Raw genomic sequence first — 56,905 nt, 5'->3', positions numbered from 1 at the left:
GGGACGCCGAGGGCGTGGACCCTGCGACGGTCAAGGGCTTCAAGGTGCGCGCGGTCGACGGCAGCGAACCCGTGGACACCGTGTCGCTGCAGCGCATGACCGTGGACTCGGTGAGCTTCTCCGGCGGCTCCATCTACATGCTGCTGCAGGACGGCAGCACCCGCGCCTACAACGACGTGCTCGCGTTCATGTGAGCGCCTGAGCCTTTTCCCACACACCGCTTTCCCCTCCTAAGGACATCACCATGGCATTCCAGCAAGGACTCTCCGGCCTGAACAGCGCCAGCCGCAACCTCGACGTGATCGGGCACAACATCGCCAACGCCAACACGGTGGGCATGAAGAGCTCGCGCGGCGAGTTCGGCGAGCTCTACGCCAGCTCCGTGAACGCGGCCGGCGGCGTGAACTCCGGCATCGGCGTGGCGCTGACCACCGTGTCGCAGCATTTCACGCAGGGCAACATCACGGTGACGGGCAACGACCTGGACGTGGCCATCAACGGCTCGGGCTTCTTCGAACTCAACATGCCCAATGGCACGGTCGCCTACAGCCGCGCCGGCATGTTCAAGCTCGACAGCAGCGGCAACATCATCACCAACGGCGGCGCCAACCTCATGGGCTACCCGACCGCGCCCGATGGCACGCGCCTGAGCTTCGACACGCAGCCGCTGCGCCTGCCCACCGGCGGCCCGATCCCCGCGCGCCAGACCACCAATATCCTGGCCGAATTCAACCTCGACGCGCGCGCACCGGTGGCCTCCACGCAGACGCCGCCCACGCCGCTGTCCACCTACGGCACGTCCCTGGTCGCCTACGACTCCCAGGGCCTGGAGATCCCGGTGGCGCTGAGCTTCGAGAAAATCGGCAACAACCAGTGGAACGTGTACACCGGCGTCAACGGCGCCGACCCCGCGGCGTCCACGCCCTTCGTCGTGAGCTTCCTGCCGGACGGTTCGCTCGATCCGGCCTCGACGATTCCGCAGCTCACGCTGACCTCGCCCAACGACCCCACGGTGACCTTCAACGTCGATCTCGACTTTGGTGCCGCGACGCAGTTCGGCACCAACTTCGCCGTCAGCGACCTGGACCAGGACGGTTATCGCCCGGGCCAGTTCCTGGGTCTGAAGATCGGCGAGGACGGTCTGGTCAGCGGCCAGTACTCCAACGGTGAAACCCGCGCCGCGGGCCAGATCGCGCTGGTCAACTTCCGCAACACGCAAGGCCTGCAGCCCACCGGCGGCGGCAACTGGACGGCCACCTTCACCTCGGGCGACCCGCTGCACGGCGAGCCCGGCACGGGCAACTTCGGCGCCCTGCGCTCGGGGGCGCTGGAAGACTCCAACGTCGACATCACGGCCGAGCTGGTCAACATGATGACCGCGCAGCGCACCTACCAGGCCAACGCCCAGACCATCAAGACGCAGGACCAGGTGCTGAGCACCCTCCTGAACATGCGCTGATCCAGATCCGCGCCTGAGCTGAACGAAGGAGCCCCGCATGGACCGCATGATCTACACCGCGATGACCGGCGCCAACGCCGCGCAGTACCGGCAGCAGGTGCTGGCCAACAACCTGGCCAACGTGTCCACGCCGGGCTTTCGCGCCGAACTCTCGACCTTCCGCGCGGTGCCGGTGCGCGGCGACGGCGCGAGCACGCGCGTGTTCGCCCTGGAAGCCACGCCCGGCCATTCCGACCTGCCCGGTTCGATCGCCGCCACCGGCCGCAACCTGGACGTGGCCGCGCGCGGCAACGCCTATTTCGCGGTCCAGGGGCTGGACGGCACCGAGGCCTACACCCGCGCGGGCGCGCTCGAAATCAACCAGGACGGCACCCTGGTCAGCGGCCAGGGCCTGCCCATGTTGGGCGATGGCGGACCGATCGTGGTGCCCGAAGGCGCGCGCGTGGACATCGCCTCCGACGGCACCGTGAGCACGCGCGTGGGCAACCAGCCTTCGCAGACCGTGGGCCGCCTCAAGATGGTCATGCCCGACGCCGACAACCCGCTGCGCCGCAGCGAGGACGGCCTGTTCCGCGGCCCGCAGGGCGACCCGCTGCCCGCGAGCGACGTGGCCCGCCTGCAGGACGGCGCGCTCGAAGGCTCCAACGTCAATCCCATGGAGGCCATGGTCGGCATGATCGCCGTGGCCCGCCAGTTCGAGGTGCAGATGCGCATGTTGCAGAACGGCGAAACCAACGACAAGACCGCCAGCCAGCTGCTGAGCATGAACGGCTAATCACTTTCCCCTTGCGGAGCACACCATGATCAATTCGCTGATGATTTCCAAGACCGGCATGCAGGCGCAGCAGATGCAGCTGGACGTGATCTCGAACAACCTGGCCAACGTGTCCACCAACGGCTTCAAGCGCGCCAACGCGGTGTTCGAAGACCTGATGTACCAGAACCTGCGCCAGGTGGGCGCCAACACGGCCGAGCAGGCCGAGCTGCCCACGGGCCTGCAAGTGGGCCTGGGTGTGCGCACCGTCGCCACCTCGCGCAACTTCTCGCAGGGCAGCCTGCAGCAGTCGGACAACCCGCTGGACATCGCGGTCAACGGCAACGGCTTCTTCCAGGTCGAGATGCCCGACGGCACCACCGCCTACACGCGCGACGGCAGCTTCAAGGCCGACGCGCAGGGCCGCATCGTCACCAACAGCGGCTACCCGCTCACCGCCGGCATCACCGTGCCGGCCGAGGCGCAGAGCATCACCGTCTCGTCCGATGGCGTGGTCACCGTCAAGCTGCCGGGCAACCCCGCGCCGCAGCGGGTGGGCGCCATCGAGCTGGCCAGCTTCATCAACCCGGCCGGCCTGGAGCCCATGGGCCAGAACCTCTACGCCGAGAGCCTGGCGTCGGGCAACCCCATCAACGGCGCACCCAACTCGGCCGGCATGGGCTCGCTGATGCAGGGCTACGTCGAAACCTCCAACGTCAACGTGGTGCAGGAACTGGTGACCATGATCCAGACCCAGCGCGCGTATGAAATGAATTCCAAGGCGATCCAGACATCCGACCAGATGCTGCAGCGCCTGAGCCAGCTGTAAGGACCCGCCATGTTGCGCATCGCCCTCATCCTGTCGCTCGCCGTGCTCGCCTCCGGTTGCGAAACCCTCCAGCGCACGCCCCAGGTGGACCTGGTGCCGGCCCAGCCGGTGCGCTACGCGCAGCAGGCCCCCATGGCCGCGCCCACCGTCACCGTCGCGCCCAGCGGCAGCCTGTTCCAGGCCGTGAGCTACCGGCCCGCGTTCGAAGACCCGCGCGCGCGCATGCCAGGCGACATCCTCACGGTGCAGATCACCGAGCGCATCAACGCGACGCAGAAGTCCTCGTCGTCGGTGGACCGCACCGCCAACGCGTCGGCCGGCGTCTCCGCGCTGCCCTTCATCAGCCCCAGCAGCTCGCTGCTGGGCAAGCTCGACGTGGGCGCGAATTCGTCCAACAAGTTCGCCGGCAACGGCGAGACCGAGAACGCCAACACCTTCACCGGCTCCATCACCACCACGGTGCAGGAAGTGCTGCCCAACGGCCACCTGCTGGTGGTGGGCGAGAAGCAGATCGGTGTGAACCAGAACGTGGACGTGCTGCGTTTCTCCGGCACGGTGGACCCGAAACAGATCCGCCCCGGCAACGTGGTCGCCTCCACCCAGGTCGCGAATGTGCGCATCGAGTCGCGCGGGCGCGGCCAGCAGGGCGAAGCGCTCTCAATTGGCTGGTTGGCACGGTTCTTTTTGACCGTTCTCCCGTTCTGATGCCGTTGCATGATGGCTCACCCCTTTGCTGGGGCTCCGTGGGAACCATGACATGACTATCGACCGACTGTTCCAAAACTTGATGCTGTTGTGCGGCGTGCTGCTCTGCCTGCCCGCCGCCGCCCAGGCGATCCGCATCAAGGAGATCGCGGCGGTGCAAGGCGTGCGCAGCAACCAGCTGACCGGCTATGGCCTGGTGGTGGGGCTGGACGGCACGGGTGACCAGACCACGCAGATGCCCTACACCACGCAGAGCCTGAACAACTACCTGCAGCAGCTGGGTCTCTCGCTGCCGCCGGGCACGAACATGCAGTTGAAGAACGTGGCGGCCGTGATGGTCACCGCGCAACTGCCCGCCTTCGCCCAGCCCGGCCAGGCCATCGACGTGACCGTGTCCTCGGTTGGCAACGCCAAGTCGCTGCGCGGCGGCACGCTCATCACCACACCGCTCAAGGGCGCCGACGGCGAGATCTACGCGCTCGCGCAAGGCAACCTGCTGGTCGGCGGCGCGGGCGCCTCGGCCGGCGGCAGCAAGGTGCAGGTCAACCACCTGAGCGCGGGCCGCGTGCCCGGCGGCGCGCAGGTGGAGCGCGCGGTGCGCAGCGCCCTTCGCCCTGGGCGACACCATCGACCTGGGCCTGAACTCCAACGACTTCCAGACCGCCAGCCGCGTGACCGACGCCATCAACAAGGTGATGGGCGCCGGCGTGGCCAGTGCCATGGACGGCCGCGTGGTGCGCCTGCGCGCGCCGGCCGATCCGAGCCAGCGCGTGAGCTTCCTGGCCAAGGTGGAAGACATCCGCCTGGACGCCACCATCCCCATGGCGCGCGTCATCATCAATTCGCGCACCGGCTCCATCGTGATGAACCAGGCCGTCACGCTCGGCGCCTGCGCCGTCTCGCACGGCAACCTCTCGGTGAGCATCAGCTCCACCCCGGTGATCAGCCAGCCCAACCCGCTGTCCGTGGGCGGGCAGACCGTGGTGACCGAGAAGGCCGACATCCAGATCCGCCAGGACAAGGGTTCGCTCGTCAAGATCGACACCGCGCCGCAACTCTCCGACGTGGTGCGCGCCCTGAACTCGCTCGGCGCCACGCCGCAGGACCTGCTCGCCATCCTCCAGGCGATCAAGGCGTCCGGCGCGATGAACGCGGAGCTGGAGGTCATCTAAGTGAATACGCGTCCGCTCACGCCCAGCGGCCTGGCCGCCGACCCGACAGCGCTCAACGCGCTGCGCTACGGCTCGGGCAAGGGCGACGACAAGGCCGCGCTGAAAGAAGCGGCCAAGCAGTTCGAATCGCTCTTCATGCGCGAACTCATCAAGAGCATGCGCGAGGCGACGCAGAAGTCCGGCCTGATGGACGGCGAGGGCAGCAACCTGGGCATGGACCTGCTCGACCAGCAGTTCTCGGTGCAGCTCTCGGGCCTGCCCGGCGGGCTGTCCGAAGCGATCGAGCGCCAGCTCGGTCGCCAGATGACCAACACCGACGCCACCCGGGGTGGCGGCAGCGGCGCCCTCTCCGCCACCGGCGACACCAGCACCGTGGGCCGAGTGAACGCGGGCCCGCGCCAGGCCGGTTTCGTGGAGCAGCACAGCGAGGCCGCGGCCACCGTGGCGCGCGAGTCCGGCATTCCCGCCAGCTTCATGATCGGCCAGGCCGGCCACGAGACCGGCTGGGGCCGCAGCGAGATCAAGCATGCCGACGGCACGCCCTCGCACAACCTGTTCGGCATCAAGGCCACGGACAGCTGGAAGGGCAAGGTCGCCGAAATCACGACCACCGAGTACATCAACGGCGAGCCGCGCAAGGTGACGGCCAAGTTCCGCGCCTACGACTCCTACGCCGATTCGTTCCGCGACTACGCGCGCCTCATCGGCAACAGCCCACGCTACGAAGGCGTGATGGACCAGCTGCATTCCGTGCAAGGCTTTGCCAGCGGCCTGCAGAAGGCCGGTTACGCCACCGACCCCCAGTACGCGGCCAAACTCAGCCGCGCGATCAACTCCACCCTGAGCCTGCAGCGGGCGCAGGGCTGAAAGAGAGCACGCCATGTCCGCCCTCAACATCGGCGCCCGCGCGCTCAATGCCAACCTCGCGGCCCTGCAGGTCATCGGCAACAACATCGCCAACGTCAACACGCCTGGCTATTCGCGCCAGAACGTGATCCAGCAGTCGTCGGGCTACCAGCAGATGGGCAACGGCTACTTCGGCATGGGCGTGGAGATCGCCACCGTCGAACGTTCGCACAACCAGTACCTCACGCGCGAAGCGCAGAAGGCCGGCTCCGTGGCCTCCGCCGATGCGCTGCGCTATGCGCGCCTGCAGCAGCTGGAAAGCGCCTTCCCCACCGGCTCGGCGGGCCTGGGCACGGCGCTCAACGACATGCTCAACGCCTGGACCGATGTCTCGTCCTCGCCCGGCAACCTGACCGCGCGCGTGGTCGTGATCGCCAAGGGCGAAGAACTCGCCTCCCGCCTGCGCAACACCGCCAGCCAGATCGACTCGCTGCAGCACACCACCAAGCAGCAGGTCGGTGGCGCGGTCAACATCATCAACGGCCTGGCGCAGGACCTGGCCAAGGTCAACGCGCGCATCACCGAGAGCCAGGGCAACGGCCACACACCCAACGACCTGCTCGACCAACGCGACAAGATCCTGGGCGACATCAACAAGTACGTGCAGACCACCAGCGTGCCCGCAGCCGACGGCAGCGTGAGCGTGTTCATCGCCGGCAGCCAGCCGCTGGTGCTGGGCACGCGCGCCAACGCGCTGGCCGTGGGGCAGGACAGCACCGACAGCGCGCGCGTGGCGCTCTCGTTCGTGCAGGGCGGCGTGAGCACCCCGATTCCGGACGCCAGCCTGGGTGGCGGCGAACTCGCCGGCCTGATGCGCTTCATGAACGAAGACCTGGTCGACGTGCAGAACCTGCTGGGCCGCATGGCGCTGGCCACGGCCACCACGGTGAACAACCAGCACAAGCTGGGCGTGGACCTGCAGGGCAACCCGGGCCAGAACTTCTTCAACCAGCCCGCTGGGGCCGTGGGCCTGCCCCGGCCGGGGAACAACGGCACCGCCGAAATCAGCGCCAGCGTGGCCGACCCGACCGCGCTCGTCGCCTCCGACTACGAGCTGCGTTTCGAGACCGGCGGCATGAGCGTGGTGCGCCTGTCCGACGGCACCTCCACCCCCGTGACGTCCCTGCCCGCCGTGGTCGACGGCCTCACCTTCAACCTCGACAACGGCGCCGGCTCGCCGGGCGACCGCTTCCTGGTGCGCCCCTACGCCGCCGCCGCGCGCGACCTGCAGGTGGCGATCGGCTCGCCCGACAAGCTGGCCGCGGCCAGCCCGGTCATGGTCACGCCCGGCACCGGCAACTCCGGCGGCCTGAGCGTGGAGAGCCTGTACGCCTCGTCGGCTTCGCCCAACCTCACCGACCCGGTCACCATCACCTTCCTGGCCGACGGCAGCTTCACCGCCACCGGCCTGGGCCCGGGCAACCCGCCGCCCGACAACCCCGGCCCGCCGCCGAGCTACAACTTCAAGCCAGGCCAGTCCATCACCCTCAACGGCTGGAGCCTCACCATGCGCGGCAGCCCGGGCGCGGGCGACACCTTCAGCATCGGCGCCGCGCCCGCTGGCGCGATCTCGCAGAACGCGGGCAACGGCGCCGGCATGCTGGGCCTGCGCGACCTGCCCACCTACGGCGGCGTGCCGCTCTCCGATGGCTACGTCAGCCTGTTCTCCGACATCGGCACACGCGTGCAGGGCGCCAAGTTCGCCGCGGACTTCTCGGCCAACGTCGCCAACACCGCCGAGACCGCGCGCGCCAACGTGGCCGGCGTCAACCTCGACGAAGAAGCCGCGCGCCTGCTGCAGTACCAGCAGGCCTACCAGGCCTCGGCGAAATTCCTCCAGATCGCCCAGAGCACCTTCGACAGCCTGTTGCAGACCGTGGGTCGCTAGATATGAACACCCCCCTGCGCCGCTGCGCGGCTTCCCCCCTCTCTGGCGCGCCTTCGGCGCTTGGAGGGGGAACGGCATCTTGGGCCGGCGGAGCCGGACCCTCGATGCCTCTGGAAGCTCGTCGGCTCGCCGACGCCTGAACGTTTGAGGAACTGCCATGCGAATCTCCACCGCCCACAGCTACGACAACACCATCGCCATCCTGACCCGCCGCCAGGCCGAACTGGCCGCGCAGCAGGAGCGCGTGTCCACCGGCCTGCGCGTGCAGAAGGCCAGCGACGACCCGGTGGCCGCCACGCTGGCCGAAACCGCCGCCAACCGCCTGGCCCGCACCACGGCCGACATGCGCGCGCTGGAAGCCTCGCGCGCCAGCCTGCAACAGGCCGAGAGCGGCCTGAAGGAATCGGGCGACCTGATCCAGCGCGTGCGCGACCTGCTGGTGACCGCCGGCAACGCCACCTTCACCGACGCCGAACGCGAAGACGTGGCCAAGCAGCTCGAAGGCCTGCGCGAGCAGCTCATCGCCGTGGCCAACCGCAAGGACAACGCCGGCCGCACCCTCTATGGTGGCCTGGGCGGTTCTTCCACGCCCTTCGTGGACCTCTACGGCCCCAGCGGCAGCGGCGTGCAGTTCGACGGCCAGCGCGGCCAGGCCGCCGCCGGCAACAGCTCGCTGCCGCAGGCGCTCGACGGCGACGCCATTTGGATGCGCGTGCCCCAGGGCAACGGCACCTTCACGCTCGGCGTTCCCACCAGCAACGCCGGCAACGTGAGCACCACCATGGGCAACGTCACCAACGCCGCGGCGCTCACCGGCGACGACTACGACATCACCTTCGCCGAGGTCGGCGGCGTGATGCAGTACACCGTGACCAACGCCACCACCGGCACGCCGGTGCCTGGCCATGTCGGCCAGCCCTACGTGGCCAACAAGACCATCGAATTCGACGGCATGTCGCTGGAGCTGCGCGGCAAACCCGCCGCCGGCGACCGCGTGGAACTGCGGCCCGTGACCACCACCACCGACATCTTCTCGGTCGTGCAGAACGCCGTGGACGCGCTGCGCTACAACGGCCCCAACGAAAGCGCGTACCACGCCCAGGCCATGGCGCGCGCCATGACCGAGGTGGACGCCGGGCACGACCGCGTGCTCGCCGCTCGGGGCCGGGCCGGTGAATGGCTCAACCGCGCCGACTCGCTCAACTCCCAGATGGAAGACGGCTCGATTGCCCTCAAGACCGAGAACGCCCGCCTGGTCGAACTCGACCCGATCAAGGGCCTGTCCGACCTGCAGACCCAGCAGCTCGGCCTGGAGGCCGCCATCAAGACCTACGCACAGGTGCAGCGCCTGTCGCTCTTCCAGGTGATCAATTGACCTGCGTTCCCCTCTTCTCATGATCATCAGCCACACCGTGTTGGACAGCATCGCACTGGGCTACGAGCCCGTGTGGAACCGCGCGCGCGAACTCGCCGCCGTGCGCATGGGCGTGCGCGCCGTGCACCCCGAATCCGTCGACGCGGCCCACCTCATGCAGGCCCTGGGCGACGACTGGCCCGCCAGCGCGCCGGTGCTCATCCTCAGCGTGGACAGCCCTCGGCTGCTGCAGCAGGCGCTGGCCTGCGCGCCCGTGCAGAACACCTGGCTCGAAGTGCCCGCCGCCCTGTTCGAACAGCCCGAGACCCTGGCCCGCCTCACGGCCGGGGCCCGGCGCGGGCACCGGCTGCTGCGCCGCACCGACCTGGCCGCCGTGCGCGGCGAGGGCCTGGCCCCGGCCGATGCGCGCAACCTGCTCAAACTCGGCGCCGAATCCGTGCCGGCCGGTCTGATCGGCCAACTGGTCGAAGGCGTCACCACGCAAACCCTGGCGCGCCAGTGCCTGGACGACGCCGGCGCCTGGGGCGTGCTCGGCTGGCCCGACAGCGACGTGCTGCACGCGCACCGCCACCAGCCGCTGAACTACGACGGTGCCGTGGTCAAGCAGATCCTCATGGCCATCGGCGACGAAGACTGCTCCATCGAACACCTGGAGCGCCTGGTGCGGCAAGACCCGGTGCTGGTCTACCGCATCCTGCTGATGGTCAACTCCGCCGCCTTCGGCGGGCGCCACGAAATCGGCTCGCTGCGCCACGCCTTGATGATGCTGGGCTTTCGCGAGCTGGGCCGCTGGCTGGCCGAGCAACTGCCCAGCAGCGAAGCCGACCGCGACCTGCACCCCGTGCGCTACGCCATGGTGATGCGCTCGCGTCTGGCCCAGCACCTGCTGGCCACCGGCTCCGAAGACAACCTGCGCGGCGAGGTCTACACCACCGCCTTGCTCTCGCAACTCGACCGCCTGCTGCACCAGCCGCTGGGCGAACTGCTCAACCGACTGCCCCTGTCGGGCCGGGTGTTCGACGCCGTGCTGCGCCACGACGGCCCCTACCACCCGCTGCTCGACGTGGCGCGCGCCCTGGGCGAACCCGCCCAGCTGCACCGCCTGCCGGCGGTGTGCCAGCGCCACGACATCAGCCTGGAGCACGCCAACCGCGCGCTCATCCGCATGCTGCGCCACCAGCCGCGACCACGCCAGCCCGAGGTCCGAGCGACTGACCTAGCGGGCTCGGGCGGCGCGCTACGATGGAGACCATCATGACCTCCGCGCCCCCCGCCTCCACCCCCCACCACACCAGCGCGCTCGTGCTGTTCTCCGGTGGACAAGACTCCACCACCTGCCTGGCGCACGCGCTCTCGCGCTACCCGCGCGTGGAAACCATCGGTTTCGATTACGGCCAGCGCCACAGCGTGGAAATGACCGCGCGCCTCAACGTGCTGCGCGAGCTGCGGCAACGCTTCCCCGCGTGGTCGCAGCGGCTCGGTGAAGACCACGTGCTCGACCTCGGCGTGCTCGGCAAGGTCAGCGAAACCTCGCTCACGCGCGACATGGCCTTTCGCATGGAAGAAAACGGCCTGCCCAACACCTTCGTGCCCGGGCGCAACCTGCTGTTCCTCACGCTGGCCGCCGCCCTGGCCTACCGGCGCGGCATCCAGGTCATCGTCACCGGCGTGTGCGAAACCGACTTCTCGGGCTACCCCGACTGCCGCGACGACACCATGAAGGCGCTGCAGGTCGCGCTCTCGCTCGGCATGGACCACCGCTTCCTGATCGACACCCCACTCATGTGGATCGACAAGGCCGCCACCTGGCGCCTGGCACACGAGCTGGGTGAAAACGCGCTGCTGGTGGGCGGCGGCAACTCGCTGGTGGACCTGATCGTCGAACACACCCACACCTGCTACCTCGGCGACCGCGAACACCGCCAGCCCTGGGGGTACGGGTGTGGCGGGTGCCCGGCGTGTGAGTTGCGCGCGAAGGGGTGGGCGGCCTACGCCGCGCCGGTGGCTTGATCAGGCGCCGTCGGCGCGGCTGATGTCCAGCCGGTAACGCGCCCCGCCCGCCGCCGCCTGCTCGTTGGCCCGCAGCGCCCAGCGCTGCCGGTGGTGCGCGGCCAGGGTGGAGCGGTGGGCGATGGAGACGATGGCGCCGTGCGCCTGCTTCACCCGTTCCACCAGGCGCTGGTAGATGGTCGCTTCGGCTTCTTCGTCGAGCGCGCTGGTGGCTTCGTCGGCCAGCACCCAGGCCGGTTTCTTGAGCATCACGCGCGCGATCGCCAGGCGCTGCCGTTCGCCGCCCGAGAGTTTCTGGCTCCAGGCGTCTTCGCGGTCGAGCTGGTCGGTCAGCGCCGGCAGCAGGGCCTCGTTCAGGACATCGCGCAGGGCTTCGTCGGTGTAGTTCTCCGCCGGGTCAGGGTAGGCCAGGGCGTCGCGCAGGCGGCCGTCGGGGAAGTAGGGCCGCTGCGGGATGAACATGGTGTCCTTGGGCAGGCCCACGCGGCCCAGCGCGTGCGGCCAGATGCCGGCGAGGGCGCGGAACAGGCTGGACTTGCCGCTGCCCGAGGGGCCGTGCAGCAGCACGGTGTCACCGGGCTTCACGTCCAGGTCCACGCCGGCGAGCAGCGTGCTGCCGCCGGGCAGGGCCACGGTGAGGTCTTGCGCGTGGATGCCGTCGGCCGACTCGTTGAGCGAAAGGTCGTCGCGCGTCTGCGACTGGTGCGACAGGCTGGCCTCGAAGCCCACCAGGCGGTCGGTGGTGGCTTTCCAGACCGCCAGGGCCATGTAGTTATCGACCAGCCAGGACAGCGAGTCCTGCACGCGGCCGAAGGCGGAGTTGATCTGCATCAGCTGGCCGAGCTGGATGGCGCCGCTGAAATAGCGCGGCGCGGCGACGATCATGGGAAAGATGATGGCGGCCTGAGAGAAGAAGCTGCTGAACCAGGTGAGCTGTTTCTGGTTGCGGATGAGGGCGAAGTAGTTGCCCATCACGTCGCGGAAGCGCACATCCAGGTGGCGGCGCTCCACCTGCTCGCCGCCGTCGAGTGCGATGGATTCGCTGTACTCGCGCACGCGCACCATGTGGTGGCGGAAGTTGGCTTCCAGCATCTGCTGCTGGAAGTTCAGCCGCACCTGCGGCCGGCCGATCCAGTGCGCGATGGCGCTGCCCACCGCGCAGTACAGCACGGCGGCCCACACCATGTAGCCGACGATTTCCAGTTCGCCGCCGCCCAGGAAGCCGGGCAGCGGGACGTTGATGGAGCCGCTGAGCGTCCAGAGGATGCCGACGAAGCTCACCAGGGTGATGAGGGCGTTGAACATGCCCATGGACAGCGTGACGGTGTAGCTGGTGAAGAGGTTGAGGTCTTCCTGGATGCGCTGGTCCGGGTTGTCGGGGTTGCCGTGCTCGTCGGCGGTGAAGCGCGCCAGCTCCATGCGGTAGAAGGCCTTGTTGCGCCAGCCAGCGGCCCATGTAGTGGTCGGTGAGCCAGACGCGCCAGCGCAGCTGCAGGATCTGCGTGAGGTAGAACTTGTAGACCGCGAGCACGATGTAGATCAGCGCCAGCCAGCCGAAGCGCCCGATCTGCTGCCAGAACACAGGCTGGTCCTTGGCCTGCAGGGCGTCATAGAAGACGCGGTACCACTCGTTGATCTGCACCAGCATGTAGACCGTGCCGAGGTTGAGCATCACCACGGCCAGCAGCAGGCCGCGCGCGCGCCATTTTTCCTCGGACTTGAAGTACGGCATGGCAAAGGCGCCAATGCCTTTGAGCGTGGGCCACAGCGAGGGCGGTCGGCGGGCGGCGGGGGCGGCGGATGTCGTCATGGGTGGGCCCTGGGCTGGTCGGGCGCGGACGGCGCCCGGTGATGGCGCATCGTAGCGGGTCGGCCGGCCCGCTCGCTGAGGCGGGGCTTAGGCGCCGTTGCTGACCCCGCTGCGCAGCATGCCCGGCAGGCACGTGCAGCGCGGCCGACTCGATGTGGCCGGTCTGGTCGTCGAAGAAGAAATCGGGCTCGAACTCGCGCAGGAACTCGCCCTTGGGCAGGCCGCCGAGGAACATGGCTTCATCGACCTCGATGTTCCAGTTCATCAGAGTGCGGATCGCGCGCTCGTGCGCCGGGGCGCTGCGCGCGGTGACCAGCGCGGTGCGCACGCGCATCATCGGCGTGCCCTCGCTCTGCAGGCGGTGCAGGGCTTCGAGCAGCGGCTTGAAGGGGCCGCCGGCCAGCGGCAGCGCGGCCTTGCTGGCCTCGTGTTCCTGGAAGGCCGAGAGCCCTTGCGCCTGGTAGACGCGCTCGGCCTCGTCGGAGAACAGCACGGCGTCGCCGTCGAAGGCGATGCGCACCTCGTTCGGGTGCTCGCTGCTGGCGTGCACCGACTGGGGGTAGACCTGCGCGGCGGGCACGCCGGCCTCGAGCGCGGCGCGCACGTCGGCCAGGTGGGTGGAGAGGAACAGGTTGGCGCGCAGCGGGCGCAGGTAGCGCCAGGGCGGCTGGCCGCGCGTGAAGCTACCGCGCTGGATCGGCAGGCCGTAGTGTTGGGCGGAGCGGAACACGCGCATGCCCGAGACCGGGTCGTTGCGCGAGAGGATCACCACCTCCACCCGCTGCGCCTGCGCGTCGTTGAAGGCGAGCAGCTTGTGCACCAGCGAGAAGGCCACGCCGGGTGCGGCCGGCTGGTCCAGCCGGTCGAGCTGCAGCTTCATGTAGGCGCGGTCGTCGCCGGTTTCGAAGAGGCGGTTTTCTTCCTCGAAGTCGAACAGGGCGCGGGAAGAGATGGCAACGACGAGCTTGCCTTCGAGGGAAACGCCCATGGTCAGGTGACGAGTTGGTTGAGCTGGATGATCGGCATCAGCACCGCGAGCACGATCAGCATCACGACCAGGCCCATGCCCACGATCAGCAGGGGCTCCAGGATGGTGGCGATGTGCATGGCGCGGCGCTGCACCTCGTCGCCGAGCTGTTTGGCGGCGCGGTCCAGCATGGCGGGCAGCTGGCCGGTCTGCTCGCCCAGCCGGGCGAACATGGACACCAGCGGCGGAAAGCGCTTCTTGCTGCCCAGGGCCGAGGCCAGGGGCGCGCCTTCGCGCACCAGCACCACGGTGTCGAGCGCGTCGGCGCGCATGGCCTGGTTGGAGAGGGTTTCGGCGGCGGTCTGCAGGGCGCGCAGGATGGGCACGCCGGCCGCCGCCAGCATGGCCAGCGTGGCCGAGAAGCGGGCCGCGTTGTAGCCGCGCGCCAGGCGGCCCACCAGCGGCAGGCGCAGCCAGGCGGCGTCCATGCGCAGGCGGATGGCTTCGTTGCGGCGCGCGAACACGACACCACCGATGCCCAGCGCCAGCAGGGCCAGCATGAACCAGCCGTAGGAACGCACGAAGTCGCTCAGGCCGAGCATGACCACGGTGAGGAAGGGCAGGGCGCGCTTGCTGCCGGCGAACACGTTCGCGACCTGCGGCACCACGTAGGAGACGAGGAACACCACGATCACGATCGCCACCAGCGTGACGATGGCCGGGTAGAGCGAGGCCGCGACGATCTTGTTCTTGAGGGCTTCGCGCGCCTCCAGGTCGTCGGCCAGGCGTTCGAGCACGGTGCCGAGCAGGCCGCTCTGTTCGCCCGCGGCGATCACGCCGGTGTAGATGGGGGAGAACTCGCGCGGGTGTTGCGAGAGCGCGCGGGCGAAGGTGGAGCCGCCGTTGACCTCGGAACGCAGCGAGGCCATGAGGTTGCGCTGTTTTTCGTCTTCGGACTCTTCGGTCAGAGCCGAGAGCGCGCGTTCCAGCGGCAGGCCGGCGGCCACCAGGCCGGCGAGCTGGCGCGTCCAGACCGCGAGGGCGGTGGCGCTGAAGGCGCGACCGCCCCAGAGCGTGATGTTGAGGCCCTTCGCGGCCGAAGTGCCCTGCGAGCCCGCGGCGGGTTCGACCAGCAGCGGCACCAGAGCGCGCGCGCGCAACATGCTACGCGCGGCGCGCGCGGTGTCGGCGTCGATCAGGCCTTTCTGCGTGGCGCCCTGGGCGTCCAGGGCTTCGAAGGTGTAGGCGGGCATCAGCAGGAACTCCCCCCTGCGCCGCTGGCGCGGCCTCCCCCCTCGCTGACGCGCCTTCGGCGCTGGGAGGGGGGACGCACCCTTGGGCCGGCAGAGCCGGACCCTCCGGCGCCCTGCACGAGACACGTCTTGCCGGGGAGATCGCGTGGGCGATTCATATTCAATCTCGGGTGACCGACATCACTTCTTCCGGCGAGGTGATGCCCGAATCGATCAGGCGCTGGCCGTCGGCGCGCATGGAGCGCAGGCCGGCGTCTTCGGCCGCCACATACACCTTGCTCTCGGCGGCGCGGTTGTGGATCAGCGCGCGGATCGTGTCGTCGGCCACCATCAGTTCGTAGATGCCGGTGCGGCCCTTGTAGCCGGTGTGGTTGCACTGCTCGCAACCCACCGGGTGCCAATGGCCCTTGTCGTCGGCGCGGCGGCAGTGCGGGCAGAGCTTGCGCACCAGGCGCTGCGCGAGCACGCCCAGCAGCGAGGAGCTCAGCAGGAAGGGCTCCACGCCCATGTCGGTCAGGCGGGTGACGGCGCTGGGCGCGTCGTTGGTGTGCAGCGTGGCGAGCACGAGGTGGCCGGTGAGCGAGGCCTGGATGGCGATCTGCGCGGTCTCGAAGTCGCGGATCTCACCGATCATGATCACGTCCGGGTCCTGGCGGAGGATGGCGCGCAAGGCCTTGGCGAAGGTCAGTTCGATGCGGGCATTGACCTGCGTCTGTCCCACGCCGGGCAGTTCGTATTCGATCGGGTCTTCCACCGTCATGATGTTCTGGGCGTTGGCGTCCAGGCGCTGCAGCGCGGCGTACAGCGTGGTGGTCTTGCCCGAGCCGGTCGGGCCGGTGACGAGGATGATGCCGTGCGGCTGGCCGATGAGCTTGCGGAAGGCGTTGAGCACATCGCCCTGCATGCCCACGGCTTCCAGGCTGAGCTTGCTCTCGCTCTTGTCCAGCAGGCGCAGCACGGCGCGTTCGCCGTGGGCACTGGGCAGGGTGGAGACGCGCACGTCCACCGCGCGGGTGCCGATGCGCAGCGAGATGCGGCCGTCCTGCGGCAGGCGCTTCTCGGAGATGTCGAGTTCGGCCATGATCTTCAGGCGCGAGATCAGCGCCGCGTGCAGCGCGCGGTTGGGCTGCACGACTTCGCGCAGCGAGCCGTCGACGCGGAAGCGCACGCTGGAATGCCGTTCGTAGGGTTCGATGTGGATGTCGCTCGCGCCGTCGCGCGCGGCCTGCGTGAGCAGTGCGTTGAGCATGCGGATGATGGGCGCGTCGTCGGCGGTCTCCAGCAAGTCCTCGATCGCCGGCAGCTCCTGCATCATGCGGCTGAGGTCGGCGTCGCTCTGCACCTCGCTGACCACGGCGGCGGCGCTGGACTCGCCCTGGGCGTAGGCCGCGCTGATGCGCTGCTTGAGCGTCTCGCCGCTTTCCCAGCGGATGTCGTTGACCGGGTGCACGCGCAGGATTTCCGTCAGCGCCGAGAGGCGACGCGTCTGCGCGCCGGAATCGGTGGCGGGCGTGCTGCTGCCCAGCAGGGTCAGCGTGGCGCCGTCGTCCTCGATGAGCCAGTGGTGCTCGCGGGCGAAGGCGTAGGGCAGCGGGTACTTCACGGCCGCCGCCTCACTGCCGGGGCGCCGTGTTCTGCGGCGCCGGGTTCACCGGGGGCGTCGTTTGCGGGTCGGCCAGCGAGCGCACCGGCGCCGTGCCGTCTGGCGAGGGCGCGCGTGGCGGCAGTTGCGGTGGCATGACCGGCGCCTCGTTCACGCCCAGCACGCCACTCTGCCGGGGTTGGGCGTCCTTCTGCACCGAGCGCATGAGTTCGTAGCGGTCGAGTGCCAGGCTGCTGGTTTCGCGCCCGTCGCGCATCACCACGGGGCGCAGGAACACCATCAGGTTGGTCTTCTTGCGCGAGCGGGTTTCGCTGCGGAACAGGTTGCCGAAGATGGGCACGTCGCCCAGGCCGGGCACCTTCTCCTGGTTGCCGGCGTACTCGTCCTGCAGCAGGCCGCCCAGCACCACGACCGCGCCGTCCTCGACCAGCACGGTCGATTCGATGGTGCGCTTGTTGGTGATCAGGCCGGTGGTGGAGTTGACCGAAGAGGGCACGACGTTGCTGACCTCCTGGTAGATGGTCATCTTGATGGTGCCGTTCTCGCTGATCTGCGGCTTCACGCGCAGCGTCAGGCCCACGTCCTTGCGCTCGATGGTCTGGAACGGGTTGACCGAGCCTTCGTTGCTGCCGGTGTTGGTGAACTGGCCGGTGACGAAGGGCACGTTCTGGCCGATCACGATCTTGGCTTCTTCGTTGTCCAGCGTGAGCAGGTTGGGGGTGGAGAGCACGTTGCCTTCGCCGTTTTCCTGCAGGAAGCGCGCGAGGAAGCCCAGCACGTACACGCCGTTGGTGCGGCGCGCCAGGCCCAGGTTCATGCCGGGGGATGGCGTGGCGTTGCCCTGGGCCAGTTCCAGGATGTTGCGGCCACCAGTGCCGAAGTTGGTGCCCAGCAGACCGATCACGCGGTCGCCCGAGCTGCCGAGCGCGCCTTGCCACTGGATGCCGAACTCGGCCGCCTTCTCGGCGTTCACTTCGGCGATCAGGCTTTCCACGTAGACCTGGGCGCGGCGCGAGTCGAGCTGGTCGATCACGGCGCGCAGCTGGCGGTACTGCGGTTCGGGCGCGGTGATGATGAGCGAGTTGGTGGCCGGGTCGGCCTGGATCTGGCCGCCGGTCGACGGCGAGCCGCTGGGCGTGACGGCGGCGGTGGCCGCGTTGTTGTTGTTCGCGCCTGCGGTGCCGGTGGGCGTGAGGGCCGCGCGGTTGAGCGGGGAGGTCGCACCACCGCCCAGGGAACCGCCGCTCAGCCCACCGGAGGACTCACCCGCCAGCGCGGCGCGCAGGGTGGTGGCGCAGCGAGGTGGCGTCGGCGTTCTTCAGGTAGACGACGTGGATGTTGCCGCTGAGCTTGTCGGACGAAGGCTGGTCCAGCCGGGCCACCAGCGAGCGCACCAGGGCCAGGCGGGCGGGGTTGGCCGCGCGCAGCACCAGGCTGTTGCTGCGCGGTTCGGCCACCAATGTGGTCTTGTACGACTGGTCGGCCTGCGCACCACCGCCGGCGGTGGCGGGGTCGATCAGCCGGGTGACGAGCGCGGCCATGTCGGCCGCCACGGCGTGCTGCAGCGGGATGATCTCCACGTCGGTCGCGCCCGCGACGTCGAGCGAGGCGATGATGCGGCCGATGCGCTGCAGGTTGTCCGCGTAGTCGGTGATGACCAGCGAGTTGTTGCCGGGGTTGACGTTGATGGTGTTGTTCGGGCCGATCAGCGGGCGCAGCACCGGCACGAGGTTGTTGGCCGATTCGTGGTTGAGCCGGAAGATCTGCGTGACCACGGTGTTGGAGGCGGGCAGGGCCGACACCGAACCGGCGCTCACCACGTTGCCCTGCAGCTTGGCGTCGGCCTCGGGCACGATCTTGTAGAGGCCGCCGGTGTCCACCAGCGAGAAGCCCTGCAGCCGCAGCACGGCGGCGAACTGGTTGAGCGCCGCGGTGGGGGTGACGGGCCGCTCGGTGACGAGGTTGACGGTGCCCTTCACGCGCGGATCGACCACCACGTTGCGGCCCGTGATGGTGGCCATGGTGCGCGCCACCGCTTCGATTTCGGCGGCGACGAAGTTGAGGGTGACGGGCTCGTTCGGCGCGGCCGGCGCGCGCGCCGTCTGCGAGATGCCGTTGCCCGACAGCAGGCACAGGACCAGTGCCAGCGCCGTGAGCGCACCGCCGTGGGCTGCACGGCCCGGGGCGACACGGAGTGGGTTCGGTTTCATGGTCGGATCGTATCTTGAAGTGTGGAGAAGGAGCGCGCTCAGTTGTCAGCCAATGTTGAGCAGCGAGCGTGGGCCTTGGCGGCGGCCCATGATGTTGAGCAGGTTGCCCAGGGCGGCTTCGGCTTCGGGCGCGGCCTCGGCCACGCCTTCGAAGCGCAGCCGGCCACCGACCCAGCGGCCCGCGCCCTGCAGCCTGAGCGCGCCGCTGAGGGTTTCCAGGTTCAGCGTGGTGGTGTTGCCGTCGGCGTCGGCGCGCAGGGTCATGCGGTAGCTGCCCAGCGGGCGCAGGGTGGACAGGCGCGAGGCCAGGTCGAGCGCGTCGATGGCGGCCTCGCCCTGCATGCTGGCGCGGCCTTCGTCCCAGCGCAGAGTGAGACCGGCGGTCTGCAGGGCCAGTTGGCCTTCCACGCGCAAGGTGTTCCAGGGCGTGCCCAGGCCGCTGAGCAGTTCGGCCGGCCACAGGCTGGTGGAGCTGGCGCACGCGCAGTTCGCCGCCGCCCAGGCGGGGAATGAAGGTCATCGCCAGGGGCTCGGGGGTGCAGCAGGGGGCCATCAGGCGCAGCGCCATCGCGGGCGATCCCGAGGCCAGGCGCGGCGCGAGCTGCCATTGCAGACCTTGGGGCAGCGCGGTCTGGGTGCGGCTGCCTTCGCCGCCGGTCAGCACCAGATCGGCCTGGCCGTTCCAGACCGTGCCGCGGGCATTGACCAGTTGCAGCTGGCCCTGGGTGGCCGACGTCACGCCGCTGGCAAGCCAGCGCGCGGGCGCGAACACGACGATGGCGAACAGCAGGCCGAGCAGGCCACCGATCCAGGCCAGGCGGATGGGCCAGTTGCCGTTCATGGCGTGCCACCCAGGCCGGGGCCGGTCAGGACCAGGGTGCCGCTCCAGCCGGGGCTGCCGGGTTCGCGGTGGATCTGGCTGTCCACTGGCAGCAGACGGGCGTTGATGCGCACCTGGGCCAGCCACTGGGCCAGGGCCTCGGGCGGGGTGTTGCGCAGGGTCAGCGTGGCGCGCTCACCCAGCACCGAAAGCTGGCCGGTGCCGGACAGGCCGTTGGTGGCGGTCTCGACGGCGCGCAACACCTCGTCGCGCCCGGGCGGTTGGGCGGTGTTCTGGCTGCGCAGGGTTTCGGCGGTGGCGGCCATGCGCTGCATCTGCCCGAGCTGGGCATCCAGCCGGGCGTGGCGCGCGGGGGCCTGGCGCAGCGTGTCCAGGGCGGGCGCGATCGCCACCCACCACACCAGACCCAGGCCGATCACCCAGGCGGCGATGGTCACGGCGTTGCGCTCGCGGGACGAGAGGCGGGCCAGCGCCACCGAGAGGGCCAGGGTGAGCCTGGCGATGGGGGAGGGGGAGGAAGAGGCGGTGGCGATGGTCAGGGTTCCGGCGGGCGCAGGGCCAGCTCATTGCCATCGAAACGCACCCGCCAGCCGCTGTTCTGCAGCGACTGTTGCAGGGCGCGCAATTGGTCCTGGGTGGCGCGCCAGCCCGCGAAGCGCCCTTCGCCCGTGCTGTAGGCGATGGTGGAGGGCAGCAGGGCTTCGCCGGCCGAGGCCTGGTCGATCGCCGCGAGCAGGGTTTCCAGGTCGCCTTCGGACAGGGCGCCGGTGGCCTGTTGCAGGCGGGCCACTTCGCGTTGCATCTGCACCGGGGCGTCGAGCACCAGCGTCACTTGCGGGAAGCTTTTCTGCAGGGTCTGCACCACGGCCTTCTGTTTGGCTTCCAGGCCGCTGCGCTCGTGCCAGGCGGCGGCGTTCAGGCCCACCAGTTGCACGCCCACCAGCGCCGCCAGGCCCCAGCGCGCGGGTCGCCAGGCCGGGGCGTTGCGCCATTGCCGGAAGCTGCGCTTGAGCCGTTGGCCGCGCCGCGCGCCCGCCGAGAGGCTGAGGTCGAACTGTGCGAGGTTCCAGTCGGACTGGGCGCAGCGCAGCAACCACGCGGGCAGGGCGACGAGCTCAAAACGCTGCTGCAGCACCTGCTCGGCCTGCCCGGCCACGGTGGGATCGGCCAGCCAGACGTCGTATTCACCGGGCTCGCCTGGCGCGTCGCTGGCGGGTGGCATGAGCGCGGTGACCACCATGTCGCCCGCGGTGCCATGGCCCAGGGGAGTTTCTCGCAGCGGTGTGCAGCTCACGCCGAGCAGGCCGGCGCTGCCCAGCCAGATCTCGCCGTTCTCGTTGTAGGCCCAGTGGACGTTGGAGGGCACGTCCAGCGCGAAACTGCGCGATGAGCCCGGCGTGGCGCCAGGGGTTTCGGAGGGCACCAGCGGCCACAGGGCCGGCGCGATGCGCCCGGCCGGGCGGGCCGCTCCCTCCAGGATCTGCAGCCAGCCGCGCAGCCAGACCTTGTGGCAGGCGGCGACCCACACCGTCTGGCCCGAACGGCCACCGGGCTCCAGGGCGAAGTGCAGGTCGGCTGTGTCGGCCAGCAGGCGGTCTTCCAGCAAGCCTTCGAGCGCGGCCCGCAGGCGCGCGGTGGCGACCTTGGGCAGGGCGACCCGGTGCCAGGAGACGGCGCGCGGCGGCAGCACGAGCACCACGTCGTCGTCCCGCGGCAGCAACGCGGCCGCGCACTGACCGTGGTCGGTGATCTGCTGGCCATTGCTGGACGTGGCCCAGTCGAAAAGGGCCGTGGGTCCCGCAGGGGGCGCAGCGGAGAAGTCCGAGGGAGTGACGATCAGCACGGTGATGCGGTCATGCGAAGGTGTTACAGGGCGGCGAGCCCCTCATTCTAGAGACCCTGGGTGACTCTCAGGGGCCTGATGTGCACCGGGAAAACACGCCGTCTCAGCGCCGGGCAAAGCGTTCGCGCCAGTTCACGCGCACATCGAGGTTGTTGCGCACGACGAGAGAGCGCTCTTCGATGATGGTGTCGTCGAGCCTAAGGCGCCCGCGCACCTCGAAGTGGTTGCTGCGCACACCGTGGTACAGATCAGACAGTTGGCCCGTCATGGCGGGCACCACGGCGCTGGCGTCGGCCAGGCTTTTGAACGGTTCGCGCTCGCGGGCGCTGGTGATCTGCCGGGCCTGGGCCATGTCCAGGCCCGGCACACTGGCGCAGATGGCCTGTGCGCTGGCGGTGTTGAGGTTGAGCGTGGAGCGGGTGGGCAGCACGGTGACGTGGGGTTCGAGCACGGCCAGGCTGTTGCGGCTGATGCCGAGCCAGGCCAGTTGCGCGTATTTCCGGGGCAGCAGGGCGGTGCGCGAGGGCAGGGGGTCGCTCAGCGCCAGGCTCATGGAGGTGCGCAGCTCGTTGGCGGCGGCGTTGAGTTCCGAGACCGGCAGCCCGAGTTGTTCGTAGAGTTTGGCGAAGCTGCGCATGTCGGCTTCGGAGAGTTCCACCTTGGCCTGGGCGCCCGCGCCGACGGTGCGCACCACGTTCAGGAAGTTCATGCGCGACTGCATGTCGATCACTTCGCCCGAGAGAAAGGCCTCCAGCATGCCGTCGGTGTTGTTGTTCTTGTCGGCGGCGAGAAAGCTGGAGAGGCGCGCCTCCTCCAGCGGCATGGCCCAGGGTTCGCCCAGGTGGTCGGCGTTGCCGCTGCTCTGGTTGTCGCGCGCGTCCTCGCGCAGGATCAGGCGCGCCCAATCGAGCGCACCGGTCAACACCCAGCCGGCCTGCACGCGGCGCCGCTCGGCCTGCTCGACCTCGGCCGAGCGCCACTGCTGCCACAACGCGGCCGAGGCCAGGGTGCGCACCAGCGTGACGACGAGCATGGCGAGCAGCAGCGCTGCGCCTTGCTGGTGTCGCCGCAGGGTCTTCATCAGCGCCCCGCTTCCAGGGTGGGGCGGACCCAGTCGCGCACCAGGCTGCCGCTCAGGCCTTCGCCGGTGCCGAGCACGAGTTCCAGGCGCACGCCATTGGGCAGGCTGCCGGTGCGCGCGCCCTCGGGGCCGCCCACGGGCTCTTCATTGCCCGTGGACGACTGCGGGTTGCCCCAGGTTTCACCCCGGTGGTAGAAAAGCTGCCAGTTGTCGATGCCGAGCAGGGCGATGGCGCTGTCGGAACTGGCGTTGCCCGCCTGCGAGGGCAGGGCGCCGCGGCCCCATTCGCCGGCCCGTTGCCAGGCGCGCGCCAGTTCGTCGCGCCGCAACAAGGGGCCGGACTGCCAGCGCACCCATTGGCCGCTGGCGTTGATGCTCGATGAAATCTGCGGCAGGCCGGCCAGCGCCACGCCGGTCAGCCGCGCCCAGGCCACGACGCGGATGCCGCGGCTGTCCAGGCCGGTTTCGCCACTGTCGCGCCGCGTCATGCGCAACACTTGGCCGTTGAAGTCGAGCGCGTTGACTTCGCCGGTGTCGATCAGGGCGTCCAGGTCGGCGGCCCACTGGCCCATGGCCGCCTGCATGCGCAGCAAATCGTCGGCGCGTTGCTGGGTGATGTTCTGGGTGCGCGTCATGCCGTCCAGCGAGCGCCAACTCAGCAGCGCGAGCATGGACATCACGACGATCGCCACCAGCAGTTCGACGAGGGTGAAACCGCGCGCGTGTTTCATCATGCTCAATACCGGCCCATCACGGTGGAGAGGCTGAGCAGGCGCACGTTCACCCCATCCACGGCGGCTTCGACGACCGTGTCCACGCGCCGGAAGTTCGGGTTGGGCGTGGGCAGCACCGACAAGCGCACGCGCATCTCGCGCCCCGCCTGCGTGCACACGGTGTCGGTGTCGCCGGTGCCGGGCAACTGGCGTTGCAGGCGCAGGCGGGTGAGTTCGTTCTCGGCGCACAGCTGGGCCAGCCATTGGTCGCTCTGCCGGCCGGATGCCCGCGTGAGAGCGCCGGTGGCCTGCAGCCCGGCGGCCAGGGTGATGGCGACCACCGCGAGGGCGACGAGCACCTCGATCAGTGTGAAGCCGCGCGGGCGCGTCATGGTGTGGCGGCCAGCACGGTGAAGGGCGAAAGGCCGTCGGTGCCCAGGGTGATGCGCCGGTCCCCCTGGACCAGCATCACCCGCTGTGCGGCGATCAGCGGTTCGGGCCCGAGCACCAGGGTTTGCGCGCCCGGCGGTTGCAGCACCTGGGCCTGGGTGTCCTGGTTGAGCCAAGGGCGCGGCCCGGTGAGCGAGCCGGTGCCCGCCTGGGTGGACAGGCCGAGGAATTCGAAGCCTTGCGGCAGGCTGCGCCAGACCACCGGCAGCCCGCTGGTGCGCGACTGGGCACGCGCGGACTCCAGCATGGCCGTCAGCCGCAGGCCCTCGCGCTCCAGGCGGGTGGCGCCGTCGTCGCGCAAGGCCACGCTCACACCGGCGGTGGCGAAGGCCACGATCACCAGCACCACCATGAGTTCGAGCAGGGTGAAGCCGTGTGCCTTGCTGGCCATGATCAGGGAAACCGCGTTGCCGGAAGGCCGATGGTGGCCGCCGCGCAAGGCCACCCCAAGCAAGGCCAGCCCCCTTGGGGGGCGGCGACCCGCGCGGCGGCGGAGCGTGGGGGCTTGTTTTTCACTGCCAACTGCCGATGTCGGCGTCCTTGCCCTCGCCACCCGCCTGGCCGTCGGCACCGAGCGACAGCACGTCCACCTCGCCCCTCAGGCCCGGGTTGATGTACTGGTAGGGGCGGCCCCAGGGGTCGCCGGGCAGCTTGTCGAGGTAGGGGCGCCAGTTCGGCGGCACGGGGCCGGCGGTCGGCTTGGTCACCAGGGCGTTCAGGCCTTGTTCGTTCGTCGGGTAGCGCTGGTTGTCCAGCCGGTACAGCTTGAGCGCCTGCATCAGGTTGTTGACGTCGGTCTTGGCGGCGGTCACGCGCGCATCGTCTGCACGGTCCAGCACGTTGGGCACGATCAGCGCCGCGAGCACACCGATGATGACCAGCACCACCATGAGCTCGATGAGCGTGAAGCCGCGTTGCAGGGTGCGGGCCAGGCGGGCCGCGAAGGCCGGCGTGCGCAGGGTGGGGGTGGTCAGGTGTGGCAAATCAATCTCCCGCGAACAAGGGCCTGTGGAACGGCCCGATGGCCAGGCCGGAAACCGGTGGTCGTCGATCATAATGCGCCCATATGAACAAGGCACCCGCGTTCGGCCATTCCGGCTTCCTCATGGAAAGCCCAGCCGCCCTGCAGACGGCAGGACGGCGAGGGCCGACCATCGCCGCAGGCCTCCTGTGGCTGGCGGCGGGCCTGAGCGCGGGTTACTGGGTGTTGCTGGCCTGGGGCCGGTCGCCGGTGACGCCGGTGTCGGCCATGGCACCAGCGCAGGTGGCGGCCGATACGGCTTCCGTGGCCCGCTCGCTGGGTGCCTTGCCCGCTGCCGCGTCCACGGGTGCGGTGGCCAGCGCAGCGCCGCCCCGGTACAACTTGCTCGGGGTGGTCGCGGTCGGCACCCGAGATGGTGCCGCGCTGATCGCGGTGGATCGCCAGCCACCACGGCCTTACCGCCTAGGGGCCTCGCTGGAGGGTGGGCTGGTGCTGCAATCCGTCTCGCGCCGCGCGGTGCATCTGGGGCCTTCGCTGGAAGCCCCGGCCTCGGTGGAGCTGACCCTGCCCGAGACCACCACGCCGCCCTGAATCCGGGCTCAGCGTTCGAGCAAGCCCTGGGCGGCGAGCAGCAGGGGCCACGCCAGCAGAGCGCCGGTGCCCTGGCCCATGCGCATGCCCATGTCCAGCAGAGGCTGGGCCTGCAGATGGATCAGCATCAGGCGGTGCCCGCTTTCTGCCGAGCGGTGCGCAAACACCAGGTAGTCGGCCACGGCTGGCACCAGGCCCCGCGCCACCAGGGCGGCCGCGCTCGCCACGTACCCATCCACCAGCACCACCCGCCGCTCGGCGGCCGCCTGCAACATGGCGCCGGCCATCATGGCGATCTCGAACCCACCGAGCGCGGCCAGCGCGTCCAGCGGCCCCAGCGCCTTGCGGTGCCGGCTGGCGGCGGCCGAGAGTTTTTCGATGCGCTGGGGGTGCGGGTCGTCGTGGGGGCCCGCGCCGTGGAAGTCGTCGCGTCCGCAGGCGTCGGACAGCGGCACGCCACACAGCCGGGAGAGCAGCAGGGAGGCGGCGACGTTGTTGGCCACGCCCACGTCGCCCAGGGCAATCACGTTGCCGGGGAGGTGGCGCACCACGTCCATGCCCGCGTGCAGGGCCGACACGGCCTGCGCCTGTGACATGGCCGGGCCGATCATCAGGTTGCGGGTGCCATAGCCGATCTTGCGCAGCAGCAGTGGTGCCTTGCGCCGGGCATCGTCGGGCAGGGTGATGTGGGAGGCCACGCCGGCGTCGACCACCGTGAGGTCGAAGCCGTGCATCTGGGCCAGGGCATTGACCGGTGCGGCGCCGAGCAGCAGTTGCAGCACGTGCTCGCAGGTCATGGACTGCGGCATTTCCGACATGCCCTCGTCGGCAATGCCGTGGTCGGCCGCGAACACGACCAGTTGAGGGGAGTCGAAAACCAGCAGGTCAAAGGGCAGGGGGCTGCCGTGCTGGATGCGCGCCAGCTGCAGCACCAGGGCTTCCATGCGGCCGAGCGAGTGCTCCGGCATGCCTTCGGGCGCCAGGCGCAGCATCACCGAGTGGTCCAGCAGCGTGTCCGTCGTGGCCGCGATGTGGGGCAGCTTCAGGTTCGCGGGCAACTCGGGTGCCCGTCGGGTGATCGGTTCGAAGACGGGGTCGAGGGCCATGGCGGGTGGTCAGCTTTTGAGGAACAGACGGTACACCGGATTGCTGGTTTCCTCCACGTACGGATAACCCAACGTGTCGAGAAACTTGTCGAACGCCTTGTGGTCCTTTGCAGGCACCTGAAGCCCGACCAGGATGCGGCCGTAGTCGGCGCCCTGGTTGCGGTAGTGGAACAGGCTGATGTTCCAGCCCGGGCGCATCAGGCTCAGGAATTTGAGCAGCGCACCCGGCCGCTCCGGGAACACGAAGCGCAGCAGGCGCTCGTCGTGCGCCAGGGGCGAATGCCCACCCACCATGTGCCGGATGTGCTCCTTCGCCAGTTCGTCGTGCGTGAGGTCCAGGGTCTCGAAACCGTGCCTGATCAGGTTGGCCGCGATCTTGCCGGACTCGCCCTTGCCATGGGTGGTCAGGCCCACGAACACATGGGCCGCGCTGCCGTCGTGGATGCGGTAGTTGAACTCGGTCACGTTGCGCGGTCCGCCTGGCAGCTTTTCGATCGCTTCGCAGAAGCGGCGGAAGCTGCCCCGCTCCTCGGGGATGGTGACGGCAAACAGCGCCTCACGCTCCTCGCCCACTTCGGCGCGCTCGGCCACGAAGCGCAGCCGGTCGAAGTTCATGTTGGCGCCGCACAGGATGGCGGCATAGGTTTCGCCGCGGGTCTTGTGCTGGGCCACGTATTGCTTGATGGCCGCCACCGCCAGCGCCCCCGAGGGCTCGACGATGCTGCGCGTGTCCACGAACACGTCCTTGATCGCGGCGCACACCGCGTCCGTGTCGACGGTGATGTACCCGTCGACCAGATCGCGTGCGATGCGGAAGGTTTCTTCGCCGACCAGCTTGACCGCCGTGCCGTCGGCGAACAGGCCCACGTCGGCCAGGGTGACGCGTTCACCTCCCTCGACCGAGCGCAACATCGCGTCCGAGTCGGTCGTCTGCACACCGATCACCTTGATTTCGGGGCGCACGGCCTTGATGTAGTTGCGCGACGCCCGAAATGAGACCGCCGCCGCCGATCGCCACGAACACGGCATCCAGGTGGTCCGAGCCCAGGCTCTGGAGCTGGCGCAGGATCTCCATGGCGATCGTGCCCTGACCCGCGATCACGTCCGGGTCGTCGAAAGGGTGCACGAAAGTGAGTCCCTGCTTCTTCTGCAGGGTGAGGGAGTGGGTATAGGCGTCGGAGTAGCTGTCGCCATGCAGGACCACTTCACCACCAAAACCACGGACCGCGTCGATCTTGACCTGGGGCGTGGTGGTCGGCATCACGATCACCGCGCGCGTGCCGAGTTTGCGCGCGCCCAGCGCCACCCCCTGGGCATGGTTGCCCGCCGAGGCACAGATGACACCCTTTTTCAACTGCTCTGGCGAGAGGTGCGCCATCTTGTTGTAGGCGCCCCGCAACTTGAAGCTGAACACGGGCTGCTGGTCTTCCCGCTTGAGCAGCACGGTGTTGTGCAGCCGCCGGCTCAGGTTGGTTGCCGGCTCCAGCGCGGATTCCACCGCGACGTCATACACCCGGGCATTCAGGATTTTTTTCAGGTAGTCCGCCGGCCCCATGGTGGTGGTCGACGAGGCTTTTGGGGTGTTGTTGTGTTGTTTGGGGCGGGCTGGCGGCATGGTGTTCCTCGCCGCACATCATATCGGGGGCGAAAAAAAGCCCGGGCTGGCAGAACCAGACCGGGCTTGAATCCACCCGTGGAGGGTAGAGGAGACAACCGTAAATACAATGACGCCAGTATAACGCTCGCATGCTGCATTGCAACATCGCCAATCAGATTTCTATGATTTTTAGAGCGCTCACCCCAATACCTTTGGTTATTTAACGACAGGACACCTTATGGAATGCACCGTCACCTGGACCGGCGCCGCCGGTACCCGCTCCAACATGGGCTTTGTGGCCGAGACCGGCAGTGCGCACGTGATCGCCATGGATGGCGCCCCGGATGAAGCGAAGCCGGAAAACGGGGGCGCCAACCTGGCGGCCCGCCCGATGGAAACGGTGCTGGCCGGCACGGGCGGATGCACCGCCTACGACGTGGTCCTGATCCTTAAAAGAGGCCGCCACGACGTGCGCGGTTGCAGCGTGAAGCTGGTGACCGAGCGCGCGCCTGTCGATCCCAAGGTGTTCACCAAGATCCACATGCATTTCACGGTGACCGGGAAAGGCATTCCGGCCGTGGCGGTGGAGCGCGCCATTGCCATGAGCCACGACAAATACTGCTCGGCCAGCATCATGCTGGGCAAGACCGCTGAGATCACGACCAGCTTTGATCTGCTGGAGGCTTGAGCGTCGGCGCTTGTGCACTGCTCAGATGCGGTGTGCCACGGTGGTCATGACCTTGGCCGCCATGCGCATCAGTCCTTTGACCGGGGCGGGAAGCTCCACCGCGCCAGCCTGCTGAGCCTCGCGAGCGTGTCGGGCTTCGTCGTCCTTCATTTGCGCGACGATGGCTCTGGAGGCTTGGTCCTTCGCGGGCAGGCGGTCCATGTGGCTCGCCAGATGGGCTTCCACCTGGCGCTCGGTTTCGACCACGAAACCCAGACTCATACCCGGCCCCACGCGTCCGGCGATCAAGCCCAGGCCAAAGGCCCCTGCATACCAGAGCGGGTTGAGCAGCGAGGGTCGGGCGCCCAGCTCGTCCAGGCGTGCCTGGGTCCACGCGAGGTGGTCCGTCTCTTCACGCCCCGCGGCTTCCAATTGCAGGGCGAGTGCCTCATTGGGCATGGCGCCGGTAGCCCGGGGCCAGCGCGCCGCCAAGGCCTGCGCTGTGTACAGCGCCTGGGCACAAACCTCGCCGACATGGTTCACCCGCATCAGGGCGCCAGAGAGCTGGCGCTCTTCCGGGCCGAGTTCCGCGTCCGATGCCCGTTCGGGCAAGGTCGGGCATTCGCGCGTGCCCCTCGGTGAAACGAACAAGGTCCTCAGGGCCGAGTCGGCCGCATTCAGCAAGGCATCGGTGGTGTTGGGCATGGTGTGGACAGAAGGGATCGCCAGGGCACATGCTGCCATGAATTGCTCATCGATGATTTTGGCGATCGGCCGCCTGTGCCGGTTTCCTGGGCTGAACGCCGCGAGCCATGGATCATGATTTGTGAGCCTAACCATATGCGGGTATCTACTAACAACGTGGCACAGGTGCAACGGATGCACCGCCATGAGGCGAGAAAAGCCCTCACCACCATGGCGCCATCGGAAACTTTCTGATGCAATTAGCGCAGCTTCCTGGATGGAGGTTGGCTCGGTGGCAAAGACCCCCGGCCCTTATTAACCCTTGGAGAACCCTTCAATGAAAAAGACCCTGATCGCTCTGGCCGCCGTGGCAGCCACCGGCGCCGCTTTCGCACAGTCGACCGTGACCCTGTCGGGCACCGTTGACGTTGGCCTCGAGAAGCGTTTCTCTGGCGACGCCCTGCGCATGACCGCCAACCGCAACGGCACCAGCAACTGGACCCTGGCCGGCACCGAAGACCTCGGCGGCGGCCTGAAGGCTGTGTTCCAAGTGTCGACCTCGTTCAACAGTGACACCGGCACCGTGTCCTCCGTCGATGGCCTGGGCAACAACGGCATGTTCGTTGGCCTGACCGGCGGCTTCGGTACCCTGCGCGCTGGCCGTCCGGTCAACACGCTGTACGGCAACGTCCTGCTGGCCAACGGCACCAAGGGTGTTTCCGTGCATGACGCCAACACCGTGCTGGGCGGTAACGCCACGGCCACGGCCAAGACGTCGAATGCTTCGAGTTCGGTGTATGTGCCCAACGCGGTGCAGTACCACTCGCCCCGTTTCGGCGGCGTGCAAGTCCAGCTGGAATACGCTCCTTCCGAGTCCACGGCTGCTGGCAACAAGGCTGGCAAGGCCATCGGTGTTCGCTACGACGGCGGCCCTCTGAGCGCCACGTTCGTGAACTACACGGGCGCCACGGCAGCTGCCACCACGCTCAAGGCCGTGAACCAGTTCGCGGTCTCGTATGATTTCAGCGTCGTCAAGGTGTTCTTCACCATCCGTGATCAAGGTGGTCTGGCTTCTGATCAAGACAACTCCTACGCTCTGGGCCTGACGGCTCCCGTGGGTCCTGGCCTGATCTACGCCTCGTTCAACAACAACGAGCAAGTGGGCGACGATGGCCGCACCATCATCGCTGGCTACAAGTACTTCCTGAGCAAGCGCACCCAGGCCTACGTGAACGTTGCACGCCGCAACGCCGCTTGGGTCCCGGCTACGGTGACGGCCGCTGGCGGCAACGGTGCCAAGTCCAGCACCGGCTTCGGTTTCGGTCTGCAACACAACTTCTGATCGTCTCGCTGGCTTCAAGCCAGCTTGCTCAGATGTTTGAAAGCCACCTGTCTTCGGACAGGTGGCTTTTTATTGGTTGTGGTTGAAAGTCACTGGGGGCCGTCACCCCCCCCCCCTGCGCTGTTGCACTGAGGCAACAAAACGGACCGAATTTGAACCGTTTTTCAGGGCTTACCCTAGGGACAAGGAGCTTTCCTCCTAACATGCACCAGTCAGTTTTCTAACTTTGTGGTGGTCCTCACCGCAATATTTTTAAGGAAGTAACCATGAAAAAATCATTGATCGCCCTGGCAGTTCTCGGCTCCGTGGCTGGTGTGGCCCAAGCCCAATCCAGCGTGACCATGTACGGTCTGGTGGACGTTTGGGCTGGCCGCGTCAAGACGGAAGTGCCTGGCGTGGGTTCCGTGTCCTCCACCCGTCTGGACTCCGCTGGTCTGGCCACCAGCCGCTGGGGCGTGCAGGGTTCGGAAGACCTGGGCGGCGGTTTGAAGGCCATCTTCAAGCTGGAGCAAGGCTTTGATGCTTCCAACGGCACGGCCGTTGCTGGCACCGCTTTCAACCGCCAATCGTGGGTTGGCCTGGAAGGCGGCTTCGGTACCGTCCAGTTCGGTAACGTGTGGTCGGCTTTTGACGATGTGTTCTACATCGGCAACTCCATCTTCGACGCAGTGTCCTTCTCGCCCGCATACGCTGTCATGAGCGTTGCTGCCTATAACGACAAGCCGCGCAACGCCCTGCGTTACACCTCGCCCAACTTCGGCGGCTTCAGCGCTGCTGTGTCGCACGGCCTGGACGAGAACGCTGCTGTCAAGCGCGACCAGACCGACTTCAACCTGCAGTACGCTGCTGGTCCTCTGACGGCTGCTTTCGCATACCAGCTGCAAAACGACGCTGCTGGCGTTGGTCAAGACGCCAAGTTCACCTACTTCACCGCCGCCTACGACCTGGGCGTGGCCGTGCTGAAGGGCGGCGTTGGCCAGACCCGCAATGTGTTCGCCACGAAGACCAACGACTGGCAAATCGGCGCCGACTTCCCCCTGTCGTCCGCTCTGACCCTGTCGACCGGCTACGCCTCGTCCAAGGACAAGGATGGCACGGACACCAAGCGCACCGGCTACTCCGTGGGCGCCCTGTACGCGCTGTCCAAGCGCACCTCGACCTACGCCGCCTTCACCAAGGCCAAGGAAGAAGTCGCTGGCACGACCGCCGTCAAGGGCACCGTGTTCGGTGTTGGCCTGCAGCACAAGTTCTGATCCCCGTTCTTCGGAACACCGATCAGTCAAAAGCCACCCGGCATGCCGGGTGGCTTTTTTATGGGCTTGGCGGGAGACTACTTTGTGGGGGCAGCAGACTTCTTGTCTGCTGGCGCAGCTGCGGTGGGTTTGAAGCTGTCCCCATTGACGGTCAGTCCCTCCGACGACAGCTTGGCGGCGCGTTTGTCACCAATGCCGGGTACCCTCTGAATCAGGTCGCCCCAGTTCTTGAAGGGGGAGGCCTTGCGCGCTTCCAGGATCTTGGCCGACGTGCTTGGGCCGATGCCTTTGATGCTGTCGAGGTCGGCCACGGTGGCGGTGTTGATGTCCACCGCAGCGAAACTGGCGGCGGCGAGAAGGGCCAGCAGACTGGTCAGAATTTTCTTGAACATGGATTCCTTTCCATTGAAACGTTGATGACATGTCATGGAGGGGGGCTTGCAAACATGCGCTTCCCGATTCATGACCCGAAGCCAGCGATGGCTTCGAGTCATGAATTTATTTCCAAAGTTTGATTTTTCAAAGAAAAATACAATTTTTATAATTCTTAGTAACTCTTTTATGCGTGTTTGCAACATGAAGGCGCCCGTTCGAGCGCCAAAAGGAAGCGGATTGGGTTTGCTGGCGTCCCTTGCTTGCGTCGGATGGTTTGCGTTGGTGCTGGCAGGGTGTGCGGGATCACCTGCGGTGTCGGACGACCTCGCTGAGGAGGGTCCACCTTCTCGACCTCAAAGAATGCCCCATGGGGCCAGCCCGGCGGTGCTGAAAGCCGCCCACCAGCTGTTTTCCACCCCGGCGACGGATGTGCCATGGGAGCCGTTCTTCTTCCCCGGCAAGCGGTACCTGGCGTTCGAGCCGGTTCAGGTCGGGGGGCGCCCGGCACTGCAGGTGCGTGCGAAGAGTTCCGTCAGCATCCTGAGGCAGCGGTTCGTGCCTTCGCTGGAATCCGTGGGGCGTCTTTCGTTTTCGTGGCGGGTCGATGCTTTGCCCACGGATGCCGATCTGGCCGTGTCCAGTCAGGCGGACTCGGCGGTGCGGGTGGTCCTCGCCTTCGATGGTGATCGCACGCGCTGGACGCCCAGAAACCATCGCCTGTCGGAGATGAGTCGCTTGCTGACGGGCGAAGAGATGCCCTATGCCTCCTTGGTCTATGTCTGGAGCGCCAAGCACGCACCGGGCACCGTTGTGGTGAACCCGCGCACGGACCGCATCCGGAAGCTGGTGGTGGACAGCGATGTGCGCAACTTGGGGCAGTGGCGCGATCATGTGCGCGACGTGCGCGCCGACTTCCGTCTGGCGTTTGGCGAGGAACCGGGACCCTTGCGCCTGGTGGCGCTGATGACGGACACCGACAACACGGACAGCCAACTCACGGCGTGGTATGGCGCGCTGAGGCTGGAACGCGCCTCAGATTGACGCCAGGGCGTCTGTCCGTTCGGGTTACTCCGGTGCATTGGCCGGGAACGTTTGTTGCATAGTGGCGGGATGTCCACTTTATTTAGGTGTCAACAAATGAAGCTCCCACTTGCAGTCCTGTTCGCCGCGATGGCCGTTGGTGCCGGCGGTGCTCACGCCAAAACTTTCAAATGGACGAGCGCCAGTGACATTCCCACGTGGGACATCCATTCCCAGAACAACGCCCTGGCGAACGGCATCCATGCGTCGGTGTATGAGTCGCTGGTTTACTACAACAGCAAGACCTTCAAGCCCGAGCCCGTTCTGGCGACGGCCTGGAAGCAGGTGACGCCCACGCAGTTGCGCATGAACCTGCGCACGGGGGTCAAGTTCCACGATGGCTCGACGTTCTCGGCGGACGACGCGGTGTTCTCGATCGAACGGGCAATGACCAAGACATCGAACTTCGGCATCTATGCGCAAGGCATCGACCGGGTGGTGAAGGTGGACGCCAACACCATCGACATCTTCACGAAGGACCCCAACCCGGTGTTGCTGAACCAGCTCACCGAGTTGCGCATGATGAGCAAGGCCTGGGCGGAGAAGAACAACTCGACCATGCCCAAGGACATCAAGACGCAGGACGAGAACTTCGCCCATCGCAACGCCAATGGCACGGGCCCCTTCGTGCTGAAGGAGTGGCAGCCGGACCAGAAGTTGGTCGTCACGCGCAACCCGAATTGGTGGGGCAAGTCGGAAGGCAACGTGACCGAAGTGGTCTACACGCCCGTCAAAGCGGTGCGCACGCGCATGGCGGCGCTGCTTTCAGGTGAGGTGGATCTGGTGCTCGACCCCAGCCCGCAGGATCTGGCGCGCGTGCGTGGCGACCAGAACCTCAAGGTGATCGATGGCGTGGAAAACCGGACCATCTTCTTCGGCATGGACCAGTTTCGCGATGAACTGCCGGGCAGCAACATCAAGGGCAAGAACCCATTGAAGGACCAGCGGGTCCGCAAGGCGTTGTACCAGGCCATCGACATGAACACGATCGCGCGTGTGAGCCTGCGTGGTCTGGGACAGCCCACTGGCGCCCTGGTGGCCCCGCAGGTCAATGGTTGGACGGAGGCGGTTCACAAGCGGCATCCTTTCGACGTGGCGGCAGCCCAGAAGCTGCTGGCCGATGCGGGCTACAAGGATGGCTTTGAAGTCGACTTCGCCTGCCCCAACAACCGCTACATCAACGACGAGCAGATCTGCCAGGCCGTGACGTCCATGTGGGCGCGCATCGGTGTGAAGGCCAAGCTGCGCACCTTGCCGCTGGTGACCTACTTCCCGATGATCCAGCGCTACGAAGCCAGCATCTACATGCTGGGTTGGGGTGTGCCCACCTTTGACGCGCTCTACAGTCTGCAGTCCCTGGTGCGTTCAGTCGGGGCGGGTGGCGATGGCAACTACAACGTGGGTCGCTACAGCAACCCGCAGATGGACGCGCTGGTGGAGCGCACCAAAAAGGAAACGGATCTCAAGCTGCGCACGGAACTGCTGACCAAGGCCTTGGCGCTGCAGAACGAGGACGTGGCCCACATTCCCCTGCACAACCAGATCATTCCCTGGGCCATGAAGAAGAATGTCGACGTGGTGCACCGGGCGGACAACCGCCTGGACTGGCGTCTCATCAAGGTAAACTGATTTCACAGCGTCAGTCGAGGGTCGCGCACCGCAGGGGGCGACCCTCTCTTTATTTTTCAAACGATGTTCGCATTCATTCTTCGGCGACTGGCGCAAGCCGTGATCGTCATGGTCAGCGTGGCGTTCATCGCGTTCATGTTGTTTCAGTATGTGGGGGATCCCGTGGTGTTCCTGCTCGGGCAGGATGCCACCCCCGACCAGGTGCGCGAACTGCGCACCGAACTCGGTCTGGACCGCCCCTTCTTCGTGCAGTTCTGGCATTTCCTCGCCAACGCGGTGCAAGGTGAATTCGGTCTGTCGCTGCGGCAGGGGGCCAAGGTCTCGCGCCTGATCGCCGAGCGTTTCCCTGCCACGCTGGAGCTGTCTATGGTGGCGGCGGTGCTTGCGCTGGTGGTGGGCATCCCGATGGGGGTGTACGCGGCGTTGCGGCGCGGTACGTTCATGAGCCAGGTGTTCATGACTGTGTCGCTGCTCGGTGTGTCCCTTCCCACGTTTCTGATCGGCATCCTGCTGATCCTGCTGTTCGCCGTCACATTGGGCTGGTTCCCCAGCTTCGGTCGGGGTGACGTGACACAGCTGGGTTGGTGGAGCACCGGCTTGTTGACTCCGAAGGGCTGGCACCACATCACCCTGCCGGCCATCACGCTGGCGATCTTCCAGCTCACGTTGATCATGCGGCTGGTGCGCGCGGAAATGCTGGAGGTGCTGCGCACCGACTACATCAAGTTCGCGCGCGCCCGAGGCCTGACCAACCGCGCGGTGCATTTTGGACACGCGCTGAAGAACACGCTGGTGCCGGTGATGACCATCACCGGTCTGCAACTGGGGGGCTTGATCGCCTTCGCCATCATCACGGAGACGGTGTTCCAGTGGCCGGGCATGGGGTTGCTGTTCATCCAGGCCGTGACCTTCGCCGACATCCCGGTGATGGCCGCCTACCTGTGCCTCATCGCGCTGATCTTCGTGGTCATCAACCTGATCGTCGATCTGCTGTACTTCGCGGTCGACCCCCGCCTTCGCGTGGAGAAGGCGGGAGGCCATTGATGTCCACCTCGTCCCGCATCAAGGCCCATGGCCGCGCGTTTTCCCACATCGCGGCCTTCCACCCCGAGCTCACGGCCTTGCGCCGTGATCTGCACGCCCATCCGGAAATCGGTTTCGAAGAGCACTACACCGCGCAGCGCGTGGTCGAGTCGCTCAAGGTGTGTGGCGTGGACGAGATCCACACCGGCATCGGCAAGACGGGGGTGGTGGCCGTGATCCGCGGCCGCCGTCACACCAGTGGCCGCATGGTCGGCCTGCGCGCCGACATGGACGCGCTGCCCATGACCGAGCACAACGACTTTGCCTGGAAGTCCATGCGCCCCGGCATGATGCACGGCTGCGGCCACGACGGCCACACCGCCATGCTGGTGGGTGCGGCGCGCTACCTGGCCGAAACGCGCCAGTTCGACGGCACGGCGGTGCTGATCTTCCAGCCGGGTGAAGAAGGTTTTGCGGGCGCCAAGGCCATGATCGAGGACGGCCTGTTCGACCGCTTCCCGGTGCAATCCGTTTTCGGCATGCACAACTGGCCGCAGATGCGCCCTGGCATGGTGGGCGTGAACCCCGGCCCCATGATGGCCTCGGCCGATCGCATCACCATCGAAGTCACGGGCAAGGGCGGCCACGGCGCGCACCCTTACCAGACGGTGGACCCGGTGCTGGTGTCGGCCCACATCATCACGGCGGTGCAGAGCATCGTCTCACGCAACGTGCGCGCCATCGACAGCGCGGTCATCAGCCTGTGCGCGATGCAGGCCGGCGACATGGGCGCGTTCAGCGTGATGCCGGGCAAGGCCACGCTGGTGGGCACGGTGCGCACCTTCAACCCCGAAGTGCAGGCCATGGTCGAGAAACGCCTGCAGGAGGTCTGCTCCGGCGTGGCGCTGGGCCTGGGTGCCACGGCGCACGTGAACTACGAGCGCATCTACCCGGCCACCATCAACACGCGGGACGAAGCCCGTTTCGCGGCCGATGTGGCGCAGAAGCTGGTCGGCCACGACCACGTGGACCGCAACATGGACCCGAGCATGGGGGCCGAGGACTTCTCGTTCATGCTGCAGGTCAAGCCCGGGGCCTACCTGCGCCTGGGGCAAGGCGCCGAAAACGGCCTTGGCAGCTGTTTCCTGCACAACAGCCGCTACGACTTCAACGACGAGGTTCTGCCGCTCGGAGCGGCCCTGCACGCCAGCCTGGTGGAGCACGCCATGCCATTGGCCGATGAGGCTCACGCGTCGAGCAAAACCCCTTCCACAACCACAAACGCATCAAGGAGCGAAGCATGATTTTCCGGAAAACGCTGGCGGCCGCACTGGTCACAACCGCCATGCTCACCCTGGGGGCCGCCTCGGCGCAGACCATCCGCATCGGCAACCAGGGCGATGCCCTGTCCATGGACCCGCATTCGCTCAACGAGTCCTTGCAGCTCAGCGTGACGAACAACGTCTACGAACCCTTGGTGGCGCGCGACCAGAACCTGAAGCTGGTGCCCGGGCTGGCGACGAGCTGGAAACAGACCTCGCCCAGCGTCTGGCGTTTCGAACTGCGCAAGGGCGTGAAATTCCACGACGGCGCACCCTTCACGGCCGATGACGTGTTGTTCACCTTCGCGCGCGCTTCGGGCGAAGGCTCGGACATGAAGAGCTACACCAACGACGTGAAGGAAGTCCGCAAGGTCAACGACTTCACGGTCGACATCGAGACCAAGGGACCGTTCCCTATCCTGCCCGACGTGCTGTCGCTGCTGTTCATGATGAACAAGAAGTGGGCCGAGGACAACCAGGCCACGCGACCCGTGGACCGACGAAAGGGTGTCGAGAATGCGGCCTCGTTCCGCGCCAATGGCACCGGCCCGTTCCGCCTGCGCGAGCGCCAGCCGAACGTCAAGACCAGCTTCGTGCGCAATGGCAGCTACTGGGGCAAGATCGAGGGCAACGTGGTCAACGTGGAGTACACGCCGATCGGCAACGACTCCACCCGCGTGGCGGCGCTGCTCTCGGGCCAGGTGGACGTGATCGAGCCGGTCCCGCTGCAGGACGTGGCGCGCATCAACGCCAGCGGCAAGAGCAAGGTGATGCAGGGTCCCGAACTGCGCACCATCTTCCTGGGTATGGACCAGAAGCGCGACGAGCTGCTGTACTCCAGCGTCAAGGGCAAGAACCCCTTCAAGGACAAGCGCGTGCGCCAGGCCTTCTACCAGGCCATCGACATCAACGGCATCCAGCGCACCGTGATGCGCGGCGCCTCCAAGCCCATGGCGCTGATGGTGGGTCCCGGCATCAATGGCTTCGACAACGCCATGAACAACCGCCTGCCGTACGACCCCGACGCCGCCAAGAAGTTGCTGGCCGATGCCGGCTACCCCAATGGCTTTGAAGTGGCCTTGAACTGCCCCAACGACCGCTACGTGAACGACGGCGCGATCTGCCAGGCGGTCGCCGCCAACCTCGCGCGCATCGGGGTGAAGATCAACCTGCAGGCCGAAACCAAGGGCACCTACTTCCCCAAGATCCTGCGCCGCGACACCAGCTTCTTCATGCTGGGCTGGACCCCGGGCACCTACGACGCGCACAACGCCCTGAATGCCTTGATGCGCTGCGTGGACGACAAGGGCAGTGGCGAGTTCAACCTGGGCGCCTACTGCAACCCCAAGGTCGACGAGCTGACGGTGCAGATCCAGTCGGAGACCGACAAGGCCAAGCGCGATGCCCTGATCAAGGAAGCCTTCAAGCTGCACTCGGACGACATCGGCCACCTGCCGCTGCACCAACAGGCCCTGGCCTGGGGCGTGGCCAACAACGTGGAGCTGGTCCAGCTGGCCGACAACTTCATGCCGTTCCGTTTCATGTCGGTGAAACCGGCGAAATAAGCCGGCCCTCGCCACCACGAGGCCCCGGCCTTGTGGTGGCGTCGCACCCAACCAGGTTCCCCACGTGATCAGCCTCATCAAAAGAGGGCTCGACAGCGATGTCGGCCACAGCTTCCGCACCTCGCCGACCGCCATCGTCGCGGCGGTGATCGCTTTCATCTGCGTGTTCTGCGCGGTCTTCGCGCCGTGGGTGGCTCCGCACGACCCTTTTGACCTTGCGACGCTCGAACTCACGAATGCCCGGCTGCCGCCAGCCTGGCACCCCGATGGATCCAGCAACTTCCTGCTCGGGACGGACGACCAGGGCCGCGACATCCTCTCGGCATTGATGTACGGCGCGCGCATCTCGCTCGCGGTGGGTCTGGCCTCGGTGCTGCTCTCGGTGGTGATCGGCGTCACCTTCGGCCTGCTGGCCGGCTTCCTCGGCGGTTGGGTGGACGGCTTCCTCATGCGCCTGTGCGACGTGATGCTGTCCTTCCCGCCGATCCTCATCGCCTTGCTGATCGCCGGCGTGGGCCGGGCCCTGTTCCCCAATGCGCACGAGACGCTGGCCTTTGGCGTGCTGATCATCTCGATCACGCTCACCGGCTGGGTGCAGTACGCGCGCACGGTGCGGGGTTCCACGCTGGTGGAGCGCAACAAGGAGTACGTGCAGGCCGCGCGCGTGACCGGCGTGGCGCCGCTGCACATCATGCGCAGCCATGTGCTGCCCAACGTCATGGGCCCGGTGCTGGTGCTGGCGCACCATCCAGGTGCGCACGGCCATCATCACCGAGGCCACGCTGTCTTTCCTGGGCGTGGGCGCTCCGCCCACCTCACCGTCGCTGGGCACGCTGATCCGCGTGGGCAACGACTACCTGTTCTCCGGCGAATGGTGGATCACCATTTTTCCGGGCGCCATGCTGGTGCTGATCGCACTCAGCGTGAACCTGCTGGGCGACTGGCTGCGCGACGCACTCAACCCCCGCCTGCGCTGAGACCAAGATGAGCCTTCTCCAAGTCAAGAACCTGGTCGTCGAATTCCCCGGCCGCCGCGGCACGCTGCGCGCGCTGGACGACGTTTCCTTCGACATCGCCCCGGGCGAGATCCTCGGCGTGGTGGGTGAGTCCGGCGCGGGCAAGTCGCTCACGGGCGCCTCCATCATCGGCCTGCTGGAGCCGCCGGGCCGTGTCGCCTCGGGCGAGATCCTGCTGCACGGCCGCCGCATCGACAACCTGCCGCACGACCAGATGCGCAAGGTGCGGGGCCGCCAGATCGGCGCGATCTTCCAGGACCCGTTGACCTCGCTCAACCCCCTGTATTCCGTGGGCCGCCAGCTCATCGAGACCATCACCACCCACCTGCCGGTGAGCCAGGCCGAGGCGCGCAGGCGCGCGATCGACCTGCTCAAGGACACCGGCATCCCGGCCGCCGAGCAGCGCATCGACCACTTCCCGCACCAGTTCTCCGGTGGCATGCGCCAGCGCGTCGTGATCGCTCTGGCACTCGCGGCCGAGCCGCAACTCATCGTGGCCGACGAACCCACCACCGCGCTCGATGTCTCGATCCAGGCGCAGATCATCACGCTGCTCAAGACCATCTGCAAACAGCGTGGGGCGGCGGTGATGCTGATCACGCACGACATGGGCGTGATCGCCGAGACCTGCGACCGCGTGGCCGTGATGTACGCCGGACGCGTCGCCGAGATCGGCCCGGTGCACGAGGTCATCAACCACCCGGCGCACCCTTACACCGCCGGCCTGATGGCCTGCATTCCCGACATGAGCCAGGACCGCGAGCGCCTGCACCAGATCGACGGCGCGATGCCGCGGCTCAACGCCATTCCCTCCGGCTGTGCCTACAACCCGCGGTGCGAGAAGGTGTTCGACCGCTGCCACGTCGACCGGCCCGATCTGCTGCCGGCCGGAGCCACCCGGGCGGCCTGCTGGCTGCACGCGCAAGCAGGAGCCCTGGCATGAGCGCCGACATGATCGAAAAAGCGGTGCGGGCCGCGCAAAACCGTGGTGCTTCAAGTCGTGCCGCGGTACCTGCTGCCGCCCTCGAGGCGCCGTTGGTGCGTGCGACCGACCTAGCCAAGACCTTCGACGTGTCCGTGCCCTGGCTCAATCGCGTGATCGAGCGTCAGCCGCGCCAGCTGTTGCGTGCGGTGGACGGCGTGTCCTTCGACATTCCACGGGGTCAGACGCTGGCCCTGGTGGGCGAGTCGGGCTGCGGCAAGAGCACGGTGGCGCGCCTGCTCGTGGGCTTGTACGAGCCCACGCGGGGTGGTTTCGAGTTCGATGGCCAGGACGCGCATGCGGCGTTCAAGACGCCGGAAGGCCGCAAGCTGCGCCGCCGCATCCAGATGATCTTCCAGGACCCGTACGCGAGCCTGAACCCGCGCTGGCGCGTGGAGGACATCATTGCCGAGCCGCTGCGCGAGCACGAGATCGAGACCGAGCCGGTGGCTTTGCGCGCACGGGTGGATGAGTTGCTGAAGTCGGTGGGCCTGTCACCGCTGGACCGCGTGAAGTACCCGCACCAGTTCTCGGGCGGGCAGCGCCAGCGCATTTCCATCGCGCGGGCCCTGCGCACGCAGCCGGAGTTTCTGGTGTGCGATGAGCCCACCTCGGCGCTGGACGTGAGCGTGCAGGCGCAGGTGCTCAACATCATGAAGGACCTGCAGCGCGAGCGCGGGCTGACCTACCTGTTCATCAGCCACAACCTGGCGGTGGTGCGCCACGTGAGCGACCAGGTGGGGGTGATGTACCTGGGGCGGCTGGTGGAGTTGGCGCCCAAGCACACGCTGTTCGACCGGCCGCGCCATCCCTACACGCGCATGCTGCTCGATGCGATTCCGAAGATGCACGACACCGGCAAGGCGCGCACACCGGTCTCGGGTGAGGTGCCCAACCCGCTGAACCCGCCCAGCGGGTGTGCTTTCAATCCGCGTTGTCCGCATGCCAACGACCGCTGCCGCAGCGAGCGTCCGAATCTGCTGGACCTTGGGGGCATTCGCATCGCCTGCCATGCGGTGGAAGAAGGGCGGATCTAGTTTCACGCCACCGGGTGGGCGTTGGCGCGGACGGTGGGTGCTCCCCTCCGCGAATGTCCTCCGGCCCGGCTTCGCCGGGCCTCCCACTTTACGTCGCTGCGGGAAGCACCCGCCGTCCTGGGCCGTTTCTGGCACGCACGATCACGTGTACCTCTTGCTTCGGAGGTTGTTCTTCATTTCCTTGAGCAGGGGCTGGAGCTTGGTGCCGCCGATGCGCAGCGCCAGGCAGGTGCGCACGATGTCGATCACCATCAGGTGCATCAGGCGCGAGGTCATCGGGCTGTAGCGGTCGTAGCCTTCCGGGTGGTCGGCCGAGAGGTGGATGTCGCGGCTCTGCGCCAGCGGTGAGCCGCTGGTGGTGATGACGATCACCGTCGCGCCGTGCTTGCGCGCGATGTCGGCCGCGTCCATCAGATCGCGCGTGCGGCCGGAGTTGGAGATGATCACCACGCAGTCGCCCGGCCCGAGCAGGGACGCACTCATCACTTGCATGTGGCCGTCGCTGTAGGCGATGGCATTGATGCCCAGGCGGAAGAACTTGTGTTGCGCGTCCTGCGCGACGATGCCCGAGTTGCCCGCGCCATAGAACTCGATGCGGCCACGGTTCTTGTAGGTCGCCACCAGGGCGTCCACCGCCTTTTCGATCGCGTGGCTGGAGGCGTCGTTGCGGTACTTCAGGAAGGCCGCCACCGTGTTGTCGATCACCTTGACCAGCACGTCGCTCGTCTTGTCGTCCACGTCCACGCTGCGGTGGATGAACGGCACACCTTCGCTCACCGTGCCGGCGAGCTTGAGCTTGAAGTCCGACAGGCCGTCGTAACCCATGCTGCGGCAGAACCGCACCACCGTGGGTTTGCTCACGTGAGCGCGCTCGGCGAGTTCGGTCACGGGCAGGCTGGCGAAGGTGCGCGGGTCCAGCAGCACGAGCTTGGCAGCACGTTGCTCGGCAGGCGCCAGCGAGGGCAGGGAGGCTTTGATCCGGTCGAGCATGTTGGGGTTGGTTACATTGAGGGGCGATGCGGTGAAATTTTATTACATCGCCTGGCCGATAATCCGCTGATGAACCAACTTGACGCTCTCAAGCAACTCACCACGGTCGTGGCCGACACGGGCGACTTCAATCAGATTGCAGCCTACGCCCCGCAGGACGCCACGACGAATCCGTCGCTCATCCTGAAGGCGGTCCAGAAGCCCGAGTACGCCCATCTGCTCAAGGACGCTGTCGCGAAGCACGGCGCCCAGGGGTTGGATGAGGTGATGAACCGCTTGCTGGTGGCCTTTGGTGGCGAGATCCTGCGCCTGATCCCGGGCCGGGTCTCGACCGAGGTGGATGCCCGGCTGAGCTTCGACACCGAGGCCACCGTGACCCGCGCGCGCCGCATCATCGAGCTCTACCAGGGTGACGGCGTGCATGTGGACCGTGTGCTGATCAAGATCGCTTCCACCTGGGAAGGCATTCAGGCCGCCGCGCGGCTGGAGCGCGAAGGCATCCACACCAACCTGACGCTGCTGTTCTCGTTCGCCCAGGCGGTGGCCTGTGGCGCAGGCCAAGGTGCAGCTGATCTCGCCCTTCGTGGGCCGCATCTACGACTGGTACAAAAAGAGCGCGGGCGCCGGCTGGGACGAGGCCGCAATGGCCGGTGCCAACGACCCGGGCGTGCGTTCGGTGCGCAGCATCTACGAGTTCTACAAGAAGCACGGCATCGCCACCGAGGTGATGGGCGCGAGCTTCCGCAACGTGGGTCAGATCACGGCGCTGGCGGGTTGCGACCTGCTCACCATCAGCCCCGAGCTGCTGGCCCAGCTGGCCGCCAGCGATGCGCCCTTGAGCCGGGCACTGGACGCCAGCGCCGCCCAGTCGTTGGACATCCCCTTCGTGACCCACGACGAAGCCAGCTTCCGCTTCGCCCTGAACGAGGATGCGATGGCGACCGAGAAACTGGCCGAAGGCATCCGGGCGTTCGTGGCGGACACGATCAAGCTCGAAGCCTTGATGAAGTAGCTCGAGCCGAGCCCAAAACAAAAAGCCCCGCGATTTCTCGCGGGGCTTTTTGTTTTGGGCTTTCGTCAGTGTGCAGTGATGCATTCCGACGCAGCCTGAGGTGCCAGGCCAAGGCGCAAGGGCGTAGACAGTGGCAGCGCCACGGCAAGCCCTTGCAACGCCGGCATGGCGTCTCAGGCAAGGAGAGCTTACATGCCCATGCCGCCCATGTCGCCCATGCCACCCATGCCGCCACCCGGCATCGCAGGTGCGTCGTCCTTCGGGGACTCGGCGACCATGGCTTCGGTCGTCAGCATCAGGCTGGACACCGATGCGGCGTTCTGCAGCGCGGTGCGGGTGACCTTCGTCGGGTCCAGAATGCCCATCTCGATCATGTCACCGTAGGTGTCGTTGGCGGCGTTGAAGCCGTAGTTGCCCTTGCCGGCCAGGATGGCGTTGACCACCACCGACGGTTCGCCACCGGCGTTGGCCACGATTTCGCGCAGGGGCGCTTCGATGGCCTTGAGCACCAGCTTGATGCCGGCGTCCTGATCAGCGTTGTCACCCTTGATGGTGCCAGCGGCTTGGCGGGCGCGCAGCAGGGCCACGCCACCACCGGCCACGATGCCTTCTTCCACGGCAGCGCGGGTGGCGTGCAGGGCGTCTTCCACGCGGGCCTTCTTTTCCTTCATCTCGACTTCGGTGGCGGCACCGACCTTGATGACGGCCACGCCGCCGGCCAGCTTGGCGACGCGCTCTTGCAGCTTCTCGCGGTCGTAGTCGCTGGTGGCTTCTTCGATCTGCACGCGCACTTGCTTGACGCGGGCTTCGATGTCAGCGGCAGCGCCGGCACCGTCGATGATGGTGGTGTTTTCCTTGCCGATTTCCACGCGCTTGGCCTGGCCCAGGTCGGCCAGGGTCACCTTCTCGAGCGTCAGGCCCACTTCTTCAGCGATGACCTTGCCGCCGGTCAGGATGGCGATGTCTTCCAGCATGGCCTTGCGGCGGTCGCCGAAGCCAGGGGCCTTCACAGCCACGACCTTCAGGATGCCGCGGATGGTGTTGACCACCAGCGTCGCCAGGGCTTCGCCTTCGACGTCTTCGGCAATGATCAGCAGCGGACGGCCAGCCTTGGCGACTTGCTCCAGCGTGGGCAGCAGGTCACGGATGTTGGAAACCTTCTTGTCGTACAGCAGCACGAAGGGGTTGTCCAGCAGCGCCGATTGCTTCTCGGGGTTGTTGATGAAGTAGGGCGACAGGTAGCCGCGGTCGAACTGCATGCCTTCGACGACGTCGAGTTCGTTCTGCAGCGACTTGCCGTCTTCCACGGTGATCACGCCTTCCTTGCCGACCTTGTCCATGGCATTGGCGATGATCTCGCCGATGCTGGTGTCGCTGTTGGCGGAGATGGAACCGACCTGGGCGATTTCCTTGCTGGTGGTGGTGGCCTTGGAGGCCTTCTTCAGCTCGGCGATCAGGGCTTCCACGGCCTTGTCGATGCCGCGCTTGAGGTCCATCGGGTTCATGCCGGCGGCCACGTACTTCATGCCTTCGCGCACGATGGCCTGGGCCAGCACGGTGGCGGTGGTGGTGCCGTCACCGGCGTTGTCGGACGTCTTGGAAGCAACTTCCTTGACCATCTGCGCGCCCATGTTCTGGAGCTTGTCCTTGAGTTCGATTTCCTTGGCCACGGACACACCGTCCTTGGTCACGGTGGGGGCGCCGAAGGAGCGCTCGAGCACCACGTTGCGGCCCTTGGGGCCCAGGGTGACCTTGACCGCGTTGGCCAGGATGTTCACGCCTTCAACCATGCGTGCGCGGGCTTCGCCGCCGAAAATGACGTCTTTTGCTGCCATGTTGTTTCTCCGGAAAAATTGAGGTGTTCAGTTACTTGGACTCGACGACCGCGAACAGGTCGTCTTCCTTCATGACCAGCAGTTCGTCGCCAGCGACCTTGACGGTCTGGCCGCTGTACTTGCCGAACAGAACGCGGTCACCGACCTTGACGTTCATGGCGGACAGTTCGCCCTTGTCGTTTTTCTTGCCGGGACCGACCGCCAGGACTTCGCCCTGATCGGGCTTTTCGGCGGCGGCGTCGGGGATGACGATGCCGGAGGCGGTCTTGGTTTCGCTGTCAATGCGCTTGACGATCACGCGATCGGCGAGAGGACGAAGGTTCATTGCATCTCCTGGGTATGGAACAGATGGGGTTTGTTCAGAACGGCGGTGCCAGCCCGGACGGGCCAGCGGATACCGCTGATCGACATGGCGTCGGGTGTTAGCACTCAACGCCAGCGAGTGCTAATCATAAGGGCGCCGGAACCCCATTTCAAGATCGAAGGGGTTTATTTCTGATGCGATGGGTCTGGCCACTGCGGAAAGCCACTCATCCTTCGCTTCCGTGCCACTGAACTTTCTCCTCGTCCAAGATTTGCCACATTATGAAATAGTTGGCTCTCGCGGTTGTCACAACTCGCGGAGTCACTCCGAGTTCTTGACCTCAGTCAGCTTAGAAGCGGGTTATTCGCTCTCTTAGCTCAAGAGTGGCGAATTGCTTTATCCAGCGCTGCCCTAGATCCCGACTAAGTGGGGCCGTTTGCCGCGATCTGCCGTGAGGCAACGTGCAGCGTGAGGAGTCGGTCGACGCCGACCGGTGGACTTCGAGTGAGCGCCATCAAGCTGACGTTGGTTCGACTACCGGCACTTTGTTAAGCGGCGGCTATGGAAAGTACGTCCTCAGCCTCGCCTTTAGCGATAGCGTTCGACGAGTCAATTGCTTGGCAGACGAGCACCACCATGGCCCCGATGGTGCCCGGCACGGCAGATGTCGAATGTAAAGTTGGTGGGCGCAAGGGCTGTCCGACTCCCTTGTAACCCCGGATAGCGCAGAGATACCGCGCGATACCCTAGGCGATACGCTTGATACGCGCGATACCGAGTTTTGTTCATAAGTTATTGATCGCAATGCGAAAAATTTCCAAAAAATTAGTGACTCAGATCTGAGTCACTAATTTTTTGACATATCTCACCTGTCTCGCGATGCCGAAAAGGTCGACTGCTCATTGACTGGGCGTTTGCGTTCCTGCCGCAGACATGGAAAATTCAAGGTATCGAACTGCTCCCAGTGCAACATGAAAACCAAGCCCGATAAAGCTCCCGCAGCGGCAGCGCCAGCGCCAGTGCCACTGCCGGCAACAACCCTTGAAACCGCAGTGGACGTCGCGGTGCCGCCGGCCTTGCCCCCAGGCGCACTCAGTGTCGACGGTCTTAGTGCGCTCCTCGCCGCCAAGGTCGAAGCGCCGAACGTCAAGCAGGCTCAGAAAAAAGGTGAGAAGGCCAGGCAGACAAATATCGACTTACGAAAGGTGCACTGGGCTGATGTCAAGGATGAGGATATCTGGCTGCTGAGCAATGAGCACAAACGCTTCGGATTCGCCCAGGTGCCGCGCACGCTGTCCATCGTGATCAACATCATCAACGAGATCGCCAAGAGGAAGTGCGGGAAGGCCGTTCCGGCTGGCAAGACGTACTTTGCCCTGTGGCTTCACCACTATGGTGAAGGCCTCGTGCGGATCGCCAGCGAGGCACAGATCGCATACGAGGCCGGGTACGGGGGTCAGCGCAATGTCTCCACGTTCAGGCAGCACATGGAAGTGCTGAAAGAAATCGGCTTCATCGACTTCCGCAAGGGGGTGAAGGGCCCCATGCACTACGTGCTGCTGCTGAACCCGTACAACGTCATGAAGCGCCTCCGCGAGCAGAAGGATGACACGGGCGAGAAACTGGTTTCCGACGAGCAGTACGCGGCACTGGTTGAGCGCGTGAACGACATTGGCTCACGCAGCGAACTAGGGGAGTGAGCCATGCAGCGCAATGTGATCGAAGAGTTCTACCGCGAGCTGGAGGCCACCAACGAAACGTACGTGCGCAAGCGGCTTCTGACCGGTGGCTACGCGGGCTGGAAGTACAAGCATGCCAAACAGTTTCTTGACGCTAGGGACACAGCACGCGCGGAACAGCGTGCTGTGTGGATGACACGCTGGACCATGCTCGCGGCAATCGGAGGGTTGGGTGCCGTTGTTGTTGCCGTTGTGTCGTTATGGCACAAATGAACTTCCGACGCGCCACGCTGACCTGAGGCCACTTGGCCCACTTCTTGGCGTTAGCGCTTTGACGCGACCTTTACTCGCATGCTAACGCTGCTCGGCCAAGCGCCAAATGCTCCCATCAAACAGCGTCCGTGTCGACTACCGGTTCGATCCGACAGCAGAGTATGACAGCGTGGGGTGAGGGCTGACCTTGGTCCGTGCTGGACGTGTTCTCGCCATCGACGAACCAGACTGCGGCCTCCTCGATGATCATGGCTACCAGTAGAGATAGTGCGAAGAACAATTTCGGCCCGAATGGCAGCAGGATGGGACGAGCAGTGCGTCGGGTCCCACGCACTAGAGACAGGAGCGAGTGGTAAGCATCGACCGGCTCCATCACCCCATACTCCATCTGCTTGTCATTCAACTCCTGCAGCAAGTCCTTGTTCTGCTCCTGCACCTCCTCCAGATACTTCTCTTCAGGAGAGGTCGGTACAAACAGCCAGGTGTCTCCCGGCTCCAAATACTCAGCCGCACCGATAGCTTTGCCCTTCTCATACCCCAACGCCACGATTAGCTCGATTGGGTTGTCCGGCGCTGCAGTCCAGCCCGCAAAATCGTCGTTCACCGGTGCTATGCGGCGGATGGCGGAGGACCATTGAGCAGTTGGCTTCACATAGCGCGCCAAGCTGTAGCCAATTTGAAGGTCCACCGGCCCGCTGCGCGCAAGGCGTTTAATCTCCGAAAAGATGGCGCCCATCTGCTGGCGCGACAGACAAGACACGTCAACAAATATCGACGCGGTGCCGCTGCCGTTGCGCGAGAAGGCACGAATGGCATCACATGTGTCGCGACATGTCAGACGTTCAACCTCGAGGCGCTTTGAGAATCGGGCTTCACCTTGGGCTCCATACCCGACCGCAATCATCCGCGCGTCCAGATCGCCTTCAGCCGTCAGCAGCATCAGAAGATTCCGTCTCCGCCGACCTTCGCCGTCTCCAACGATGATCAATGCGGGCTCGCTGCTGAGCACTGCAGAAGTCGCCTTGCCTTCTATGTTTACCTGCGTGAGGTTTCTGATGGCCAGCTTCAAAACAGCCCGTCCTGCTTCCAAGCCCCGGATTGCTCCGGTGGCGGTTCATCAACTTTCGCTTCTCTCTTCCGATCCACGGGAGGTGGATTGAGGATCGCTGACAAGGACACTGGCTTCGACTTGCGCATCGGCAACTTGAAGATCGGCGCTAGGAGATAAGTCAACCTGAAGCGCTTGCCCCGAAGCGACCGGTATCCACCGACCGTCCCGGGCGATTCAAAGCAGACGATCGCGCCGTGGTTCATCGCGATCCGCAAGGCGTTCTCGACATCATCGTCGACGTCGTTGTCTACGATGAAGGAGAGCGGAGGATCCTCGACAAAGTCGGCGGTGACTAGGCGGTCATGAAAGTAGTCGCCTATCTTTTCCAGCACCTGGAAAACCGATGCGGAAGTCTTGATTGAATGGAACTGCTCACTGGCCAGGGCCTGCAACATCTCAGAGTACCGCTGGCAGTTCCAGAGCACCCCCTCCGTCTGCCGAGGCACTGGCACAGGGAGCTGGCTAAGGTCAGCCTGAGACAGGATGCGTGTGATCAGACCAATAAGCCAACGTGGATTGCCCTCGCTTATCGCCGAGAGAGACTCCCAGCCTGCATAGGTGGCGTTGAATGGCTTCACGCCGCGCTTGCGTCCTTCGGGCCTGCCTCGGTATGCGTTCCGAAACGCAACCAGCGGCGCAACCTTGCGCAGAGTGTTGCCGTTGAAGTCGCTTGGCTGCATCCCCAGTTCCTGTGTGAGGTCGATTTCCTTGCGCTCGAGGAACCTGACGAAGGAAGCATCCTTCTCCGAGAGGGAGACAAAGTGATTTGTGATCTGCTTTGTCGCTGCACGCGTAGCCCGTGCGAACAACCCCAACTGCTCCACCTCTTCACCCTCGTCGACCACAGAGTAGGCTGACGTGCCGAACACGTTGTTAGGGGTTTCACCGCTCAGCCCTGCATAAGACTGACTTCTTGAAAGGAACACGTTTTTGCAGAACTCGCTGGCCTCAGCTTTGTCCGCGTACCAAAGCTCAACCTGTCGGACGTCGTTGAGCTGGCTTGGAGCGGCAACGTCTCGCTGGTAGAGGACATCAGGCCCGCACGGTGCCAGCGCGACCTTTAACAGGAGCTTCTGACCGCCGCTCGCTCGCATAGAAGCCAGTACCGTCTGCTGCAAATGCATCGGCGCCACCTCGAACTCGTCAAGGAGCAGGCACCAACGATGGTCTGACCGGCCATACATGGCGTCAAACGCCTGCAGTCCCTGGGACGTCGCTTCCATCATGTCGAGGCCAAGATAGTCGCAGCTGCGAACAACTGCTTCTCCGACCGCCTCCGGCCCAAGCGATGCGCACAGGTGCGCCTGGCTTTTGATGTCCAGCAGACGGAGGCGCAGTGCTTCTACCAAGCTGGCTGGGGACAGCGAGATCGGCTTGAGGCGCCACAACGCTGCGATTGACTTGATCGCGGCCTCCAGTTCGGTCTGCGTTGGATGTAGTTCGCCATCAACGAGGTTGTTGCCGCGCCGAACGGGGTTCAAAAGAACATGCCGCTCGATCCCGTTGGCAACCGCCAGCAGTACGTGCGTCACGAACGCGGCCTGCGAGAACAGGATGCCAACCCGTTCGTTCTGACCCGAGCGCTGCAGCGACTCAAGCATCGTGCCCCACGCTATGTCAGAGGGAACGTAGACCCCGGTATAGCCGAGCGCGGACTTAACTTCACCCACCTGCGGACCATTCCAGGCCGCCTGTCCCTCTGCGCTCAGCATCTTCAGAAGCGTCGTCTTGCCGCCGCCCCGAGGTCCGACCAGCACCGAGTTCCACGGCCCTGCCAGTAGCGCAAACTTCGTGGATGGCACGAAGGTGCGAGCTACATCTGCAAAGCTCATCGCCTTGGCGTTGAATGGCTCTAGGAAGCCCTGACTCATAAGGCCTTCCTCTCTAGAGTCAGCCAGTGGCCGTCCCTGTCTGCATGGATATTCAGGCTATGCCGACGATCGAGCTGTCTCTTGACGTGGTTGCGCGACTCCGGTGTCAGCAAGCTAGCCTCGGGAACATGCTTGATGACGTCTGACCAGGGCATTGGAAGCTCCTTGAGCTTCGCGATTTCGGCAATGACCCTTCCTGGATCTCGAGCGCCAAATGAGGCCCCGTCGTAGATGCTGTTGCCATCGGAGACCGCGGGCTGCCAGCCCTTCCCCTGCGCCCAGTCCCAAGTACGAAACCGTCCACTGATCCCGCGAGAATCCAGCCTGACAGTGAGCAAATAGAACTGGTTCTGGAAGGTCCCCTCCAGTTCGCTGATGTAGAACGCGAGGCTCGCCGCACCGAAAACGAACGGCACTTCGCCATTGCCCGACGCGAATCCCAGCCGAGCTTCGTGCTTGTGGCCATGGATCACTAGCCAATTGCCATCTTCAGACAACAGACGTAGGAGCTCCTGCCCGTTGTCGATGAAGTCATGAGCGCCTTCACCGTTCTGCGTGTGCGGCTCGGGCGGATGATGCATGATCGCGATGCTGATCCTGCGGTGATCGCATTGCTGCAACGCCAGCTCCAGCTCCGATACCGCTGACTTCGGGAACGTGCCTCGCTCGTGCTCGAACTTATCGTGACCATGTTCGCTGCAGCTGTTGACGATCAACACCTGATATTTCTCGGCTTCAACCAGCACAAGCCCGGCTCCGAAGTACCGCACCCGGTGATCTCGCCCCTTCGCCCCACTGTCGTCGTCCCGAGTCACCGACGGATACGGGGGCTTGAGCACCTTCAGCGGTTCGAATGGTCCCAGGCCAGCCTTTAGATTCGCGACGACATTCTCGTGAATTTTGGCTTCCTGGCTGCGAGAGGTCACATCGTGATTGCCAGTCGCGCACAGTACGTGCTCGCTTTGCAATCGCTTGCCTAGGTCGACCAGGTGCTTCCACCCCGCCGCAAGCGTTACACCGTCATTTTGGAATGCGATATCGCCCGGGCAAAGAACCGCGTCGGCAGTCAACGACTGCGTAGCAACGAGGTCGTTCAGCCCAGCCCAGGGATTTTGCTTTGGACTTTCGCTGGCCAATTCGCCAGTAGGCTTGATCTTCAAGTGTGTTCGTGCACCCGCCGCATGGGCAAAGTGCGGATCGCCTAGAACGGCAAACACCGCCTCCACGACTAGTCCATCATGCCCATCGGCATCCTCCACGAGCGCTCCTTTGGTATTGATTCTGCGCGATACTAATCGCTAATCGCGCTGCCAATCGTAGTTGGAAAGAAGCACCTCGGCAGCGTGACGGCGCGCCGACGTAAAGCCGGCCACGTTGCGCGCCACAGTAAGATCGTGACGGCGCCATTTCTTGAGGCCTTGCAAGACGGTGTCTGCAGGCGAGTATGAGAGGAGCACTTTCGCGCCGCGACGGTCTGCCGCGCGGAGCGAGGCAATCAGCCGCCTCTCGTCCTTCTCTCTGAATGCGTCACAACCGTACTCACCACGGTCCCGCTTGTCGCCCAAGGCGTAAGGAGGATCTAGGTACACAAAGTCACCGTTGCCGGCCTCCTCAAGGATGTCTTCAAAGTCGCTGCAGCGCAGTTCAGCGACCTTTAACAGCTTGGCGAATGCCTGAAAAGCCTCGAGACTTGGCATGAAGAGATGGCCCTTGCCTCGGGCGACATTGAACTGACCTGCGCGGTTTGTTCTATAGACGCCGTTAAAGCAATACCTATTCAGGTACACGAACTGCGCTGCGCGGTCGAAGGCATTTAACCGCTCTCTCTTCACCGCCCGAAGCTTGTAGTAGTCCTCGGGGTTGCTGCCAAACTGTGACGCGCGCTCCCACACCGCACGCGGGTAGCGCTGAACGACGCGGTACGTCTCGATGAGAGATCGGTTCAGGTCCCCAAGGATGGCGTCCCCTACTCGCAGGCGCAGGAACAGCACTGCCGAGCCCGCGAATGGCTCTATGTAGCGATCCGCATCCTCGGGCACCGCGGCAAGCAGCAAGGGCAACAGCTTTTTCTTGCTACCAGCCCAACGCAGCAACGGCTCCGCCGCGCCAGAGGCGCCGTCGGTACTCAATGTTTGCCGCACTTGCATGATCTAAGATTATGAACATAAAGCCAGCCGCACCGCACTGGCGAGAAGCTGTTTGTGGACTGCGCCGGACATATGCTGGTGTTGGCCGGCCGTGTCCGCGCGTTTTCCTGCGTGACGGCCGACCAGTCGACTAGTTCCTAGCAGGGTCCTATCGGCCGGGCACTGCGCCTGATAGGCGGGGTGTCGCAGATGATCGTGCACAAACAACGTTCGTGTGCACACTGAATGGGCGGTTACGGCAGAAGCGGCTGATCAAGCAGGCGGCGAATGGCTCGGTCAAGTTTGGAGCTGAGTTCCGCGCTCGCCCCTGCGTAGTAGATGGCAGTTTGTCCGTCCACCGCACATAAACTGGGCCAAATTTATCCGGTAGCACTAAGGGACTTGGAACGTATCAGTCTTTCCCATGGCGTTGCTCACCTCGGTCAATAAGCGATCGGATTTCAGCCATTTGGGGCCGACTTCATGGAGAAGATATGCTGCAAGGAGTGTCGGAGCAGCGATTCCCAGCAATCCAACCAACATCATGAACCCGCCACCTGTATCGCTGCTCATGATCTGAATCGCGGCCGCCATACAGAGTCCGCTCACGCCCAGGAATAGATCGCGCCACAGCCTGCAAAGGCGTGCCAGCAATGGATTTGACGCTCTGCGTTTTAGGTCACACCCCTGTCCAGATAAGGCCATTGAACGACACGCCTTACTGAGGTGCTGCGCCGGAATGCCCAATGACATGATCGCCCGACGCAACTCGCCAGTCACGGCCTCACTGGGGGCCAAGGTTCCGAACTCCAAAACCCGAAGATGAGGTTCTTCCGACTCGGCCAGCCACACCCTGTGCTTGGAGGGCACCTCAACCTTGGAGAGGCGGACAATTTTGGCGCTGCGGATCGGGTAGAAGACCCATTGCCACCAGAGAGGTTGAAATGAGGCGGTGTAGCGACACAGGAACTCGCCCTCGCTTTCTTCTGAAGATCTCCGGGAGTCGGCAAATCCCGGACCTTCGGTTTCCCTGAATGTGTCGAGGGCGGTGCGCGAGGTTGCCTGGTCGAACCGCTCTATCAGATCTCCTGCGGCACCAATCTCCTGGCTTGCCGCAAGTGCGTTGAAAAACACAGCGTAGGCGCGTGCGTCCTCCAGCGCTTGCCTGGCAGGCAACGTCTCAAGGCTTAGCAGCCAGCTGTCCAGCCTTTTCCAGAACCTGCGCGATATCCCGCTTGAGATCACCTTCATTGATGACCTCGTTGTAGAGAAGTCGAACCATTCGCCAGTAGGTTGCGGGAGAAGGGCTCAAGCCGTGCTTGGCGATTGCCTTCGTGACTGCTTGAGCGGCGCGACCCCAAGCCTCGTCATCGTCTACTCGGGACACGCAGTTCGACCTGGTGCCCGACAAAAGGTACGTCACGTCCAAACCCGCGGCTTCCATCTTGGCCAGGAGCTCGACCGTGGGAGAACTCTGACCATTTTCAAGTCGCCATAGGGTCGCGTGGCTGATGTCCAGCTTCGCTGCCAGATTGTCTCGAGATAGACCGAGATCCTGACGAAGCTCGACCAGTCTCACCGAGAGTTCGACTGAATTTTGAACAATACTTTTCAAAATTGAAAGAACTTTATAGAATTCGCTTGTGGAGAAGCATGCTACTTCCTTTTCTGCCGACCAGATCAGCAGAGCCCGCTCAGAGTTCAAGCAGGCGGGAGTGAGCATCTCCGAATGGGCGCAGCGTCATGGCGTGCCGCCATCATTGGTCTACAGCGTGTTGTCGGGCAAGACCCAGTGCACCCGCGGCAGAAGCCATGAAGTGGCTGTCCTGCTCGGTCTTAAGGCGCCACCGAACTCCCCCAGCGTCAAAAACCTCCTGCCCGGCCATTTGGCGTGCGCCGAAACAGTGGGCTCCTCCAGCTAAGAGGCGTCGGAGATGGCCAGATGAACTCGTCGGCTGTCCCATCTCTCTATTTCCCCGCTCTGCCGGATTCAACGGGCGCACTCCCAGTGCGTCCAGAAGGGAGGTGCGCCATGGACCCCTAAAGAAAAGGCCACCCGAAGGTGGCCTGAGGGATGAAGGGCGAAGAGACGCCTCATCAACGCAACGCAAGTGTCCCCCCTTTCTCCCCCTCGATGTCAAGCGCAGCCGTCGCCAGTTTGGGCACGGCATGGATCAGTACGTCTTGAAATCAGGAGAAGAACATGCCCAGAGCCGTCGTTACCCGATCGCCTCACCGAGAGGTGGGGGTGGTCAATCCTGGATGGTTGCTCGACCATTCCGTGCATCATGAGTCGTCGCTAGAACGGCGCTTCATCATGGTGGCGTTGTCGTGTCCCGTGGTGCGGGACATCCAACATCAGCCCTGTGAAATCGAGCTCACGTTGGCGTCCGGCCAAACCTGCAAGTACACGCCTGACTTTCTGCTCAGCCTGGTAGACGGCTCTGAAGTCATCGTGGAGGTCAAGCCAGAGAAGTTTGTCCCCGAGCATGCGATGAAGCTCGACGCAGCAAAGGTCGCATTCAATCGCCAGGGCCGCGAGTTTGAAGTATTCACCGACAAAGTGATCGACGGAAGCGGCTTGAGTTCGCGGGCCGTACTCCTGATGCGCTTCGGGCGCATGTCCTTCTCGCTAGAGCAAGCGATGAAGTGCAAGGAAGAACTTGAGTCGCGGTGTGAAGGCAGCGCCAGCGTTCGCGATCTGGTTGCGGCCGGAGTCAACGAGGACCTCATCTGGAATCTGGTCGCCCTGCATCAGTTGCGTGTTCCCGCCGGCCTCAACCTGTCCGACGAGGAGGTCGTGTCCATCAACCAGCATCAAGGAGACTGCCATGTTTACTTTCGGCAATGGTTTGGTGTTGCGTGAAGGTGCGCGCACGTTCCAGTTCGAGCGAGAACTTTCATGCTTCGAGATCCAGTTTCGGTACCTCGACAACAACGAGGTGAGAACATTCTCCAAGACGAGTCTGTACAAGCAGATCCTTGCCAAAACCGTGTTCCCGGTGCATCAAAACGGTCACTCGATTGCGCAGCCCAACACCGTACCTGTCCAGGATCGCGTCTACACGTACTCGGCAACGCTCACTGAAAAGCAGGAGCGCACACTCGTCTTCCGCAACTTTCTCGTCAAACGGGCAATCGCGAATGGAGTCACCCACGGAAGCCTCAAACGGTGTGAAGCGTTTTTAAAGAGCGTGCGGCAGGAGGGTGAAAAATTCTTCAAGAATTGCCTGTTGGGTGGACAAGGTTCTGAGTCTCCCAAGCTCCCCTGTGCCGATACATTGCGCAAGTGGATGAAGCGACATCGGTCGTCCGGCGGAAACCCGTATGCGCTGCTCGACTTGAGGCCATTGGTGCGGCGTTGCAAACGCCTCAGCGTGCGTGTCGAAGAGATGGTGGAGAAATGTATCTCCAAGTACTACCTCCAGAAACGCGGACTCTCAGTTGCCGAGACATTCCGGCGCTACCTTCAGGATGCCGCACGAGAGGAGCGCTTGCTCGGTACGAAACTTGAGCTGGCTTCATTGCGGTCGGTGCAACGGCGGGTCAATGAAATTGATCCGTACATTCGCGATCTCAAGCGG

The 56,905-nt window shown here is 65.5% G+C and carries 48 protein-coding genes and 7 pseudogenes (2 of these 55 cut by a window edge); 29 read left to right on the top strand and 26 right to left on the bottom strand.

Features of this window, described 5'->3' with window-relative positions; translation table 11 throughout:
• From ACFJGX_RS26400 to queC, 11 genes and pseudogenes are all read left to right on the top strand, one after another.
• Positions 1-194: the 3' end of a flagellar hook assembly protein FlgD gene (locus ACFJGX_RS26400; RefSeq protein WP_382323256.1), read on the top strand. The gene continues 469 nt to the left of window position 1, outside the view; only the last 194 of its 663 coding nucleotides appear in the window; its start codon lies off the left edge, out of view; the stop codon is at positions 192-194.
• A gap of 50 nt (positions 195-244) precedes the next feature.
• Entirely contained in the window at positions 245-1,459 is a 1,215-nt protein-coding gene (flgE, locus tag ACFJGX_RS26395) for a flagellar hook protein FlgE (RefSeq protein WP_382161698.1), read from the top strand.
• Positions 1,460-1,496: 37 nt separating this feature from the next.
• Positions 1,497-2,234, top strand: a complete 738-nt coding sequence (flgF, locus tag ACFJGX_RS26390) for a flagellar basal-body rod protein FlgF (RefSeq protein WP_382327390.1) — start codon at positions 1,497-1,499, stop codon at positions 2,232-2,234.
• Positions 2,235-2,259: 25 nt separating this feature from the next.
• Positions 2,260-3,042 carry a flagellar basal-body rod protein FlgG gene (gene flgG / locus ACFJGX_RS26385; protein ID WP_382323257.1) on the top strand — a complete coding sequence of 261 codons (783 nt, stop codon included), beginning with the start codon at positions 2,260-2,262 and terminating at the stop codon, positions 3,040-3,042.
• Positions 3,043-3,051: 9 nt separating this feature from the next.
• Complete coding sequence (locus ACFJGX_RS26380) at positions 3,052-3,747, top strand: flagellar basal body L-ring protein FlgH (RefSeq protein WP_382323258.1); 696 nt, start codon at positions 3,052-3,054, stop codon at positions 3,745-3,747.
• An 82-nt stretch (positions 3,748-3,829) separates the two neighbouring features.
• Positions 3,830-4,919, top strand: a pseudogene (locus ACFJGX_RS26375) (flagellar basal body P-ring protein FlgI).
• Positions 4,920-5,786 (top strand): flagellar assembly peptidoglycan hydrolase FlgJ, encoded by an 867-nt coding sequence (gene flgJ, locus ACFJGX_RS26370; protein WP_382323259.1) that lies wholly within the window; start codon positions 4,920-4,922, stop codon positions 5,784-5,786.
• 13 nt (positions 5,787-5,799) lie between these two features.
• Positions 5,800-7,713 (top strand): flagellar hook-associated protein FlgK, encoded by a 1,914-nt coding sequence (flgK, locus tag ACFJGX_RS26365; protein WP_382161680.1) that lies wholly within the window; start codon positions 5,800-5,802, stop codon positions 7,711-7,713.
• Between the two features lie 157 nt (positions 7,714-7,870).
• Entirely contained in the window at positions 7,871-9,088 is a 1,218-nt protein-coding gene (flgL, locus tag ACFJGX_RS26360; protein ID WP_382327388.1) for a flagellar hook-associated protein FlgL, read from the top strand.
• Between the two features lie 19 nt (positions 9,089-9,107).
• Positions 9,108-10,346: an HDOD domain-containing protein gene (locus ACFJGX_RS26355; RefSeq protein WP_382327386.1), complete on the top strand. Its 1,239-nt coding sequence runs from the start codon at positions 9,108-9,110 to the stop codon at positions 10,344-10,346.
• Entirely contained in the window at positions 10,343-11,098 is a 756-nt protein-coding gene (gene queC, locus ACFJGX_RS26350; RefSeq protein WP_382323261.1) for a 7-cyano-7-deazaguanine synthase QueC, read from the top strand. Before ACFJGX_RS26355 ends, queC begins: the two co-directional genes overlap by 4 nt.
• Here the strand turns inward: queC and ACFJGX_RS26345 are convergent.
• From ACFJGX_RS26345 to gspG, 13 genes and pseudogenes are all read right to left on the bottom strand, one after another.
• A pseudogene (locus ACFJGX_RS26345) lies at positions 11,099-12,830 on the bottom strand (ABC transporter ATP-binding protein/permease). It lies immediately after the preceding gene.
• A gap of 165 nt (positions 12,831-12,995) precedes the next feature.
• Positions 12,996-13,896 (bottom strand): annotated as a pseudogene (locus ACFJGX_RS26340) (5'-nucleotidase).
• Positions 13,897-13,898: 2 nt separating this feature from the next.
• Positions 13,899-15,128 (bottom strand): type II secretion system inner membrane protein GspF, encoded by a 1,230-nt coding sequence (gene gspF, locus ACFJGX_RS26335; RefSeq protein WP_382327384.1) that lies wholly within the window; start codon positions 15,126-15,128, stop codon positions 13,899-13,901.
• A gap of 160 nt (positions 15,129-15,288) precedes the next feature.
• Positions 15,289-16,731, bottom strand: a complete 1,443-nt coding sequence (gene gspE / locus ACFJGX_RS26330; protein ID WP_382323264.1) for a type II secretion system ATPase GspE — start codon at positions 16,729-16,731, stop codon at positions 15,289-15,291.
• Positions 16,732-16,741: 10 nt separating this feature from the next.
• Positions 16,742-18,941 (bottom strand): annotated as a pseudogene (gspD, locus tag ACFJGX_RS26325) (type II secretion system secretin GspD).
• A 45-nt stretch (positions 18,942-18,986) separates the two neighbouring features.
• Positions 18,987-19,349: a type II secretion system protein N gene (gene gspN, locus ACFJGX_RS26320; RefSeq protein WP_382325883.1), complete on the bottom strand. Its 363-nt coding sequence runs from the start codon at positions 19,347-19,349 to the stop codon at positions 18,987-18,989.
• 429 nt (positions 19,350-19,778) lie between these two features.
• The gene (gene gspM, locus ACFJGX_RS26315) at positions 19,779-20,258 is read right to left on the bottom strand and encodes a type II secretion system protein GspM (protein WP_382323265.1); all 480 of its coding nucleotides are present in this window, start codon (positions 20,256-20,258) and stop codon (positions 19,779-19,781) included.
• A gap of 59 nt (positions 20,259-20,317) precedes the next feature.
• Entirely contained in the window at positions 20,318-21,625 is a 1,308-nt protein-coding gene (gene gspL / locus ACFJGX_RS26310; RefSeq protein ID WP_382323266.1) for a type II secretion system protein GspL, read from the bottom strand.
• Between the two features lie 103 nt (positions 21,626-21,728).
• A complete protein-coding gene (gene gspK / locus ACFJGX_RS26305; protein ID WP_382323267.1) occupies positions 21,729-22,706 on the bottom strand; it encodes a type II secretion system minor pseudopilin GspK in 978 nt (325 codons plus the stop codon).
• Entirely contained in the window at positions 22,706-23,440 is a 735-nt protein-coding gene (locus ACFJGX_RS26300; RefSeq protein ID WP_382323268.1) for a type II secretion system protein J, read from the bottom strand. Before ACFJGX_RS26300 ends, gspK begins: the two co-directional genes overlap by 1 nt.
• Before the next feature lie 2 nt (positions 23,441-23,442).
• The gene (gene gspI / locus ACFJGX_RS26295) at positions 23,443-23,811 is read right to left on the bottom strand and encodes a type II secretion system minor pseudopilin GspI (RefSeq protein ID WP_382161641.1); all 369 of its coding nucleotides are present in this window, start codon (positions 23,809-23,811) and stop codon (positions 23,443-23,445) included.
• Positions 23,808-24,260 (bottom strand): prepilin-type N-terminal cleavage/methylation domain-containing protein, encoded by a 453-nt coding sequence (locus ACFJGX_RS26290; protein ID WP_382323269.1) that lies wholly within the window; start codon positions 24,258-24,260, stop codon positions 23,808-23,810. Before ACFJGX_RS26290 ends, gspI begins: the two co-directional genes overlap by 4 nt.
• Before the next feature lie 121 nt (positions 24,261-24,381).
• Positions 24,382-24,759, bottom strand: a complete 378-nt coding sequence (gene gspG / locus ACFJGX_RS26285) for a type II secretion system major pseudopilin GspG (RefSeq protein WP_382328819.1) — start codon at positions 24,757-24,759, stop codon at positions 24,382-24,384.
• Between the two features lie 176 nt (positions 24,760-24,935).
• Between gspG and ACFJGX_RS26280 the strand changes: the two genes are divergently transcribed.
• Positions 24,936-25,442 (top strand): type II secretion system protein N, encoded by a 507-nt coding sequence (locus ACFJGX_RS26280; protein ID WP_382323270.1) that lies wholly within the window; start codon positions 24,936-24,938, stop codon positions 25,440-25,442.
• Positions 25,443-25,450: 8 nt separating this feature from the next.
• Here the strand turns inward: ACFJGX_RS26280 and ACFJGX_RS26275 are convergent, their stop codons facing one another.
• Positions 25,451-26,548 carry a nicotinate-nucleotide--dimethylbenzimidazole phosphoribosyltransferase gene (locus tag ACFJGX_RS26275; RefSeq protein WP_382327382.1) on the bottom strand — a complete coding sequence of 366 codons (1,098 nt, stop codon included), beginning with the start codon at positions 26,546-26,548 and terminating at the stop codon, positions 25,451-25,453.
• A gap of 9 nt (positions 26,549-26,557) precedes the next feature.
• Positions 26,558-28,103, bottom strand: a pseudogene (gene ilvA / locus ACFJGX_RS26270) (threonine ammonia-lyase, biosynthetic).
• 280 nt (positions 28,104-28,383) lie between these two features.
• Here ilvA and ACFJGX_RS26265 point away from each other — a divergent pair.
• A complete protein-coding gene (locus ACFJGX_RS26265) occupies positions 28,384-28,833 on the top strand; it encodes an OsmC family protein (RefSeq protein ID WP_382327380.1) in 450 nt (149 codons plus the stop codon).
• Positions 28,834-28,854: 21 nt separating this feature from the next.
• Here ACFJGX_RS26265 and coq7 read toward each other — a convergent pair whose 3' ends face one another.
• Positions 28,855-29,517: a 2-polyprenyl-3-methyl-6-methoxy-1,4-benzoquinone monooxygenase gene (coq7, locus tag ACFJGX_RS26260; protein ID WP_382323273.1), complete on the bottom strand. Its 663-nt coding sequence runs from the start codon at positions 29,515-29,517 to the stop codon at positions 28,855-28,857.
• 316 nt (positions 29,518-29,833) lie between these two features.
• Here coq7 and ACFJGX_RS26255 point away from each other — a divergent pair, with 316 nt between their 5' ends.
• Both ACFJGX_RS26255 and ACFJGX_RS26250 read left to right on the top strand, forming a co-directional pair.
• The gene (locus ACFJGX_RS26255; RefSeq protein ID WP_382323274.1) at positions 29,834-30,838 is read left to right on the top strand and encodes a porin; all 1,005 of its coding nucleotides are present in this window, start codon (positions 29,834-29,836) and stop codon (positions 30,836-30,838) included.
• A gap of 278 nt (positions 30,839-31,116) precedes the next feature.
• Positions 31,117-32,091 carry a porin gene (locus tag ACFJGX_RS26250; protein WP_382327378.1) on the top strand — a complete coding sequence of 325 codons (975 nt, stop codon included), beginning with the start codon at positions 31,117-31,119 and terminating at the stop codon, positions 32,089-32,091.
• Positions 32,092-32,168: 77 nt separating this feature from the next.
• Here the strand turns inward: ACFJGX_RS26250 and ACFJGX_RS26245 are convergent, their stop codons facing one another.
• On the bottom strand, positions 32,169-32,483 hold the full coding sequence (locus tag ACFJGX_RS26245) for a ComEA family DNA-binding protein (protein ID WP_382323275.1): 315 nt from the start codon (positions 32,481-32,483) through the stop codon (positions 32,169-32,171).
• A 367-nt stretch (positions 32,484-32,850) separates the two neighbouring features.
• Between ACFJGX_RS26245 and ACFJGX_RS26240 the strand changes: the two genes are divergently transcribed.
• The 8 genes and pseudogenes from ACFJGX_RS26240 (at position 32,851) to ACFJGX_RS26205 (ending at position 42,120) form a co-directional block, all read left to right on the top strand.
• Positions 32,851-33,507 carry a DUF3047 domain-containing protein gene (locus ACFJGX_RS26240; protein ID WP_382327376.1) on the top strand — a complete coding sequence of 219 codons (657 nt, stop codon included), beginning with the start codon at positions 32,851-32,853 and terminating at the stop codon, positions 33,505-33,507.
• A 96-nt stretch (positions 33,508-33,603) separates the two neighbouring features.
• Positions 33,604-35,175, top strand: a complete 1,572-nt coding sequence (locus tag ACFJGX_RS26235) for an ABC transporter substrate-binding protein (RefSeq protein WP_382328817.1) — start codon at positions 33,604-33,606, stop codon at positions 35,173-35,175.
• A 63-nt stretch (positions 35,176-35,238) separates the two neighbouring features.
• Positions 35,239-36,219 carry an ABC transporter permease gene (locus tag ACFJGX_RS26230; protein ID WP_291114063.1) on the top strand — a complete coding sequence of 327 codons (981 nt, stop codon included), beginning with the start codon at positions 35,239-35,241 and terminating at the stop codon, positions 36,217-36,219.
• Complete coding sequence (locus ACFJGX_RS26225; protein ID WP_382323277.1) at positions 36,219-37,502, top strand: M20 aminoacylase family protein; 1,284 nt, start codon at positions 36,219-36,221, stop codon at positions 37,500-37,502. Before ACFJGX_RS26230 ends, ACFJGX_RS26225 begins: the two co-directional genes overlap by 1 nt.
• Entirely contained in the window at positions 37,499-39,085 is a 1,587-nt protein-coding gene (locus ACFJGX_RS26220; RefSeq protein WP_382327374.1) for an ABC transporter substrate-binding protein, read from the top strand. Before ACFJGX_RS26225 ends, ACFJGX_RS26220 begins: the two co-directional genes overlap by 4 nt.
• 64 nt (positions 39,086-39,149) lie before the next feature.
• Positions 39,150-40,062: pseudogene (locus ACFJGX_RS26215) on the top strand (ABC transporter permease).
• A gap of 7 nt (positions 40,063-40,069) precedes the next feature.
• Positions 40,070-41,044 (top strand): ABC transporter ATP-binding protein, encoded by a 975-nt coding sequence (locus ACFJGX_RS26210; protein ID WP_382161602.1) that lies wholly within the window; start codon positions 40,070-40,072, stop codon positions 41,042-41,044.
• Positions 41,041-42,120 (top strand): ABC transporter ATP-binding protein, encoded by a 1,080-nt coding sequence (locus ACFJGX_RS26205; protein WP_382327372.1) that lies wholly within the window; start codon positions 41,041-41,043, stop codon positions 42,118-42,120. Before ACFJGX_RS26210 ends, ACFJGX_RS26205 begins: the two co-directional genes overlap by 4 nt.
• Positions 42,121-42,261: 141 nt before the next feature.
• Here ACFJGX_RS26205 and ACFJGX_RS26200 read toward each other — a convergent pair whose 3' ends face one another.
• Positions 42,262-43,110: a MurR/RpiR family transcriptional regulator gene (locus tag ACFJGX_RS26200; RefSeq protein ID WP_382327370.1), complete on the bottom strand. Its 849-nt coding sequence runs from the start codon at positions 43,108-43,110 to the stop codon at positions 42,262-42,264.
• A gap of 69 nt (positions 43,111-43,179) precedes the next feature.
• Between ACFJGX_RS26200 and tal the strand changes: the two are divergent.
• A pseudogene (gene tal, locus ACFJGX_RS26195) lies at positions 43,180-44,122 on the top strand (transaldolase).
• Between the two features lie 188 nt (positions 44,123-44,310).
• On the opposite strand, the gene groL reads toward tal, so the two are convergent.
• Together groL and ACFJGX_RS26185 are read right to left on the bottom strand one after the other, a co-directional pair.
• Positions 44,311-45,957: a chaperonin GroEL gene (gene groL, locus ACFJGX_RS26190; RefSeq protein WP_382323280.1), complete on the bottom strand. Its 1,647-nt coding sequence runs from the start codon at positions 45,955-45,957 to the stop codon at positions 44,311-44,313.
• A 31-nt stretch (positions 45,958-45,988) separates the two neighbouring features.
• Positions 45,989-46,282 (bottom strand): co-chaperone GroES, encoded by a 294-nt coding sequence (locus ACFJGX_RS26185; RefSeq protein WP_066268460.1) that lies wholly within the window; start codon positions 46,280-46,282, stop codon positions 45,989-45,991.
• A 950-nt stretch (positions 46,283-47,232) separates the two neighbouring features.
• On the opposite strand from ACFJGX_RS26185, the gene ACFJGX_RS26180 reads away from it, so the two are divergent.
• A complete protein-coding gene (locus ACFJGX_RS26180) occupies positions 47,233-47,961 on the top strand; it encodes a hypothetical protein (RefSeq protein WP_382323281.1) in 729 nt (242 codons plus the stop codon).
• A 3-nt stretch (positions 47,962-47,964) separates the two neighbouring features.
• Entirely contained in the window at positions 47,965-48,213 is a 249-nt protein-coding gene (locus tag ACFJGX_RS26175) for a hypothetical protein (protein WP_382323282.1), read from the top strand.
• 115 nt (positions 48,214-48,328) lie between these two features.
• Here the strand turns inward: ACFJGX_RS26175 and ACFJGX_RS26170 are convergent, their stop codons facing one another.
• The 6 genes from ACFJGX_RS26170 to ACFJGX_RS26145 all read right to left on the bottom strand — a co-directional run bounded on the left by ACFJGX_RS26170 (position 48,329) and on the right by ACFJGX_RS26145 (position 55,044).
• Positions 48,329-49,282 (bottom strand): hypothetical protein, encoded by a 954-nt coding sequence (locus ACFJGX_RS26170; RefSeq protein ID WP_382323283.1) that lies wholly within the window; start codon positions 49,280-49,282, stop codon positions 48,329-48,331.
• Positions 49,279-51,195 (bottom strand): hypothetical protein, encoded by a 1,917-nt coding sequence (locus ACFJGX_RS26165; RefSeq protein WP_382323284.1) that lies wholly within the window; start codon positions 51,193-51,195, stop codon positions 49,279-49,281. Before ACFJGX_RS26165 ends, ACFJGX_RS26170 begins: the two co-directional genes overlap by 4 nt.
• Positions 51,192-52,454 carry a metallophosphoesterase family protein gene (locus ACFJGX_RS26160; RefSeq protein WP_382323285.1) on the bottom strand — a complete coding sequence of 421 codons (1,263 nt, stop codon included), beginning with the start codon at positions 52,452-52,454 and terminating at the stop codon, positions 51,192-51,194. Before ACFJGX_RS26160 ends, ACFJGX_RS26165 begins: the two co-directional genes overlap by 4 nt.
• A gap of 39 nt (positions 52,455-52,493) precedes the next feature.
• Entirely contained in the window at positions 52,494-53,342 is an 849-nt protein-coding gene (locus ACFJGX_RS26155; RefSeq protein ID WP_382323286.1) for a DNA adenine methylase, read from the bottom strand.
• A gap of 372 nt (positions 53,343-53,714) precedes the next feature.
• On the bottom strand, positions 53,715-54,572 hold the full coding sequence (locus ACFJGX_RS26150; RefSeq protein WP_382323287.1) for a hypothetical protein: 858 nt from the start codon (positions 54,570-54,572) through the stop codon (positions 53,715-53,717).
• Entirely contained in the window at positions 54,502-55,044 is a 543-nt protein-coding gene (locus tag ACFJGX_RS26145; protein WP_382323288.1) for a helix-turn-helix domain-containing protein, read from the bottom strand. The genes ACFJGX_RS26150 and ACFJGX_RS26145 overlap by 71 nt, the downstream gene beginning before the upstream one ends.
• On the opposite strand from ACFJGX_RS26145, the gene ACFJGX_RS26140 reads away from it, so the two are divergent.
• The 3 genes from ACFJGX_RS26140 to ACFJGX_RS26130 form a co-directional block, all read left to right on the top strand.
• The gene (locus tag ACFJGX_RS26140) at positions 54,965-55,243 is read left to right on the top strand and encodes a DNA-binding protein (RefSeq protein ID WP_382327368.1); all 279 of its coding nucleotides are present in this window, start codon (positions 54,965-54,967) and stop codon (positions 55,241-55,243) included. The genes ACFJGX_RS26145 and ACFJGX_RS26140 overlap by 80 nt on opposite strands.
• Before the next feature lie 281 nt (positions 55,244-55,524).
• Positions 55,525-56,187: a Tn7 transposase TnsA N-terminal domain-containing protein gene (locus ACFJGX_RS26135; RefSeq protein WP_382323290.1), complete on the top strand. Its 663-nt coding sequence runs from the start codon at positions 55,525-55,527 to the stop codon at positions 56,185-56,187.
• On the top strand, positions 56,153-56,905 hold the start of the coding sequence (locus ACFJGX_RS26130) for a Mu transposase C-terminal domain-containing protein (protein WP_382323291.1). It continues 1,248 nt past the right edge of the window; 753 of the gene's 2,001 nt are visible here — the first part of the coding sequence; it begins with the start codon at positions 56,153-56,155; its stop codon lies off the right edge, out of view. The genes ACFJGX_RS26135 and ACFJGX_RS26130 overlap by 35 nt, the downstream gene beginning before the upstream one ends.

Source organism: Hydrogenophaga sp. UC242_50 (genome assembly GCF_042697355.1).
GTDB lineage: Bacteria > Pseudomonadota > Gammaproteobacteria > Burkholderiales > Burkholderiaceae_C > Hydrogenophaga.
Note: the sequence above shows the minus strand (reverse complement) of the source record. Positions and strands in the feature narration are given on the sequence as shown.

What these genes read in the sequence shown, in the direction of transcription:
- flgE (WP_382161698.1), top strand. Translation starts at nt 245, where the DNA reads ATGGCATTCCAGCAAGGACTCTCCGGCCTGAACAGCGCCAGCCGCAAC.
- flgF (WP_382327390.1), top strand. Translation starts at nt 1,497, where the DNA reads ATGGACCGCATGATCTACACCGCGATGACCGGCGCCAACGCCGCGCAG.
- flgG (WP_382323257.1), top strand. Translation starts at nt 2,260, where the DNA reads ATGATCAATTCGCTGATGATTTCCAAGACCGGCATGCAGGCGCAGCAG.
- ACFJGX_RS26380 (WP_382323258.1), top strand. Translation starts at nt 3,052, where the DNA reads ATGTTGCGCATCGCCCTCATCCTGTCGCTCGCCGTGCTCGCCTCCGGT.
- flgK (WP_382161680.1), top strand. Translation starts at nt 5,800, where the DNA reads ATGTCCGCCCTCAACATCGGCGCCCGCGCGCTCAATGCCAACCTCGCG.
- flgL (WP_382327388.1), top strand. Translation starts at nt 7,871, where the DNA reads ATGCGAATCTCCACCGCCCACAGCTACGACAACACCATCGCCATCCTG.
- ACFJGX_RS26355 (WP_382327386.1), top strand. Translation starts at nt 9,108, where the DNA reads ATGATCATCAGCCACACCGTGTTGGACAGCATCGCACTGGGCTACGAG.
- queC (WP_382323261.1), top strand. Translation starts at nt 10,343, where the DNA reads ATGACCTCCGCGCCCCCCGCCTCCACCCCCCACCACACCAGCGCGCTC.
- gspF (WP_382327384.1), bottom strand. Translation starts at nt 15,128, where the DNA reads ATGCCCGCCTACACCTTCGAAGCCCTGGACGCCCAGGGCGCCACGCAG.
- gspK (WP_382323267.1), bottom strand. Translation starts at nt 22,706, where the DNA reads ATGAAGACCCTGCGGCGACACCAGCAAGGCGCAGCGCTGCTGCTCGCC.
- ACFJGX_RS26300 (WP_382323268.1), bottom strand. Translation starts at nt 23,440, where the DNA reads ATGATGAAACACGCGCGCGGTTTCACCCTCGTCGAACTGCTGGTGGCG.
- gspI (WP_382161641.1), bottom strand. Translation starts at nt 23,811, where the DNA reads ATGACGCGCCCGCGCGGCTTCACACTGATCGAGGTGCTCGTCGCCCTC.
- ACFJGX_RS26290 (WP_382323269.1), bottom strand. Translation starts at nt 24,260, where the DNA reads ATGGCCAGCAAGGCACACGGCTTCACCCTGCTCGAACTCATGGTGGTG.
- gspG (WP_382328819.1), bottom strand. Translation starts at nt 24,759, where the DNA reads ATGGTGGTGCTGGTCATCATCGGTGTGCTCGCGGCGCTGATCGTGCCC.
- ACFJGX_RS26280 (WP_382323270.1), top strand. Translation starts at nt 24,936, where the DNA reads ATGAACAAGGCACCCGCGTTCGGCCATTCCGGCTTCCTCATGGAAAGC.
- ACFJGX_RS26275 (WP_382327382.1), bottom strand. Translation starts at nt 26,548, where the DNA reads ATGGCCCTCGACCCCGTCTTCGAACCGATCACCCGACGGGCACCCGAG.
- ACFJGX_RS26265 (WP_382327380.1), top strand. Translation starts at nt 28,384, where the DNA reads ATGGAATGCACCGTCACCTGGACCGGCGCCGCCGGTACCCGCTCCAAC.
- coq7 (WP_382323273.1), bottom strand. Translation starts at nt 29,517, where the DNA reads ATGCCCAACACCACCGATGCCTTGCTGAATGCGGCCGACTCGGCCCTG.
- ACFJGX_RS26255 (WP_382323274.1), top strand. Translation starts at nt 29,834, where the DNA reads ATGAAAAAGACCCTGATCGCTCTGGCCGCCGTGGCAGCCACCGGCGCC.
- ACFJGX_RS26245 (WP_382323275.1), bottom strand. Translation starts at nt 32,483, where the DNA reads ATGTTCAAGAAAATTCTGACCAGTCTGCTGGCCCTTCTCGCCGCCGCC.
- ACFJGX_RS26235 (WP_382328817.1), top strand. Translation starts at nt 33,604, where the DNA reads ATGAAGCTCCCACTTGCAGTCCTGTTCGCCGCGATGGCCGTTGGTGCC.
- ACFJGX_RS26230 (WP_291114063.1), top strand. Translation starts at nt 35,239, where the DNA reads ATGTTCGCATTCATTCTTCGGCGACTGGCGCAAGCCGTGATCGTCATG.
- ACFJGX_RS26225 (WP_382323277.1), top strand. Translation starts at nt 36,219, where the DNA reads ATGTCCACCTCGTCCCGCATCAAGGCCCATGGCCGCGCGTTTTCCCAC.
- ACFJGX_RS26220 (WP_382327374.1), top strand. Translation starts at nt 37,499, where the DNA reads ATGATTTTCCGGAAAACGCTGGCGGCCGCACTGGTCACAACCGCCATG.
- ACFJGX_RS26210 (WP_382161602.1), top strand. Translation starts at nt 40,070, where the DNA reads ATGAGCCTTCTCCAAGTCAAGAACCTGGTCGTCGAATTCCCCGGCCGC.
- ACFJGX_RS26205 (WP_382327372.1), top strand. Translation starts at nt 41,041, where the DNA reads ATGAGCGCCGACATGATCGAAAAAGCGGTGCGGGCCGCGCAAAACCGT.
- ACFJGX_RS26200 (WP_382327370.1), bottom strand. Translation starts at nt 43,110, where the DNA reads ATGCTCGACCGGATCAAAGCCTCCCTGCCCTCGCTGGCGCCTGCCGAG.
- groL (WP_382323280.1), bottom strand. Translation starts at nt 45,957, where the DNA reads ATGGCAGCAAAAGACGTCATTTTCGGCGGCGAAGCCCGCGCACGCATG.
- ACFJGX_RS26185 (WP_066268460.1), bottom strand. Translation starts at nt 46,282, where the DNA reads ATGAACCTTCGTCCTCTCGCCGATCGCGTGATCGTCAAGCGCATTGAC.
- ACFJGX_RS26180 (WP_382323281.1), top strand. Translation starts at nt 47,233, where the DNA reads ATGAAAACCAAGCCCGATAAAGCTCCCGCAGCGGCAGCGCCAGCGCCA.
- ACFJGX_RS26175 (WP_382323282.1), top strand. Translation starts at nt 47,965, where the DNA reads ATGCAGCGCAATGTGATCGAAGAGTTCTACCGCGAGCTGGAGGCCACC.
- ACFJGX_RS26165 (WP_382323284.1), bottom strand. Translation starts at nt 51,195, where the DNA reads ATGAGTCAGGGCTTCCTAGAGCCATTCAACGCCAAGGCGATGAGCTTT.
- ACFJGX_RS26155 (WP_382323286.1), bottom strand. Translation starts at nt 53,342, where the DNA reads ATGCAAGTGCGGCAAACATTGAGTACCGACGGCGCCTCTGGCGCGGCG.
- ACFJGX_RS26150 (WP_382323287.1), bottom strand. Translation starts at nt 54,572, where the DNA reads ATGAAGGTGATCTCAAGCGGGATATCGCGCAGGTTCTGGAAAAGGCTG.
- ACFJGX_RS26145 (WP_382323288.1), bottom strand. Translation starts at nt 55,044, where the DNA reads ATGCTCACTCCCGCCTGCTTGAACTCTGAGCGGGCTCTGCTGATCTGG.
- ACFJGX_RS26135 (WP_382323290.1), top strand. Translation starts at nt 55,525, where the DNA reads ATGCCCAGAGCCGTCGTTACCCGATCGCCTCACCGAGAGGTGGGGGTG.